Raw genomic sequence first — 56,221 nt, forward strand, 5'->3', positions numbered from 1 at the left:
CGTACTGGGACGGGGCCTCACACCGGGTAGTCCGCGCTGGACGGGCTCACGCCGGGCAGCCCGTACTGGGACGGGGCCTCACACCGGGTAGTCCGCGCTGGACGGGCTCACGCCGGGCAGCCCGTACTGGGACGGGGCCTCACACCGGGTAGTCCGCGCTGGGCGGGCTCACGCCGGGCAGCCCGTACTGGGGCGGGGCCTCACACCGGGTAGTCCGCGCTGGGCGGGCTGAGGCCGAGCGGCTGACGCTTGGGGACTCGCGAGGGCGGGGCGATGCGGGCCAGCGGTCGGGTGAGCCGTCGGTCGTTGGGCGTCCGTCGGTGATCTCCGGGCGTGGTGCGGCCAGGTTTCGGGGCTGGGCGTGGTCGGCCGATCGGGCGTCCACCGCCGAGCCCTGGGTGTGCCGTGGCTGGGTCGGGGCTGGGTCGGGGTCAGGCGTGGTCGACCAGTGGTGGGTTCGCGTCGTCCTTCGCGGTCGGGCAGGTGGGGCGGTGGCGGAGTTCGTAGATCGACACGGCCAAGGCGGCTGTGATCGACAGGACGGCCAGGCCCAGGGTCAGGGAGACGGCCAGTCGGTACTCGTGGTTCGAGGAGGCGAGGATGGCGTAGTAGGCGCCGGACAGGCCCGCGGTGCCCACAGCCGCGCCGATGCGCTGGCCCGTTTGCAGGGCGCCGCCCGCCGCGCCGGCCATCGTGACCTCGACGTGGCGCAGGGTGAGCGTGGTGTTCGGCGAGATCACCCACCCGCCGCCGACGCCCGCGACCAGCAGGGCCGGTGCGATCACCCAGCCCGCCAGGCCGGGTGGGGCGTGGCGCAGCAGGAACGCGGTCACGGTCAGGCCCGTCACGACCATGGCCAGGCCGGTGACGGTGAGGCGGCGGCCCCAGGTTTCGACCAGGCGGCCGCCGACCACGGCCGACACCGCCGAGCCGACCGCGAACGGGGTCACGGCCAGGCCCGATTGGAGCGGGGTGTAGCCGAGGCCGGACTGGAAGTAGAGGGCGAACACCAGCCAGATGCCGCTGAAGCCGATGAAGTAGACCGTGCCCAGCACCACGCCCGAGCCGTAGCCCGGTGTGCCGGTGAACAACCCGATGTCCAGCAACGGGCTCCGGCCCCGGCGAGCTACCCGGCGTTCCCACCGCACGAACACCGCCAGCAGCGCCGCGCCGATCGGGAACAGCCACCACAGGCTCGCCAGGCCACCCGCCTCGGCCAGCACCAGCGGCAGCATCAGGGCCAGCACGCCGGCACCCAGCAGCGCCGCGCCGACCAGGTCCAGGTGCCCGCGCGGGCCACCCCGGCCCCGGGGCAGCAGGCGGGCCGCCAGCACCAGCGCGGCCACCCCGATGGGCACGTTGACGTAGAAGATCCACCGCCAGCCGTCGTCCTCGCCCGCCAGCGCCAGGATGACGCCGCCCACCACCGGGCCGACGGCCGTCGACAGGCCGACCGTGGCGCCGAAGAACCCGAACGCCCGGCCGCGTTCGGCGCCCCGGAACAGCTGCTGGATCAACGCCGAGTTCTGCGGCGCGAGGGCACCCGCGGCCATGCCCTGCGCAAGTCGGGCGGCGACCAGCACCCCCGTCGTGGGCGCGAGCCCGGCCAACGCGCTGAACAGCACGAACGCACCCAGCGCGGCCAGGAACATGGTGCGGCGGCCGATCGCGTCACCCAGCCGGCCGGCGGGCACGAGCGTGAGCCCGAACGCCAGCGCGTACCCCGACACCACCCACTGGACGCCGGCGGCCGTGGTGCCGAGGCCGTGCTGGATGGACGGCAGCGCCACCGACACGATGCTCACGTCGAGCAACGACATGAACCCGGCCACCAACGTGACGGTGAACGCCTTCCACCGTCGTGGATCCGGTTCGTAGCGCTGCGTCATGCAGCCTGTCTACCGGTTCCCGGGGCACGCGGCACGTCAGGCGCGGGCCGGCGCTGTCGGTGGGACGGCATAGCATCTCCGGGCGGTCGGGTGGCCCGACCGGGGGCGGAGGACGCGGGTGGGGTTCGGGGCTGACGACCGACCGGCGGTGGACACGTCCGTCGCCGGGGTGGTCGAGGCTCGGTGGGGTGTCCGGCCGGAGCCCGCCATCGCCCGGTACGCCGAGCCCGGCTGGCAGCTGTCGCCGCTGCCGCTCGACCGGCGGTGCCCGGTGTGCGCGGGCGAGTTGCACGGGTTGTACCGGGCGCACCCCGATCGCGGTCGGCACCAGTTGCAGGCGGCGGTCGCGTGCCCGGCGTGCCCGGCCTCGTTCACGCTGCGGGAGCTGAAGCTCGCGCAGAAGGCCGTGCTCGGCGACCTGAAGCCGGAGGCGGTGTCCCGGCGGTTGGCCGAGGACGCCCAGCTCGCGGCCCTGGCCGTGGAGGCCGAGCCGGTGCCGCGGCACGTTCCCGAGCCCGCGCCGCCGCGCCGTGAGGCCGAACCCGACGCCGCGCCGCCCCAGCCCGAGCCCGAGCCGCCCAGGCCCGCGCGGCGGATGTCCACGGTGGCGATGGCGGCCCGGATCAGGTCGGTGCTGGCCGGGTCCGAGGAGGCGCCCACGAGCCGGAACGCGGTGCCGGCGCTGCCTCCGGGCGTGACCGCGCCGACCGTGCCCGTGTGGTGGGTCAAGACCACCGACCCCGGCCTGGAGGTGCCCGCGCTGCCACCCGGCACCGACGCACGGGTCGTGCTGCCCGCCGGTCCCGAGTTCGCCGGGCTGCGCGCCACCCTCACCGACCGGGGGATCCCGTTTCGCCCGATCAGGCACTGGCTGGAGCAGGAGTCGGTGCGCGACGGCACCGCGACCGCGTGGCTGTCCGAGGTCGGCGGCGTCACGCCGGACCGCTGCGAACCCGTCCCGGGCGACCCGGCGCGGCTGGCGTTCGAGGTGCTGTGGGACCTCCACGAACCCGCGCCCGACGCGCCCGACCCGGTGCCCGCGGACCACGTGGTGCCCGCCGAGTGGGCCGACTACCTGCCGTTCCCGGTGCTCAACCCGGCGCAGGCGCAGGCCGCGCCGCACCTGGTCGACGGCGACGCGCACGTGTTGATCACCGCGCCGACCGGTGCGGGCAAAACCGCGATGGGCATGCTGGCGGCGCTCAAGGCGATCCTGGAGGAGGGCCGCAAGGCCGCCTGGCTGGTGCCGCAGCGCTCGCTCACCGACGAACTCGACCGCGAGCTGGAAACGTGGCGCGCCCAGGGTCTCAAGGTCGAACGGCTCTCCGGCGAGTACGCGGTGGACGTGGAGGCGGTCAAGGCCGCGGACCTGTGGGTGGCGACCACGGAGAAGTTCGAGGCGATCTGCCGGCAGAGCTCGCTCCAGGCCGCGCTCGGCGAGGTCGGCTGCCTGGTGATCGACGAGATCCACCTGCTCGGCACACCCGGTCGGGGCGCGCTGCTCGAGGCGCTGCTGGCCAGGGTCCGCGGCGCGGACTCGCCGGTGCGCATCGTCGGCCTGTCCGCGACCGTGTCCAACGCCGCCGAGGTCGCCGAGTGGTTGGAGGCCGACCTGGTCGCGACCACCTGGCGACCGTCGCGGGTGACCTGGCAGCTGCCGACCATCCCGGCGAACTCGCACGGCGGCGCGAGCAACCGGCTGCGCGAGCAGGCCGTGGTGGACCTGACCGCCCGGCACACCGCCGAGGGCGGCAGCGTGCTGGTGTTCTGCGGGTCCAAGCGGAACGTGCGGTCGACCGCGTTGGCGATCGCCGCCGAACGGGGCGCGCCGCAGGTGAACCCGGACGACGTGGACGCGGTGGCGACGGCGTGCGCGGCGGTCGGGGTTCGGCTGCACTACGCGGACTTCGAGCACAAGCACGCGGCCGAGCGCGCGTTCCGGTCGCGGGAGGCGGACGTGCTGGTGGCCACGTCCACGGTCGCGGCCGGGGTGAACCTGCCCGCGCGGGCGGTGATCGTGCGGGACACGGCGATCGGCGGCGAGCCGATGGACACCTCGACGGTGCTCCAGATGTTCGGCCGGGCGGGTCGGGTCGGCGCGGGCGAGACCGAGGGCTGGTCGTACCTGGTCGTGGACGAGACGCAGCGCGCGGCGTGGCAGACCAGGCTGGTGGCCGGGTACTCGGTGTACTCCCGGATCCGCGAGTCGCTGCCCGACCACGTGCTGGCGGAGGTGTTGCAAGGCCGGATCGGCACGGTGGACGACGCGCGGGCGTGGTGGGTCGAAACCCTGGCCCACGCGCAGGGCGACGACGACGCGGAGCCGGTGCGCGAGGCGGTGCGGTTCCTGCTGGACGAGGGTCACCTGGTCGAGACGGCGCGGGGTGTGGCCATCACCGACCTCGGCCGGCTCACCGCCCGGATGATGGTGTCCACCCACACCGGTCACCGACTGCGCCGCACGTTGGCGCTGCTGCCCGTGCCGACGGACGCGGAGTCCGCCGAGGACGCGCTGTGCCTGGTGCTGTCGGTGGCGGTCCGCGACCTGGCCGCCCTGCCGGTGCCGGAACCGGTGCGCCCGGCCGTGGCGACGGTGATCAAGGCGGGCGGGCGGACGTCCCGCATCACCCGCACGACGTCGGTGAAGGGCCTGGGCTCCCAGACCAGCACCGCGCCCGGCGACCTGGCGTGGGCGGCGCTGCTGCTGGCCGCGCGCTCGCCGCACCTGTTCGAGGGTCGACGGCGGGTCGCGGGCGGCATCCCGATGACCACCCTGCACCCGGTGTACGACCAGGCGCCACGCTTCCTGTCGTGGTTGGCGGCGCAGGGCGTGCTGGGGACGGTGCACCCGTGGATCGCGATCGTGGCGGCGGACCTGGACCACCGGGTCCGCTGGCGCGCCCTGGCACCCCGTCGCGGCGCGGGCCGCCTGCTGTGGATGTGCGAACAACTGGCCGGCCGGCCGAACCTGAAAACCCTGGTGCCCACCCTGTGGCACTCCGCGACCTCGCGCGGCGTCCGCGCACCGGACTGGCCCGCGGGCCGCTCGCCGGCCGGCTCCACCCTGGACCACGCGGCCTACGTGGCCCTGCTCAGGGAACGCACGACGGGCGCGACCCTGACCGCCGGCGCGACCGAGGCGACCGTCGTGGGCGGCCCGCCCCTGACCGCGATCTCGTGGCGGGGCAAGGACTACACCGCGCCGACCGCCACCGCGACCGTGCCCTACCCCGAGGGCGCGGACCCGGACACGGGCCTCGCCGCGTTCACCCGCCGAGGCGACTACCGGGCCACCGGCTGGCTGACGACCTACACCGCGCTCACCGAACCGGAATCCCCGGAACCGCCTCTGCCGCCCCCGCGCCGCGGTCTGGGCCGGTAGCGGACCCGGCACGACGCGATCAGGCGAAGTCGTCGGCGTGGTCCCGGGCCCACTCGGCGAACGTGCGCGTCGGTTCCGCGGTGGCCTGCCGGGCGGTCGACGGCGCGGGCGCGGTCGGTGGGTCGGCGGACATCGGTGCCCCGTCGTAGGTGTGGAACCCGAAGAGGAACTCGGCGCCGGCCGCCGCCCAACCGCCCTGTGCGCGGTAGTGGGCCAGGGCCTCGTCGGCGGTGACCTGGTTCAGCGTGATGTCGTGACCGATCGCGTCGGCGATGGCGCGCACCTGCTCGCGGTGGCTGATCCGGTGCGGTCCCACGAGGGTGTAGGCGACGCCGTGGTGGCCGTCCTCCAGCAGCGCGGTGGCGGCGAGGTCGGCGATGTCGGCCTCGTGCACCGGGAAGCCGGACTGGTCCGGGTACGGGTCGAGGACGACGCGGCGCGCGCGGATCGACGGTCCCCACAGGTGCAGGGCGTTCAGCGCGAACTCGCCGGGACGCACGTGCGTCCACTCCAGCCCGGACTCCTCGACGGCCCGTTCCACGGGGAGGTGGAAGGTCGTGTCGTGCCCGCTGGTGACGGCGCCGGAGGACAGCACCACGACCCGGCGGACCCCGGCGGTCGCAGCTGAGGCGACGACCTCGCGCGCGGTCCGGGCGACGGGGAACAGGTAGAGCCGCTCGGCGTTCTCCAGCGCCGCCGCCACGCTCGCCGGTTCCGCCAGGTCGGCCCGCACCACCTCCACCCCAGCGGGAAGCCGCGCGACGTCCGGATCCCTGGTCACCGCCCGGACCCGTTCGCCGGCTTCGACCAGCCGTTCGACCACGAGCCTGCCGACGTGCCCGGTCGCACCGGTCACCACGGTCGTCACGATTGCGGGTCCTCTCCTCGACGTCCGGTGCTCCTGAACCTAGTGCCCACCGCGTCGGGCACAGGACGGTGAACGGCGACCGCACCGGGGGACCGCCGAGCCGACCGGGAAAATGGCGCGGGTGGACCTCATCGAACTCGTGCTGGGCGACATCACCGAGCAGGCCGTCGACGTGATCGTGAACGCCGCGAACTCCTCCCTGCTCGGTGGTGGGGGTGTCGACGGCGCCATCCACCGCAAGGGCGGGTCGGACATCCTCGACGCGTGCCGGAAGTTGCGCGCGGGGCACTACGGCGGTGGGCTCGCAACCGGGCACGCCGTGGCCACCACCGCCGGACGACTGGCCGCCCGCTGGGTCGTGCACACCGTCGGCCCCGTCTGGTCGCCGCTCGAGGACCGCTCACACCTCCTCGCCGACTGCTACCGCAACTCGATGCGCGCCGCCGCCGACCTCGGGGCACGCAGCATCGCCTTTCCCGCGATCTCCACCGGCGTCTACCGCTGGCCCGTCGAGTCCGCCGCGCGGATCGCGTTGACCACCGTCGCGGACACCGCGAAGGAGACGCCGGGAATCACGTCGGTGCGCCTGGTGCTGTTCGACCGGCGAACCTACGACGTGTTCGACACGATCACCCGATAGAGCGGGAACGAATACTTCGCCGACCCGAATGGCGGCTGTTTTTCGGCACGTCGGAACAACAAGAATACCTGTCGTCGGCACGTGAGCACGGAGGTGTCACCGGCGGCCGACCCGGCCGAACCCGAATCGGAACGGTGAACAACGCGAGCGCGCGATCATTTTCGATCGCCGCGCACAATATCGCCACCTCGTATTCGATCCTCGTTTCCGAGGAACACACCGGCAGAATCCGCCGGTGTTCGGGCCGCCGATTCCACATCGCACAACCCGGAAAAGAGGTCCACCATGCCCGTCACCGGATCCGGATCCCGCTGGAAACGGTTGTCGCCCCTGGCGTTCGTCGTCTCGCTGGTGGCGATGGTCGTGCTCGGCACACAGCACGCGCAGGCCGCGTTCCCCGGCCCGAACGGCAGGATCTACCTGCGGGTCTCCGGCGAGGTGTACTCGGTCAACCCCGACGGCACCAACCCGACCCAGCTCACCGGCACCGGCGGCACCGCCTCCGAACCCCGGGTCGACGGCAGCGGCACCAAGGTCGCGTTCCTGGGCACCCAGTCGGGCACCCGGCAGGTCTACACCATGAACCCCGACGGGTCGAACATCACCCAGATCACCACCGGTGCCGCCGCGTTCGCCAACTCGCTGGCCTGGTCACCGGCCGGCAACCGGCTCGTCTACGTCGCCGGCGGCACCATCACCACGATCAACCCCGACGGCACCAACCCGGTCGGGCTCGGCGTGTCCGGCACCAACGTCTCCTGGTCGCCCGACGGCACCAAAATCGCCTACATCGGGACCGGGAACGTCCACACCGTCAACACCGACGGCACCGGCGACACCACCCTCACCGCGGTCAACGCCACCCAGAACACCGGCGAACCGGACTGGTCCCCCGACGGCACCAAGATCGCCTTCTCCCTGTCCCGGATCGGCTTCCCCTCGCAGATCTACACCGTCGACGCCGACGGGACGAACCTGACCAACCTGTCCAACAACTCCGAGAACGAGTTCTCCCCGGTCTGGGCACCCGACGGCACCAAGATCATCGCCTTCCGGCAGAGCTACGGCCTGCTGTCGATGAACCCCGACGGCACCGGCAAAACCATCATCTACAACAACACCGGCGCGATCCCCACCGACTGGGCCGTCAGCACCACCCCGCCCGGCGCCGACCTGTCCGTCGCGGTCACCGACTCCGCCGACCCCGTCGCGCTGGGCGGCGACCCGTACACCTACACCGTCACCACCACCAACGCCGGACCGCTCGGCGCGACCGGTGCCACGGTGACCACCACGTTGACCGGTCCCGTGACGATCAACTCCGCCACCACCTCCCAGGGCTCCTGCACCACCAGCGCCCTGACCGTGACCTGCGGCCTCGGCGCGATCGCCGCCTCGGGCCAGGCGACCGTGACCATCACCGCCACACCCTCGGCCACCGGCACGGTCACCGCGACCTCGACCGCCGCGGCCACCGAGAACGATCCCAACGCCGGCAACAACACCGCCGCGCAGTCCACCACCGTCACCAACGCCCTCGGCTGCACGATCGTGGGCACCCCGGGCAACGACACCCTGACCGGGACGAACGCCGGCGACGTCATCTGCGGCCTGGGCGGCAACGACACCATCGACGGCGGCAACGGCAACGACGTCATCTACGCCGGCGACGGCGACGACGTCGTGGTCGGCGGCAACGGCAACGACACCATCCACGCGGGCGCGGGCAACGACTCCAGCTTCGGCGAATGCCTCCTCGACGCCCTCCTGCACCTGTTCGACAACGGCACCGACACGATCTACGGCGGCCCGGGCAACGACACCCTCGACGGCCAGAACGGCAACGACACCCTCGTCGACCACGACGGCACCGACGTCATGAGCGGCGGCCTGGGCAACGACACCATCGACGTGAAGGACAACACCGGCGGCGACACCGCGAACGGCGGCCTCGGCTCCGACACCTGCACCACCGACTCGAACGACACCCGGTTCGGCTGCTGAGCCCCTGTCCTCGCAGACGCGCGGGAGCGGGCGCCGCGGCCCTCCCGCGCGTCGGAGGAATTCCACTGTGGACAGTCAGATCAGCCCGCGTTGGCGTGCCACTACGACAGCCTCGCGCCGTTGGCTCACGCCAAGTTTGCGATAGATGCCGCGCAGGTGGGTTTTGACCGTGTTGACCGAGACGAACATCGACACGGCGATCTCCTCGGCCGTGCGCATGGACGGCAGTTCGACCAGCAGGGCGCGTTCCCGCGTCGTCAACCCCTCCGGTTGCGCGGCGGTGGTGGTCGGCACGGTGGTCATCACGGTGGTGGCGAAGCGGTCCAGGCGGCCGAAGCGGCCGGCGCCCCGGGCCAGCAGGTCGCGGACGGGCTTGCCCGCGTTGTAGAACGGCCTTAAGGCGTACAGGGGTTCGGCCGCCGCCAGCGCGGTGCGCAGCGCGTCGTGGGCCTGCTGGTCGTTGCCTTCGCGGAGCAGGAGCGTCACCTCGAGCACCCACGCGTCGACCAGCGTGCCCGGCACGACGGCGGCCGACTCGCCGCGCAGCACGGGTTCCACCAGCTTGCGCGCCTGACCCGCCCGGCCGCGGTGCGCCAGCAGCACGGCCTGGACCAGGGCGTGCTCCGCGGACGGACCGAGCAGCGACTCGACGTAGTCGGTCAGCTCGGCCGCCCAGTGCTGCTCGCCCACCCGCAGCGCCAGGCGCTGGGCCGAGGGCACGACCTCGGCGGCCAGGTGCGGCGCGACGTGCGGGTCGGCGAACCCGCGCCACTGCTTCCACAGCGTCGACACCAGGGCGTGCGGGTCGTCCGCGCCGTCGAACGCGGTGATCGCGTGCGCCGCCGACACGGCGAGTTCCACCACCCGGTCCGCCGCGTCGGGCAGCACGGCGACGGCCTTGGTCGCCCTCGCCCGGGCCGCGACGTCGTCCAGCCTGCGGTGCGCGTCGGCCGCCAGCACGGCGTGCACCACCGCGCACGAGGCGTCGTCCTCCCAACCCCGGGCGGCGGCCACGTCCAGCGCGAGGCCGGCCTGGTGCGCCACCGCGGTCGAGTCGCCCCGGGCCGCCGCGACCGCCGCCAGGTGGGCGAGGCAGTCCAGTTCGGCGCGGTGGAAGTCGGCGCGCACCGCCTCGTCCAACGCGTGCCGCAGGTCGTCCTCGGCCTCGTCGAGCCGGCCGGACCACAGTTCCGCGATACCGCGCTCCCGCCGGGCGAGCACGTCGACGGCGGCGTCACCGGTGCGGCCGGCCCGGGTCGCGGACAGCGCCCGCAACGGCTTCGCCAGGTCGCCGTGGAACCGCGCGCGGTGCAGGCGCGCGGTGGCGTGCAGCGCCCGGGTCCGGTCCGACGTCGCGGCGCCCTCGCCGACGTGCCCGAGCAGCCAGTCCGCGGCGGCCACGTCGCCCGCGTCGAGCGCGGCCACCGCGCCGACGAGCGCGGCGAGCGGTCGTTCGGACAGCGGGCGGGCCACCGCGGTCACCAGCTCGTGCAGCCGGGAGCCGTTGCCGCACAGCACTTCCACGACGCCGTGGTGACCGACGAGGTCCGCGGTCAGGTCGGGTCGCTTGCCGTGCACGGCGTGTTCGATCGCGACCAGCGGACGGCCGTGGTCGCGGTGCCAGGTCGCGGCCACGTGGTGCAGGCGGTGGCGGTCGCGGGGTCGGACCCGGTCGAGTTCGGCCGACAGGTGGTCGCGCAGCAGGGGGTGGCAGCGGAACCAGCCGTCGGTTTCGTCCACAGTGGACACCAGCGCGTGGGTGCGGTGCAGTTCCCGGAGCAACCGGCCCGCCTCGGGTTCCTCGGCCACGGCGGCGGCGAGGTCGGCCGACACCTGCTCGCACACGCTGATCGCCGCCAGCATCCGGCGCGCCCGCTCGCCGTGCGGCGCCAGCACCTCCTCGGCGAGGTAGTCGGCGACGGCGGGCAGCGCGCCGGTGAACGCGGCCGGTCGCACCGGCGCGGACGCGGAACCGGCCAGGGCCAGCGCGGCCAGCCGCAGTCCCGCCGTCCAGCCGCCCGTGCGGCGCAGCACGAGGTCGACCTCCGCCGGGTCGAGCCCCACCCGGTGGTGGGCGAACAACTCCTCGGCCTCCTCGCGGGTGAACGCGAAGTCCCGTTCGCCCACCACCCGCAGCCTGCCCTCCAGCCGCAACCGGGACAGCCGCAGCGACGGCACGTGCCGGCCGACCAGCACCAGGCGCAGCGGTCCCGGCGTGTGCCGCACGAGCAACTCCAAGTCCCGCAACGCGTTCCGGTCGTGCAGCAGGTGCACGTCGTCCACCACCAGGTGCACCGGGGAGGCGAGGTGGTCGAGCGCGGCGATCAGCAGCGCGGGGAAGTCCGGCTCGGCGGTCGCGTCCGGCAGCGGCGGCTCCGACCCGTCGCCGCCGGACCCGATGGCCTCCACCAGCGCCTCCCGCACCGCCGCGCGCAGGTAGGCCGCGGTGTTGTCGTCGGCGTCGAGCGTCACCCACGCGACCCGCGTGCTCTCCGGCCGGCGCGCCCACATCGCGAGCGCCGTCGTCTTGCCCGCGCCCGCGGGACCGGTGACCACGGTGACCGGCGGCGCGGCGGTGGCCGACGTGGTGTGCGCGTCGAGGAGCGCGGCGAGCCGGTGCCGCGGCACCATGGGCGCCTCGATCAGCGGCACGCGCAGCTTCGCCGGCGCGACCGGGTGACCCGGATCCCGTTCGTGGCCCGTGGCTTCTGGATCGTGCCGATCCGACATGTGCTCCTCGCCCTTCTGTCCTGCCGGTGGCCCGGCTAGCCCGATCACCGGACCCGCCCGGTGGGGCGGGGTCGGGCGGCGACGGTGGAACGATCATGGGCCTTGCGATCACGAGCCCTCCTCACCCTCAGCGGGTGACGGACGCCTTTCGGACACGGACGGTCGCGGTGCGGGGACGAACGGACCACGGCGGCCCGCGCGATCGCGGGCACGGTGGAGCCCGAACGGGTTCCCGCGCCGCGCGGATCCGCCGACCGGGTGCACGGCCTCTCACGACGTGACCACCACCCGGCCGGGCGTGCCGCGGGCGGTCAGGGAGGTGGCCGCGAGCCGCACCACCGCCGCCGCTCCCCCGGTCCGACCCACCAGCACGTCGAGGTCCTCCGGCACCGGCGTCACGCCGTGCGCCCGCAGCAGGTCCTCGACCTCGCCCGCGGTGAACGCCAGGTCGTCCGCGCCGATCTCGTGCAGTCTGCCGCGCGCCCGCAGCCACGGCCGCAGCGGTGAGGGCGTGCGCCCGACGAGGACCAGGCGCACCGGCGGGTGCCTGGCCAACGTCGCCAGCAGCCGGGCCGCGGGCCTGCCGGCGAGCGCGTCCGCGTTGTCCAGCACGAGGCACAACGGCGACAGCTCGGGCGATCGCCTCGGTCTGGGCAGCAGTCGCGCGAGCGGCGCGCCGTCGGCGGACAGCACGGCGTCGTGCACCGCCGCGCTCAGCACCGCCGGCTCGCCGTGCCGCTCGCGCAACGGGATGACGACCACCAGGGGCGCCGCGCGGTCACCGGCGGCGGCCCGGTCGGCGCACCGCGCCGCCCAGCCCACCACCAGCGTGGTCTTGCCCGCCCCCGTCGGCGCGTGCACGAGGGTGACCGGCGGCGTCCGGGAACGGTTGTCCGCCACCCGGTCCAGGACGGCGAACAACCGTTCCCGCGCGAGCACCCCGGTCACCGGCACTCCCCCGTCGAGTCCGTCGATTCCGCCGAGCCCGCCGCGACCGGTTCCGCCAACGCGGCCGCGAGCCGGGTCACCGCCCGCGGCACGGTGGCGAGCAGCGCCGCCGCCACCACGACCACACCTCCCACACCGCACGGGAACCGGCCCGCGCGTCGTTCGGCGACCAGCGGCGCCAGGGTGATCAGGACGCAGAGCAGGACGAGCCGGCGACGACCGGCGTGCCGACGTTCCATTCGAACCTCCGTGGGAGCGCGCGATCGGTGGCGTCAGTCGTCCGCGAAGACCTCGCGCAGGAGCTGGTCCTGCGCGGGCGAGAGGTTGGTGAACAGCAGCTCGGGGTGGTCCGGCCCGGCGAACGCGTCCCGCACCTTGTCCAGCACCGCGCCGGAGGTCAGCACGAACAGCGCCGAGGTGCCGGGCGTGACGCGCTCGCGGAGGTCCCGGACGAGGTCGTCGTCGATGCCGACGTCCGCGAGGCTCCCGCCCGCCGCGCCCGCGGCCGCGCCCACCGCCGCGCCGAGCAGCGGCGCGAGGAACAGCAGTCCCACCAACATCCCCCAGAACGCGCCGGTCAGCGCGCCCTGCCCGACCAGGTTGCGCAGCTGCCGCACCTTCGGCTTGCGCCGGTCCTCCGGCCAGGAGACGACGGCCGCGTCGTGCACGGTGATCAACTGGCTCTTGGCCAGGGCCTCCAGCGTCCGGGCGGCGCCGTCGGCTCCGTCGGCGGTGTGGAACTTCCAGATGGTGAGGGTCGCCATGTCGCCTTCCGATCTCTCGTGGTCGTGGACGGGTTCCAGTGGGCCCGCGGCGACCGGTGCCGCGCCTCACCCGACGCGGGCGGTCGGGCGGGCGGCGGGCTCCGGGTCGGGTGAGGTCGGGTCGGCGAGCAGCGCCGCGTCGACCCGGGTGAGCAGCTCGACGGCCGCGCGCAACCGGGCGGCGATCCGATCGCGCCGCTCGGCCAGGTCCCGCTCCTCCTCCCGCGCCCGCGCGACGATCCGCTCGGCGTGCGACCGGGCGGCGGCCTCCTGCTCCGCCACCGCGCGCAGCGCCTCGGACCGGCGCGCCGACATGGCCAACTCGAAGTCCTCCCGCACCCGGTCGCGGATCGCCGCGGCGCGGTCGTCCAGCTCGCCGCGCCGCCGTTCGGCCTCGCGGGTCAGGGCGGCGACCTCGACGCGGGCCCGGCCGAGCAGCGCGCGGTGCTCGGTCTCGGCGTGCCGGCGGTGCGCCTCCAGCTGCGCGAGCAGCGCCTCGTGCCGCCGGCGGCGGGACGCCTCGGCGCGGCGTTCGACGGCGAACGCCCGCTCGGCGACGGCACGGGCGCGGGCGGTGATCTCCGCCGCCTCCTCGTGCGCGAGCCGCACCACGTGCCACGCCCGTTCCTCCGCGCCGTCGAGGTCGAGCGGTGTGCGGCACACCCGGTCGAGCCGCGTCCGCAGCCAGCGGTTCTCCCGGCGCAGCGCCTCCACCCGGTCCGCGAGCGCTTGCGCGCGATCCACCGCAGCGTCCCGGTCGACGGCCAGCGTCCGGACGTCCTCCTCGGCCTCCTCCACGTACCGGCGCACCTGGTCGCGGCGGTAACCACGCCAGCACGCGTCGAAGGCGGTGTGCAGCGGCACCACTTCCGCCGTCACGACCGCACCACCGCGAGCGGGAACCGGCACAGCGCGCCGATCCCGCCGGCCGGCGCGCCCGGCACACCGGGCCGCAGCACGCGCACCGGCACGTCGCCCAGCAGCGCGGCGCGCACGGCCACGTCGACCGCCGGCCCGGACCGGCGCGCCCAGGACGCGGACCGGCGCCCGTCGAGCACCTGCCGCGCCGACGCGCCGAACCAGGCGATCGCCGGATCCGCCGCGCCGGACCGCACCAGCAGTTCCCGCACCCGGCCCCGGGCCAGGGCGTCCAGCGTTCCCGGCACGCCGTGGGCGGTGTGACCGGGTGTCCGCGAGCGCTCGTCGAAGTCGGCGAGGCTGTGCGCCGACCACAACCTGGCGGTCGACCGCGCCACCTCGGCCAGCCGGTCGCTCCCGGACTCCCGGACCCGGCGCACCGTCACGACCGGTCCGAACGCCGCGCGCAACGACTCGGCGACCGCGTCCTCACCGTGCACCACCACCAGCCGGGACCGGAAGCGGGCGAGGGCGACCCGGCACGCCTCGACCGCGGCGCGGGGTCGGCACCGGACCGAGTCCGGCCCGCCCACCTCGAGCCCGCCCGGCACGGCGGTCACCTCGACGCCGGCACGACGGGCGTCGACCACGACGCAGGACGGCCGCTCCTGCGCCCACGCCAGCAGCGGCAGCACGTGGGCGGGCGCGCCGTAGGTCGCGACGTCCGGACCGCGCCGTCCCGGCGTCGCGTACCGGCCGGGCACGTGCCCGCCGTCGGCGAACACCGCGACCGGGGTGTCCGGCTCGTCGGTGGTCGCCACCAGGAAGTCCAGGACGGTCGCCTCGTCCGCGCCGTCCGCGAGCAGCGCGTCCGCGAGCCGGGAAACCCGGTCCTCCCAGAGCACTCCGTTCGGCGGTCCTATGTAGACGGACGCGACGGGGTGCAGCGGGCGGACCACGTCGACCACGCGGTGCGGGCCGAGCAGGACGGGTGTGCGCACAGCGGTGACTCCTCACGTCGGAAGGGGCGGACCCGGTGGCGCCGGCCCGTCGCGCGCGGCGCCGGGCACGCGCCCCGACCGCTCGTCCGGCACCGAGGGGTGCGCGGCGACCGGGCCTGCGCCACCGGGGCGGAGGAGGACCGGGGCAGCGATCTCATCGAGGTCCTCACCCCGCGCCACCAAGCCCACCGCTCGCGGCGCGGCGCGGCGACACCCGTCGCGGGTGAACGCCCGCGATCGGCCACCCGCGCCGGGTGAGCCGGTGGTGACCGCCGCGGTGCGACCGTCGCCGGTACCGGGCGCGACCGCGTCCGACGACCGGAGCACGGGTGGACGGCCGGGCCGTGCCGCATCACCCGGAAAGGGTGAACATGCGATCGAAACGGGGAATGGTGGCGCCGTTGGCGCTCGCGCAGGGTGTCGCGAGCTTCGCGGCGACCACGATGGCGGTGTCCATCACCGCGATCGCCGAGGATCTTCACACTTCTGCGGCCGACGTCCAGGCGATGATCACGCTGTTCACGCTCACGATGGCGGCTTTGATGATCCCCGGCAGCGCGCTGACCGACGTGTGGGGTCGCAAGAGGTGCTTCGTGCTCGGGCTGATCACCTACGGCACGGGCGCGCTGCTCGCCGCGCTCGCGCCCGGACCGGGTCTGCTGCTGGTCGGCTACTCGGTGCTGGAGGGCGTCGGCTCGGCGCTGATGATCCCGCCGATCTACATCCTGGTGACGGTGGCGTTCGCCGACGTCGCCGACCGGGCCCGGTCCTTCGCCGCGGTCAGCGCGGCGGGCGGCGTGGGCGCGGCGGCCGGTCCGCTGCTGGGCGGGTTGCTCACCACCGTGTTCGGGTGGCGGTCGGCGTTCGTGGTGCAGGTCGTCGTCGTGCTGGTGCTGCTGGTGGCCGCACGCCGGCTGCCCGACCCGGCGCCGACCGCGCGGCCGACCCGGTTCGACGTGCCGGGAGCCCTCCTGTCCGCCGCGGGCATGGTCCTGGTGGTCGCGGGGGTGCTGGGCTCGGTGTGGGCGTTGGTGGGCCTGGGCGTCGTGGTGCTGGGCTGGTTCGACCGGCACCTGCGGACCCGCCGCGACCCGCTGTGCCCGCCCGCGCTGTTCCGCGACCGGCGCACGGTCCTGGGTCTGGCCACCCAGCTGGTGCAGTGGCTGGTGTTGCAGGGCGCGTTCCTCGTGCTGTCCGTCCACGCGCAGCAGGTGCGCGGCCTGGACGCGGTCCGCAGCGGCCTGGTGCTCGCGCCCGCCACCGCCGGGATGCTGCTCGCCGCGGCGGTGGCGGAACGGCTGGCGCGGCGGCACACCCAGCGCCGGATCGTCCGGGCCGGGTTCACCACGACCGTCGTGGGCCTGGGGCTGCTGGTGTGGCCGGTGGGTCACGACTCCGCGTTCGCCGCGTTCCTGCCCGGACTCCTGCTGCTCGGCGCCGGCGTCGGCACGATGCTCACCGCGTCGGTGACCCTGGTGCAGTCGGCCCGGCCCGCGGCCGAGCAGGGCGCGGTGTCCGGCGTGTCCCGCGCCGTGTCGAACCTCGGCTCCTCGCTGGGCGCCGCCCTGGCCGGTTCGGCGGTCGCGTCGACGGCGCCCGGCGGCGGCCCGTACGCCGCGGTCCTGCTGGTGCTCGGCGGGTTCGCGGTGGTCGGGCTCGGGCTCGCCGTACTGCTGCCCCGTCAACCGTCGTGACGGCCGACCTCGCGGCGCCGGACGCGCACCGCCTCCACCACGAGCCGGGCCACGCCGCCGACCAGCAGCACGTCGCCGCACATCTGCGCGGTCACCGCGAGGCGCGCGACACCGGTCAGCGGCACGACGTCGCCGAAACCCACCGTGGCGAACACCGTGACGGCGAAGTACGCGGCGGACAGCCGGTCCAGCCGCTCGGAGAACGCCCCGCCGTCCACAGTGGACAGCAGGACGTAGGTGTCCGCGCACACCAGCACGAACACCGAGGCCACCAGCACCAGCGCCGTCACGCCCCGCCGCACCGGGTGGCGGGACCGGGAGACCGCCCGCACCTGCCACCCGACCACCAGCACGACCAGGGCGACACCCGCCGCCCACCGGGTCGCCGGCCGCCCGGCCTCCGGCAGGACCGCGTACCCGGCGACGAGGACCGCGACGGCCGCGGCACACCGCGCCACCGCGGCGATCACGGTCGCACCGCGCCGGGTTCCGGCACCTCCTCGGCGGACAGCAGCACCAGCGCCGACGAACCCGGCCGCACCCGGCCGCGACAGGCGAGCAGCACGTCTGCGGGCAACGCCGGCCTGGTCAGCACAGCCGCGAGCAGCCCGACGAAGGCACCCACCAGCACGCCCACCAGGGGTGCCAGGAGAGGCAGACCCACCAGCACGCCGACGAGCGCACCGGCGAGCGCCGCGTCACCGACGACCCGACCCGGCCTGCTCACCTCCGGCAGCGCGCGGTCCACCGGCCACGACACCACGGCGCCGTCCCACAGCGCCGTGTCACCGCCGTGCAACCGCTCCAGCGCGTCCTGCGCGCCGCACGAGGACCCGAACCACCACACCGTCACCACGGCCACGTCGGACATGCCACGACGGTGACCGCGCGCGGTCGTCCGCGACACCGCCCGACGCGGGTGAAGAAACACCGCCGCCGCGCCGGCACGGTCCCCAACGGGGAAAGGAGGTTCGACGATGGCGGACGAACGGATGCCGCGGGGACTGGTGGTGCTGCTCGGGTGCGCCTCGGCGGTGGTCGTGGTGACCGGGCTGCGGATCGCCGCGTGGCTCGTCACCCCGGTGCTGCTCGCGCTGGTGGTGGTGATCGCGGTGCACCCGGTGCGCACGGCATTGCGCCGACGGGGCGTGCCGGCGTGGTTGGGCACGGTCGCCACCGTGGCGGCGGTGTACGGCGTGATCGTCCTCTTCGGACTCGTCGTGGTCGTCTCCGGCGCGCGGCTCGGCGAGCTCCTGCCCGACTACGTCGAGCGGGGCCGGGAACTGCTGGCGCACGGCGCGGACGTGCTGGACCGGGTGACCGGTGAGCCGGGCAGCCTGCGCGCGCTGGTCGAGTCGGTGGACACCGCCCGGGTGCTGTCGTCGGTGGGCGCGCTGCTCGGCGGGTTGACCGGCGTGACGACGAACCTGGTGTTCCTGTTGGCGCTGCTGCTGTTCCTGAGCGTGGACGACATGGGCGCGCGGCTGGCCGAGCTGTCCGCCGACCGGCCGGGCGTGGCCGAGGCGTTGCGCGGGTTCGCCGTCCGCACCCGGCGCTACCTCGTCGTCACGACGGTGTTCGGCCTGGCGATCGCGGTCGCGGACACCGCGGCGCTGTGGGCGATGGGCGTTCCGCTCGCGGTGCTGTGGGGACTGCTGTCGTTCGTCACCAACTACGTCCCCAACATCGGGTTCCTGCTCGGCCTCGCGCCACCGGCGGTGCTCGCGCTGCTGGAGCACGGCGGGCGGCGGGCGTTGCTGGTGTGCGCCGTCTACGTGGTCGTGAACTTCGTCGGCCAGTCGCTGGTGCAGCCGCGCTTCGCCGGTGGGGCGGTGGGGTTGTCGACCACGGCGGCGTTCGTCGCGCTGGTGTTCTGGGGTTGGGTGCTCGGCCCGCTCGGGATGCTGCTGGCCGTGCCGGCGACGCTGCTCGTCGGCGCGGTGCTGGTGGACGTGGACCCGCGCGCGTCCTGGGTGGCCGCGCTGGTTCGCGCGCCCACCCGCCGCGGGTGAGGAAACGGCGCGCCGGAAGCACCACCGTGGTCGGCACGGGAACGAAACAGGGAGGACGGACATGACGCAGCAGACACCCCGGACCACCGAGATCTGGGTGGACGACCGGCGCCGGCCCAGCGCCTGGACCGGCTGGATCGGGTTCGCGGGCATCATGATGATGATCATCGGTTCGTTCAACGTGATCGAAGGCGTGGTCGCGCTGGTGGACGACGAGTTCTACGTCGTCGGGCCGGACAACATCCTGCTGTTCGACCTCACCGGCTGGGGGTGGGCGCACCTGGTGATCGGCGTGCTGGTCGCGCTGGCCGGCGGCGGGCTGTTCACCGGCGCCGCGTGGGCCCGGGTCGTCGCGGTGGTGTTCGCCGCGGTGAACGCCGTGGCACAGCTGGCTTTCGTGTCCGTGCAGCCGATCTGGTCCACGGTCGTGATCGCGCTGTGCGTGGTCGTGGTGTGGGCCGTCGTGGTGCACGGCGACGAGGCGGGTGCCCGGTGATCGGGGCCGAGCGGCGCCGGCTGACCGACGCCGACGCGGGCGTGCCGTGGCGGCGCTGGGGTCCCTACCTGTCCGACCGGCAGTGGGGCACGGTGCGCGAGGAGCGCTTCGGCGCCGACCCGTGGCACTCGTTCACCCACGACCAGGCCCGCTACCGCGCGTACCGCTGGGGTGAGGACGGCCTCGCGGGCGTGAGCGACGACCGGCAGCGGCTGTGCCTCGCGCTCGCGCTGTGGAACGGCGCGGACCCGATCCTCAAGGAGAGGTTGTTCGGGCTCACCAACGCCGAGGGCAACCACGGCGAGGACGTGAAGGAGTGCTACTTCCACCTGGACGCGACGCCCACGTCGTCCTACCTCAGGATGCTCTACAAGTACCCGCAACGGGAGTTCCCCTACGCGGACCTGGTGGCGGTCAACGGAGCGCGCGGTCGCGACGAACCGGAGTACGAGCTGGCCGACACCGGCGTGTTCGACGACGACCGGTACTTCGACGTCGTCGTGGAGTACGCCAAGGCGGGTACCGAGGACGTGCTGATGCGGGTCACCGCGCACAACCGGGGCCCGGACGCCGCGCGGCTGCACGTGCTGCCGACGCTGTGGTACCGGCACACCTGGTCGTGGGCGGGCGACGAGGAGAAGCCGGCGCTGGTCGGCGCCGACGGGGCGGTGCGCGCGGAGGGCGCGGGACTCGGCACGCGGTGGCTGTCGGTGGACCCGCCCGCCGAGTTCCTGTTCACCGGCAACGAAACCGACGACGAGAAGACGTTCGGCTCGCCCAACGCGACGCCCTTCGTCAAGGACGGCATCCACCGCGCCGTCGTGCACGGGGACCGGTCGGCGGTGACGCCGGACGGCGGCACGAAGGCGGCGGCGGTGTGCGTGCTCGACGTGCCGGCGGGCGGCAGCGCGACCGTGCGCGTCCGGCTGTCCGACCACCCGGCGCCCGAGCCGTTCGCCGACTTCGACGCCGTGCTGCGGGCCCGCCGCGCCGAGGCCGACGAGTTCTACGCGGAGGTCCTGGCGGGCGACCTCACCGGCGGGGAGCGGGCCGTGGCGCGGCAGGCGCTGGCGGGGATGCTGTGGTCCCGGCAGTACTACGCCTTCGACGTCGAGCGGTGGCTGACCGAGCGCGGCGCCGACCCGCTGGGCGCGCCGTCGTCACCGCACCACGTGTGGCGGCACCTGGCGGCCGAGGACGTGATCTCCATGCCGGACAAGTGGGAGTACCCGTGGTTCGCGGCGTGGGACCTGGCGTTCCACGCGGTCGCGCTGGCCGTGGTGGACCCCGCGGTGGCCAAGCGGCAGCTCGACCTGTTGCTGGAGCGGCGTTACCAGCACCCCACGGGGCAGGTTCCGGCCTACGAGTGGAACTTCGGCGACGTGAACCCGCCGTTGCACGCCTGGGCCGTGCTGTTCGTGTACGAGTACGAGAAGTCGGTGCGCGGCGAGGGCGATCGCGAGTTCCTGGTGCGGGCGTTCCCCCGGCTGATGCGCGACTTCGGCTGGTGGCTCAACCGCAAGGACCGCGAGGGCCGCAACCTGTTCCAGGGCGGCTTCCTGGGGTTGGACAACATCGGCGTGTTCGACCGCAACGCGGAGCTGCCCACCGGCGGCCGGCTCGACCAGGCCGACGGCACCGCGTGGATGGCCCTGTGCTGCCAGAGCCTCATCCTGATCGCGCTCGAGCTCGCCGCCGAGGACCCCGCGTACCTGGAGCAGGCCCAGGCGTTGCTGGAGAACTTCGCGTGGATCGCGGCGGCGACCCGGCACGTGGGCGCGGACGGGATCGGCCTGTGGGACGAGGAGGACGGGTTCTTCTTCGACGTGCTGCGCACACCCGACGGCGCCGCCACCCCGCTGCGGGTGCGGTCCGCGGTGGGTCTCGTGCCGCTGGCCGCGGCGACCGTCGTGGACGGCGCGGTGCGCGAGCGGTTCCCCGGCCTGGTGCGGGGCGCGGTCGACTTCCTCGACCGCCACCCCGCCGTCACCGGCGCGCTGTGGCGGCACGGCGACCAGGCGCACGGCACCGGCCCGGTCCTGTTCGCGCTGTTCGACGAGGAGCGGCTGCGCCGCGTCCTCTCCCGCCTGCTGGACGAGGAGGAGTTCCTGAGCCCGCACGGCGTCCGGTCGCTGTCGAAGTGGCACCGCGACCATCCCTACGTGTTCACCGTGGACGGTCGGGAGCACCGCGTGGACTACCGGCCCGCCGAGTCGGACAGCGGCATGTTCGGCGGCAACTCCAACTGGCGCGGACCGGTGTGGTTCCCGGTCAACGTGATGCTGGTGCGCGGTCTGCTCAACCTGCACCGGCACTTCGGCGACGCGTTCCGGGTGGAGTGCCCCACCGGGTCCGGCACGTGGTCGACCCTGCGCGAGGTGGCCGAGGAGATCTCCGACCGGCTCGTCGGCCTGTTCCTGCCCGGCGCCGACGGCCGGCCCGCGCACGGCGGCGACCGCCGGTTCCGGGACGACCCGCACTGGCGGGACCTGGTGCTGTTCCACGAGTACTTCGACGGCGACACCGGCGCGGGTCTGGGCGCGAGCCACCAGACCGGGTGGACCGGCACGGTCGCGTTGCTGCCGCTGCTGTTCCGCGGGGCGGTGCGGCGATGAGCGCGCCGGCCCAACCCGTCGTGCACGAGGTGAACACGGCGGTGTGGTTGCGCGGGTTGAGCACCGACCTCGGCCGGCCGGTGACGCTGGCCGACGTGCCGGGCGAGGTGTGGGACGCGATCGCGCGGCCGGGTGTCGACGCGGTGTGGCTGATGGGCGTGTGGGAGCGCAGCACGGCCGGGCTCGCGCTGGTGGACCCCGACACCCGGCGGTCGTTCCGCGCGGCGCTGCCCGACCTGCGCGCCGAGGACGTGATCGGGTCGCCGTACTGCGTGCGGCGCTACGAGGTCGACGCGCGGTTCGGCGGCCGGGCCGCGTTGGCGCAGGCCCGGGCGGCACTGGCCCGGCGCGGCGTGCTGCTGGTGCTCGACCACGTGCCGAACCACGTCGCGCCGGACCACCCGTGGACGGGCGAGGACCCGGACCTGTTCGTGCGCGGCGACCACCACGACCTCGCCGAGGACCCGGCCGCGTGGCTGGCCGTGTCGGACGTCGTCGTCGCCCGCGGCCGCGACCCGTACTTCCCGCCGTGGCCGGACGTGGTGCAGCTCAACGCCTTCGCGACCGCCGCGCGCCGGGCGACCGCGCGGACGCTGTCCGACATCGCCGCCCAGTGCGACGCGATCCGGTGCGACATGGCGATGCTGCCGCGCAACGACGTGTTCGCGCGCACCTGGGGCACCCGCACCGGACCGACGCCGGACACCGACTTCTGGCCGGACGTGCTGACCGAGGTGCGCGCCCGGCACCCGGACACCCTGATGATCGCCGAGGCGTACTGGGACCTGGAGTCCGCACTGCACGGCCAGGGTTTCGACCTCTGCTACGACAAGCGCCTCTACGACCGCGTCACCGGGCTGGACCCCGGCGGCGTCCGCGACCACCTGCGCGCCGACCTGGCCTTCCAGTCGCGCCTGCTGCGGTTCCTGGAGAACCACGACGAACCGCGCGCCGCGTCCCGGCTACCGCGCGAGGCGATACCGGCGGCGGCGGTGACCCTGGCGACGCTGCCCGGCGGAACGCTGTGGCACGAGGGCCAGTTCGAGGGCAGGCGCGTGCGCACACCGGTGTTCCTCGACCGCGCGCCCGACGAACCCGCCGACACCGACCTGGCCGCGTGGCACCACCACCTCCTGTCCACCGCCCCGGGCGTGCGCACCGGCACGTGGCAACTGCTGGACGTGGACGGCTGGCCGGACAACCGCACGGCCGACAACCTGCTGTCCTGGTCGTGGACCGCGCCGGGTGCCCGTCACCTGGTGGTCGTCAACCTCTCCGCCGCGGCCTCACAGGGGCGCGTGCCGCTGCCGTGGCCCGACCTGCGCGGGAGATCCGTCCGCTTCCGGGACCTGCTGGACCACCGGGCGTTCGACCGCGAGGGCGACGAGCTGTCGTCCGACGGGTTGTTCGTCGCCCTGCCGCCGTGGGGCCACCACGTCCTCAGCGTCGACTGACCTGTTCTCGGCGGCGGACTTGAGGTCCCGCAGCCAGGTGTCGAGGCCCATGTCCGAGGTGGGATCGGCCTGGGGCCCGCTGTGGGTCTCCTCGGTGCGGACCAGCACACCGGCGCGGGTCGGGGTGAAGGTCCAGACGTGGGTGCCGTCGACGTGGTAGCCGGGTCCGTCGGCGGGGCCGGTCCAGCGCACGCACCGGTACGGGTTCACCTGGCGGACCTCGGAGGTGATGACCACGGTGGCGGGCGGCACCTGGACGGTCGCCCGGAACCGGGAGCCGGCGCGCAACGGGCCCGGGTCGAGTCGTTCGACGGTCATGGGCGCGGCGGGTTCCTGCCAGGTGGGCCAGGACTCCACGTCGGTGTGCAGGTCCCAGACGGTGCGCAGCGGTGCCTTGACGAGGATCTCGGCGCGGTGCCGGGCCGGGGCGGTCCGATCGACGCCCCGGCCCCGGCACGTCACCGACCCCGGGCCCTGGTCGGCCTGTGCCGGCGCGGCGCCGAGGACGGCGACGCCGAGGACGACGGCGAGCACCGGTGGGACGAGCGGGCGGCGCGGGACGGTCGGGCGTCCGGGCATGGTCGGTTCTCCCCCGTTCACCGGCCGACCCGCTGGTCGGGTCGGCCGTGTTCGGTTCGAGCCTCCCGTGCCGCGGCGGACGATCGCGTCGGCGGGAATCACCTAGGCCTTCGGCGCTACGGCTTGTCCGCGACCTTGATCGTGCCGTCGACGATCTGCGCCTTGAACCCCTCGAGGACGCCCTGCAACTTCGCGTCGACCCGACCACCCGACGTGGCGTAGCCGACGCCGTCCGCCTTGAGGTCGAACACCTTCGGCAACGAGCCGAGGTCGTGCTTGGCCGCGGCCCGGAAGAAGTCGTACACCGCCACGTCCACCCGCTTGAGGCTGGACGCGACGATCACGTCCCGGCTCTCCGCGAGCGCCGGCTGGTTGTACTGGTCGGCGTCGCAGCCGACCGCCAGCACACCGGCCTGCTTCACCGCCGAGAACACCCCGATCCCGGACGCGCCGGCCGCCGGGTAGAGCACGTCCGCGCCCTTCTCGATGAGCCCCTTGGCCGTCTCCGACCCCTTGGCCGGGTCCTGGAACCCGGTGAAGTCGGTCGCCGGCGTGATGTACTTCGCCTCCACCGAGACCTTCGGCGCGGCCGCCGCGGCACCCTGCCGGAACCCGGCCTCGAACTTGCGGATCAGCGGGATGTCGACACCGCCGACGAAACCCACGTGGCAGTTCCGGCTGTGGTACGCCGCCACCACACCGGCCAGGAACGCGCCCTCCTGCTCGGCGAACACGAGCGGGGTGACGTTGGCCGCACCCTCCACCGCCGAGTCCACCAACCCGAACGCGACCTGCGGGAACTCCGGCGCGACGACCCGCAGCGACTCGGTGTAGGCGAACCCGACACCGACGATCGGGTTGAACCCGTCCCGCGCGAGCTGCCGCAACCGGGTCTGCTTCGCGGCCTCGTCCTCGTTGGGAGCGGCCGAGAGCTCGCGGGTGTTGCCCGCCTTGACCCCCAGCTCCTCGACCGCCCGGTCGAACCCGGCCGCCGCGAGGTCGTTGAACGACGCGTCGCCCCGACCACCGAGGTCGTAGGCCAGCCCGATCTTCAGCCCGCTCCCGTCGACCTTCTCCCCGCCGTCCCGTTCCGCGGCGCTGGAACCGGTCGTGGCGGGCGCACCGGGCGGCGTCGCGAACTCGCACCCGGCGCCGGCGGTGCCCGTCACCCCACCGGTGCCGGAGTCCTTGGCGCAACCACCGGCGACGAACACCGCCAGAACGACCGACACCACCGCGGCCCCGAACCCAGGACGCCTCACAGCCCGTACCCCCGCTCACCCGGCAGACAGCCCTCCCCGAGGGCATTCCCGGGGCAGGCGCGACGGACGGTACCTCCTCGCCGCCGCCACCCGGACGAGCGCTCATCCACTGGGAAGCCCCCTCGGCGCTCTCGGCGCCGCGGCGGTGTCGGGTGGCGCCCTACTCGGAACCGGGCTGCTCGACGTCGATCGTCCAGCCACCCGCCAACGCCACCAGGACGCCGGCGACGGTGGCCACCGGCGCGATCGCGCCGACCACGACGCCGGCCGTCACCGGCACCTCGACCACCTTGTCGCCCTGGCCGTTCTTGACCACCACCCGGTTGGCGTTGCCCAGGCGCACCACTTCCCGGACACCGTCCACAATGGAATCGATCACGGATTTCCCGCCGTCCGCGCCCATGTTCCCCCCACTCAGCGTGCCGACCGATGACCTCTTACGTTACCGGCGCCGGAGTGGTGAACCCGGGCTTTCCGGCAACGGGACGCCCGGTGAACACCCCGCCGTCGACCACGATCGGGGTCGCCAAGCCCGAGGTGCGCGGGAAACCCGCCCGGAATTGTCGGTGGTCGCCGGTAACGTGCGGATCGCTCAGGGACACCGCTCCCGCACCGACCACCATCCTGGGGCCATCGTGACTACCGTCGGGGCGTCGCACGACGCCACCGCACCACCCGCGCTCGACCGCGGCGACCGCGCCGTGATCGCGGTGCTGCTCGTGGCGACGTTCGTCGTCATCCTCAACGAGACCATCATGGGCGTGGCACTGCCCGTGCTGCTGTCCGAGCTGAACGTGACCGCGCCCGTCGGCCAGTGGCTCACGGCCGGTTTCCTGCTGACCATGGCCGTCGTGATCCCGGTCACCGGCTACCTCATCCAGCAGGTGCCGACCCGGGTGCTCTACGGCGTCGCGATGAGCCTGTTCAGCGCCGGCACGCTCGTCGCCGCCCTCGCGCCCGGGTTCCCGGTGCTGCTCGCGGGCCGGGTCGTGCAGGCGTGCGGCACCGCGATCATGCTGCCGCTGCTGATGACCTCGGTGATGACGCTCGTGCCGCCCGCCCGGCGTGGCGCGATCATGGGCAACATCTCGATCGTGATCTCGGTGGCGCCGGCCATCGGTCCGACGGTGTCGGGCGTCGTGCTCGACCTGTTCGGCTGGCGCGCGATGTTCTGGGTGGTGCTGCCGATCTCGCTGGCCGTGCTGGTGCTGGGCGTGCGCCGGGTGACGCGGGTCGGGGAGGCCGTCAGCGCGCCGATCGACGTGCTGTCGGTGGTGCTCGCGGCCGTCGGTTTCGGCGCGCTGGTGTACGGCCTGTCCGGGTTCGGGCAGGGCGGTTCGGGCGTGACGCCGTGGGTGTCGCTCGTGGTCGGGTTGGTGGGCGTGACGGTGTTCGTGCTGCGGCAGCTGGGCCTCCAGCGCGCGGACCGGGCGCTGCTGGACCTGCGAGCGTTCACCTCGCGGACGTTCACCCTGGCCAGCGCGTTGATGATGCTGATGATGGGCCTGCTGCTGGGCGTGTCCACGATCCTGCCCATCTACCTGCAAACGGTGCTGCGCCTGGAACCCCTGTCCACCGGCCTGCTGCTGCTCCCGGGCGGCCTGCTGATGGGCCTGCTGGCCCCGCTGGTCGGCCGCCTGTACGACAGGCTGGGTCCGCGGGTGCTGCTGGTCGTCGGCACGACGGCGACTTCGGCGTCGCTGTGGTTCGCCACGACGTTCGACGCGGAAACCCCGACCACGTTCGTGCTGATCTTCCACCTGCTGCTGAGCCTGGGCTTGGCCTTCGCCTTCACCCCCCTGTTCACCGCGGGCCTGGGCTCGCTACCGGCCCGCCTGTACTCCCACGGCAGCGCCATCTTCAGCACCACCCAACAACTGGCGGCCGCGGCCGGCGTAGCCCTGCTGGTGAGCGTCATGAGCGCCACCGCGGGCACCACGAACCCGGAGGACGTGGCGGCCCAGATGACAGGCATGCACGCCTCCTTCCTCCTGGCCGCCGTCCTCTCCCTGGCCGCGGTGGCGTGCGCCTTCACGGTAAGGGGAGAAACCCCACCCACCTCCTGACCACCCACGACCTCGCCACCCGGCGAGGTGCCGGGTGGGCGGCCTCGCCACCCACTCCGCGCCTCGCCGGCGGGCCGACCACGCCGGCGCCGCCCTCGAAAACCCGCGCGGCCAGTTTGGGGAACAGCGCGAACGGCATGGTGAACAGCGCCACGCACACGTCGATCAGCAGCAACCCGGCGACGACCCCGGTTGCGCGCCACGAACCTCACACCCTCCACAATGGACTGAGCGGGGTTCTCGTCCACCTCGCCGGTCGGCGGCACGCTCCTGCGCGGACGTGTCCCCGCACGCACGCACGCCCCACGTGGGCTGGCGAGGACACACCAACGGAATCCGGCAACGGCCGCACGTCGGCACGCCCTGGCTCGACCTCCCCGGTCGATGATTCCCCGGCAGGAGGTGGCCTTCTCGGCGGCACCGACACCACGCTGAACACCGTGACCAACTGCGCCAAGCCCAGCGCCCGTCTCCTCCGACAGGCGCCCACGGCGGAAAAGCAGGCCGTTCGGCTCCCTCCTGCCGGGACCGCCGGACCAGGCGGGCCGAGGTCAGCAGTCCTGGCCTGGGGCTTCCAGTGCCCCGGACAGGGGTAGTCCCGACTCCAGGCGGGTGCCGGTGCGGGGTACTGGGCGGAGGCTGATCAGGCTGCCTAGGAAGAGGTCCAGGTGGGCGGCCTCCGGGCGGAGCAGTGCGGTCGGGGCGCATCCGACCAGCAGGCGGAAGTCGCGGTTGAGGTGGGACTGGTCGGCGTAGCCGCACAGGTGCGCGACGGCCGGCAGGGGCGGCGGGGCGCGGCCGGTGATGAGCCGGATCGCGCGGTGGCAGCGGGCGATCCTCCCGACCGTCTTCGGCGGCAGGCCGATCTCGCGGTGGAAGCGGGTGCTCAGGTGTTGTCGGCTCAGGCCCGTGTGGCGGGTCAGGTCGTGGACCGTGAGGTTCGCGGTCGTCGTGGTCAGGCTGCGCCAGCTGGCGTCGAACGGCCTGGCGAGTCCCGGGCCGTCCGTGATCCACTCCGCCAACCGGTGGTCCAGGATGCGGAACCGGAGGTCCCAGTCGCGGGCTTCCGACAGCTCCTCCGCGAGACGGCGCGCGCGGTGGCCGAAGAGGTCGAAGAACCCCGCGCTGGTGTTCGAGAGTTCCCGCAGCGGCATGCGGAACAGGGCGCGCGCGCCCAGTGGGGTCAGCTCGACGACGACCCCCTGTTCGCGGCCCTCGACCTCGTAGACCATCGGCCGGTTCGACAAACCCGCGACCGGCGAGACCAGGGCGAGCGGCGATCCCTCCACCGGACGCCGAATCGGGGTGTCCAGGTCGATGACCAGCACCACCGAGTTCAGCGCCGCCAGGCTGCGCCGCTGCGGCACACCGCTCGTCCGGCGGTAGGCGAGGTAGAAGCTGACCCAGCGCGCCAGTCGGCGGTCGGGTACCCGCGTCCGCCAGAAATCCCCGTCGCCATCGGACCCCGTGCGCTCCCCCATCACGATCCCCCGTTCCGACGATCCCCCGATCGTCGTGCTTCCCACCGGCGTCATGCGCCGTCCAGGATGACGGCCGGGTCCGGGCAGGGCACGCCGAACCGGACGACCTGACATTTTTCCAATCCAGGAACAGACCCCGTCACTACCGTGCAAGTCGTAGCGGGCGACCGGTTCCAGGGCTCCACCGGTCACCGCGGCTGCCTCGAAGGTTCGCCCGCCGGCAGGTCTGCGGGCCACGCGGGTGTCACGCGATCCCAGCCGAACGCGGGAGGTCGATTCGGCATCGGCCCCCGTCCGATCAACGGAGTTCCCCGTGCCCCACCGCCTGTCCACCGCCGTCGCCGGTGCCGCCGCGCTGACGGTCCTGCTCACCGTCTCGACCGCCCTCCCGGCGTCCGCGAGACCGACCCCGGCCGACCTGTCGCCCGACTCCGTCAACCTCTACTACAACCGCCTGCCGTGCGACCCGGCCGACCCCATCCCGGCGGACGCGCAACTCGCCGCCCAGCTCAACCCCCGGTTGAACGGCACGCTGCGGGGACACCTGGACGCCTACCGGATCTCGTGCGCCCGCGTGGTCGTGCAGACGGTGGCGGGCCGCGGCCTCAACGAACGCGCCGCCGCGATCGCGGTCGTCACGACGATCGTGGAAAGCACGATCGAGAACCTCGACAGCGGCGACCGGGACAGCGTCGGCCTGTTCCAGCAGCGCGCCAACTGGGGCACCTTCGACCAGCGCACCAACCCGGTCCACGCGACCACCAGCTTCGTGAACCGCATGATCGCCCTGTACCCGGACGGGTCGTGGAACGACCGACCGATCGGCGAGGTCTGCCAACGCGTCCAGGCGTCGGCCTTCCCCGACCGGTACGGCGTGCAGGCGTCCGACGGAATCACCATCGCACGGGCATTGCCGACCGTGATCGCCCCTTCCGGCTCGTCGTTGTCGGGTGACGGTCGAGCGGAGATCGTCAACGTCGAGGCCGACGGCACCGTCCGCGCGTGGCGCAACGTGCTCGGTTTCGAAACAACCCCGTGGGGCGGCGACTCGAAGATCGTCGGCACCGGATTCACCGACCCCGCACGACTCCACTTCGCCTGACACCCACCGACTGACGGGAATCCGGAGTGAACACCACATCGAAACGCCGCCCGAGAGCGGTCGTGACCCTCATCGCCGCCGTGGCGACGCTGTTCGGGTCGGCTTCACCGGCGATGGCCGCGCCACCGACCCCGGTCTTCGGCCCGCAGATCGAGGGGTACGCCCCCTACCAGGGACAGACGACCTGCGACCCGACGCCGAAGCCGGGCGTCGTCGACTTCCGCGATCTCCTGAAGGCGACGTACGGACGCAACGACCTGGGCATCTCCCGGGCCTGCTCGACCGGGGGGACGAGCGAGCACAAGGAAGGACGGGCGCTGGACTACCCGTTCGACGCCACCGACGCGGGGCAGGCCGCGCAGGCGACCGACGTGCTGAACTGGCTGCTGGCCACCGACCAGTACGGCAACACCCACGCGCTCGTCCGGCGCCTCGGCATCATGTACGTCATCTGGAACCGCCGGATCTGGCAGGCGGATCGCGCCGCCTCCGGGTGGCAGCCCTACACCGGCGCCGACCCGCACACCAACCACATTCACTTCAGCTTCGGCTGGGCCGGCGCCCGGAAGGAGACCACGTGGTGGACCGGCGCCCGGGCACCCGGCTCGTCGTTGTCCGGTGACAGCCGGGCGGAGATCGTCAACGTCGAGGCCGACGGCACGGTTCGCGCGTGGCGCAACGTCCTCGGTTTCGACACGCTGCCCTGGGGCGGCGACTCGAAAATCATCGCCACCGGATTTGACCCCACACGCCTCCACTTCCCCGACCTCGACGGAGACGGCAAATCCGACATCGCCACCGTGGAAGGCGACGGCACCGTCCGCGCGTGGCACAACGTCCTCGGCTTCGAAACAACCCCGTGGGGCGGCGACTCGAAGGTGATCGGCACGGGCTTCGACCCGGCACGGCTCCGCTTCGCCGACCTCGACGGGGACCGCAAGTCGGACATCGTCGCGGTGGAAGGCGACGGCACGGTTCGCGCGTGGCGCAACGTCCTGGGCTTCGAAACGATGCCCTGGGGCGGCGACTCGAAAATCATCGCCACCGGATTCGACCCGACACGCCTCCGCTTCGCCGACCTCGACGGCGACCGCAAGGCCGACATCACCGCCGTCGAGGCCGACGGCACCATTCGCGCCTGGCGCAACGTCCTCGGTTTCGACACCCTGCCCTGGGGCGGCGACTCGAAAATCATCGCCACCGGATTCGACCCGACACGCCTCCGCTTCGCCGACTTCGACGGCGACGGCAAATCCGACATCGTCGCGGTAGAGCCCGACGGCACCGTCCGCGCGTGGCACAACGTCCTCGGCTTCGAAACAACCCCGTGGGGCGGCGACTCGAAGATCGTCGGCACCGGGTTCACCGACCCCGCACGACTCCACTTCGCCTGACCCGGGGGAGGTCGCGACCGGCCGCGGTGGAGCGGGGGCCGTGCTTCGAGCGGCTGGACACCGGCGACGGCCGGCGGCTCCACATCGGCCGGCTCGGCCTGGTCCCGGACGACGGCGTGCTCACACCACGGTCACCACGCCCTCCGCCGAGACCACCAGCCCGCCCCGGCGCCGGCCGCGCAGCCACGACACGGCGTCGCCGCCCAGCGCGTAGCCGGCGGTGGCGTCGATGTCGGCCCAGGTCAACGAATCCGCGACGACGGTCACCGAGGCGAGCCCGACGGGCGGGCGGCCGGTGCGGGCGTCCACCAGGTGCGCGCCCCGGTGCGCGGTGCCCGACGTGGCGACCGCGCCGGTGAACAACGGCACCACGGCGACGATCCGCGACGGGTCACGCGGGTCCTCCACCCCGACCCGCCACGGTGGGGCGTCGGGGTGGAGGGTCCGGCACGTGACGTCACCGCCGGCGGACAGGCAGAAGTCGGTGGCGGGCAACGCGCGCAGGTGCCGCGCGGCCCGTTCCACCGCCCAGCCCTTCACCACCCCGCTCGGGTCGAGCCCCGGCCGGCGGATCGAGAAGGCGCCGCCGGACTCGCGCTCGGCCCGCGCGCCGAGTTCCAGCACCTCGGCCACCTCGGGCGGGCAGTCGACGTCCTCGCCGCGGCCGAGCCTGGACACCGCGGAGTCCGGGCGGTAGGTGCTGAACACCCGGTCCACCTCGTGGAGTTCGGTCATGACGCGCCGCCACGCGGTGCGCCCCTCGCCGTCCGCGGCGTGCCGACCGCGCAGCACCAGGCTGACCGGGAACCCCATGACGTGCTCGACGTACCTCACAGCCCCGCCTGGTCGAGCGCGCTCTGCAACGACCGCGTGTACCCGTCACTGGTGACGGTGGCGCCGCTGACCACGTCGATGTCGGCGTTCTGCGCGGCCAGCGCCTCCCGCACCAGGATCGGCAGCGCGCGGGCGTTGATGTCGCGGTCCTTGGGGTTCTCGTCCGGGTACACGACCACCTGCACGTCGGTGACCTTGCCGCCGTCCACGGTGATCCGCACCTGGACCGGTCCCCACCGGGTGTCCGCCGAGGCACCGGTGAAGACCTGGCCGGCGCCGGCCGCGGCGGGACCCTGCACGACCACGCCGGACGTGGACAGCGCGCCGGAGGTGGACGTGTGGTAGCCGAACAGCAGCACGAGGGCGGTGATCGTGCCCAGCACGAACATCACGATGCGCGTCATCCCGTCACCACCGGAAGTTCTCGAGGTGGACGCGCGAAGCGGGCACACCGGCCGCCTCCGCGCTGCGGCGCACCGACGCGGCCCAGTCCTGCGGGCCGCACACGTACACGTCGTGCTCGGCGATGTCCGGCACCAACGCCCGCAACGCCGTCACGTCGTCCCACGGCGGCCCACCCTCGCCCAACCACGAGTCCGGCCCGCGCCGACGCCCGCCCAGCGGCACGACCCGCAGCCCGCGCTCGCGCGCCAGCACGTCGAACTCCGCGGCGAACAGCGGCCGGTCGGTGAACCGGTGCAGCACCACCGCCTCCCCCGGCGCGTACGCCAAACCCTCCGCCAGCGCGCGCAGCGGCGTGATCCCCACCCCGGCGCCCACCAGGGCGACCTTCCGCCGCGACCGCGCCCGCCCGGTCAACCGCCCGAACGGCCCTTCGAACAGCACCCGCGTGCCGGGGACGAGCGACGCCGTGCGCCCGCTGTTGTCGCCGAGTTCCTTGACCGTGATGCGCAGTCCGCGACCGGTGGGCGCGGCGGACAGCGAGTAGGGGTTGCCCCGGGTCCACCCCGGCCGACCCAGGAACCGCCAGCCGAGGAACTGGCCGGCCTGCACGGGCAGCCGGTCCAACGCCCGCCCGCCGAGGTGCACCGAGTACACCCGGTCCCCTTCCGGCACCACGGCCACCACCCGCAACCGGTGCCGCAGGTTCCGCCACACGGGCACACCGACGCGCCACCAGAGGACCACGGCCGCGACCAGTCCCCACACGACCCACCACACCGCGGTGATCACCGGCGAGGCCAGGAACTCCTGCCCGGTCCACAGCTGGTGCGGCAACGCCAACCCCACCCCCAGGTAGGCGTAGAGGTGCAGCAGGTGCCACGACTCGTACCTGATCTTCCGGCGCGCGGCCTTCACGCTGGTCACCGCCGACAACACCAGGCACACCGTCCCGGCCACCGCGAGCAGCACGCCGGGGTAGTCCGTCGTCAGCGACCAGAAGGCGGCGGGCACACCGACCACCGACCCCGCCGCGTACCCCCACGTGATCAGCACCAGGTGGGCGATCACCAGGTTGAACGAGGTGAACCCCGTCAACCGGTGCAACCGCGCCAACTCGTCCTGCCCGAACGCCCGTTCCAGCACCGGCACCCGCGCCATGCCCACCACCTGCGCCAGCAGCAGCACGGAACCGAGCAGCCCGGTCAACCGGCCGACGGACCGCAACCCGGACTCCCACCCGCCGAGGTCCGCGACCCCACCGCCGGCGGCCCACCGGAAAGCCACCAGCGCCAAACCGGCACCCAGGACGGCAGCCGCCGCGACCCTCGTACCGGCGTCGAACCTCGTTCTGTCGGATGTCACTCCGCCACTGTCAGGTGCCGTGCTGAGCGCACGTTCGGAGGAACCTGTGAGCCGGCTGTGCGCTCACGGTGGTGCCGATTGCCCCGAGAGAGTGGTGTTCGGTCCCGGCCTGGACAGAACGGCTGTCCGTGACGGCGTGGAGGGTGAACGGTGACGACGGCGCGTGGGATGTGATGGGTGATGGTGGAGCGAGGTGGTCGTGACCAGCACGAGGACGTGTCCGCGCGCGAGTTGTGCGTGCCCGCGCGATGTCCGGGACTGCCGGGTCCCGGAGTTGTCGGACACGTGGTTCGCGGAGTTCCACCGGGCGCACCGGGTGAGCTTCCTGAAGTACCTGGCGCTGCGCGGGTTGGCCCGTCATGACGCCGAGGACGTCGTGAGCGAGGCGTTCGTGGTCCTGTACCGGGCCCGGGAGGCGGTGCGGGGCGCGCGGTCGCCGGAGGCGTTCGCGTTCAAGGTCCTGCGCGACTCGCTCGTGGACTTCCGGCGCAAGCGGGCGCGGCTGCCCGTGCCGATGGCGGAGGAGGTCGAGGGGTGGACCGCGCCCGACGACGTCGCCGGTCTCGTGGCGCGGCTGGACTTCCAGCGGATGCTCGGGAGGTTGACCCCTCGGCAGGCCGAGTGCCTGGAACTGTCCGTGCTGCTGGAGTACGACGTCGGGAAGATCGGCCGGTACCTGGGGATCAGCCCGTCCGCCGTCCACTCGCACCTGTCCGACGCGCGACGACGACTCGAGGAACTCGGCGAGCACGGGGAGGAGGAGCGGTGAACCTGGACGAGACGATGCGCCGCGTCGCGGCGGACCTGAACGCGCAATACGCCGACTACGACCTGGCCGCCGCGCAGGAGGACCTGGAGAACCGCCTCCGCGCCGCCGAGCCGGCCGCCGAACGCCCGCACCGCGCGCACACCGCCGTGCCACCGAGGGCCGAGCCCGCCGAGGTGGTGGCGCACGCGGAGGCGAGGGACCTCCTGGTGGCCGTGGCGGTCGACCTGACCGAGGACCCGTTGGCACAGGCACGGGGTTGGGGCCCGCTCCTGCCCACCACGGCCGCCGACCCGCCGCCGACCCAGGACTGGTGGGTACTCGCGTCCTGCCGCGACGAGGACGAGGAGCGGCTGTTCGTCCGCGGCGCGGAGCAGCGCAGGGCGAAGCTCGTCTGCCTCGGCTGCCCGGTGCGCACCGAGTGCCTGGCCGAGGCACTGGACAACCGGATCGAGTACGGCGTGTGGGGCGGCATGACCGAGCGGGAGCGACGCGCACTGCGCCGCCGCAGGCCGGACGTCCGGTCCTGGCGGGAACTCCTCGAACGCGCCCGACGCGAACACGGCACCGACGACGCGGCGGCGGGGTGAGCACGATGCCCACCACACCCGCCCGCCGCCCGGAACCACCGGGCCTGCTCGGCTACGTCCTGTCCGACGACCGCCGCACCCGCAACGCGCTGCTGCTCCTGCGCTGGACCCTCGCCGGTGCCGTGTCGGCACTGGCCGTCCTCGCCGCCGCGGTCGTGCTCCTCGCCACCCACACCCCGGACGGGGCGTGGCTGTACGGCGGGATGTCCGGCCTGACCGCGGGCGGCACAGCCTGGTACACCCACCGCCGGCGCACCCGACGTCCTCGCCGGGACTCCCCGCCCCAGCGGAGCTCGACCCGGTGACACGGTCGTTCTCCGCGGCGGACAGCGGCCGTGTCCGGTGCTTCGAGGAGGCGGGCGGGGTACGGGACGCCGGGCCGCCTCAACCACGACCGCTCCGATCACCAGTCGGTTCTCCCGGTATGACGAACGTGGCGACAAGTCGTGCGCCGCGGTGGGCGGGGTGCCGGGTGGCGTGGAGGGTTCCGCCGTGGGAGAGGGCGATGCGGCGGGCGATGGGCAGGCCGAGACCGGTGCCGCCGGTGTCACGGGTTCGGGAGTGGTCGAGCCGGGTGAAGCGGTCGAAGACGCGGTCGCGGTCATCCGGTGGGATGCCGGGGCCGTCGTCGAGGACTTCCAGGACCGCCTGGTCCTCGGTGGTGGTCAGCCGGACCTCGACGGTGGTGGTGGCGTGGCGGTCGGCGTTGTCCAGCAGGTTGGCCAGGAGGCGTTCGAGCAGGACGTGACTTCCGGGTACCGGTACGGCGTGGTCGGGCAACGCGGTGGTCAGGAGGTGCCCGCCGCGGCGGCGGGCCACGTGCTCGGCCACCAGCGCGGTCAGGTCGACGGTGTCGGTGTGGCCCGCAGGGGCCGTGGCGTGGTCGAGGCGGGCGAGCAGCAGCAGGTCGGTGGCCAGGTGTTGCAGGCGTTCGGTGTCCGCGAGCGCGGCGTCGACCACGACGGGCCAGTCGGTGAGGCCCGGGTGGGCGGTGGCGATCTCCAGTTCGGCGCGCAGCGCGGTGATCGGGCTGCGCAGTTCGTGGGAGGCGTCGGCGACGAAGCGGCGGTTGTCCTCGACCGCGGTCTCCAGTCGGTCCAGGGTGCTGTTCACCGTGGTGACCAGCGCGGCGATCTCGTTGCGCGCGCGAGGCACTGGGACTCGGCGGGCGAGGTCGTGGGCGGTGATGTCGGCCATCTCGCGTCGAATCGACTCCACGGGCCGCAGCACCCGTCCCACCGCGACCCACACCACGACGCCGATCAGGAGCAGCAGACCCGTGGCACCGCCGGCCAGCAGCAACACCTGGTGGTTCAGCGTGCGCTGCACCTGCATGAGCCGATCGCGGCGCATCGCCGCGTCCGCCGCCACCTCGGCCTCCGTGGGGACGACGTACGGGGCGACCGGAGGATTGCCTTGCAGGCTCGACAGGGGAAACAGGTGGGATGGAGACCCGGTGTCGGGGACCATTCGGAACTCGATGTCCTCGGATCTGGTGAAGGGCCACGGCGACAGTTCCGGGACGAAGGCGAGCGAGAGGTACGAGGCGCGCACCTCGGTCAACCTGTCCGCCGGCGTCACCCGCCCACCGCTCGTTTCCTCGATCCCGGCCTGATCCAGGCGCACTTCGCTGCCTTGGGGACTGCACTCGTCCACCCGGATCTTCTCCGGGCTTTCCTCGGTGGCCCAAGCCGGCACGAAGTACTCCTCCACGCACACGCCGGTGTCGACCAACGGTGCCTTGTCGAACCGCATCGCCTGGTTCCTGAGGAACTCCACCGCCAGCGCCGCCCCGGCCACGACCGGCACGGCGACCAGCAGGACGGCGATCACGGTCACGCGACCTCGAAGCCCGCGTGACCGACGTGTCCGCGTCATCCTCGGCCCCGGTTCCTCGTGTCGACCCGGTACCCGTGGCCGCGCACGGTGGTGATGGTGCTTCGCCGGAACGGGAGGTCGACCTTGCGGCGCAACGCGCTGATGTAGACCTCGACCAGGTTCGCGTCGAGCTCACGGGCCTCGTCCCAGACACCGGCGATGATCTCCGCCTTGGTCACCACCCGGTCGCCGTGGCGAAGGAGGAATTGCAGCACGGCGAACTCCTTGGTGGTCAACGTGATCGGCACGTCGCCGCGCCGGCAGGTCCGCTCGGCCGGGTCCAACTCCAGGTCGTCGACGCGCAGCACCACCGGCCGAGGGGACCAGCCCCGGCGCGCCAGCGCCCGCAACCTCGCCACCAGCACCAGGTAGGAGAACGGTTTGGTCAGGTAGTCGTCCGCACCCGTGTCCAACCCCTCCGCCTCGTCGTGTTCGCCGTCCTTGGCCGTGAGCATCAGGATCGGCGTCCACACCTCGGCGGCGCGCAACTCCGCGCACACCCGATAACCGTTCAATCCCGGCAACATCACGTCCAACACGATCACGTCATAAGAGTGCCCACTCGCCCGCCACAGGCCGTCCCGGCCGTTGTATTCCACCTCGACCACAAAATTCTCCGCGACGAGTCCACGGGTGAGCAGTCCGGCCAGCCGACGATCGTCCTCCACCACCAGAACGCGCATGGGCCCACTATGCACGGTTCCGGCAGGTGCCCTGAAGACCCCTTCAGGCTGACTCAGGCGGACTTCAGGATTGGCGCGGTGAAATAGCTCCGGCGATTTCGCACAGAGTCATCCGGGGCGGCGCCGAGGATCGCGTACCCGATCGCATCGGACCTCACCGGGCTCGGGGCGGACGAGGTCGGACGATCCGACTCGGAGTCCTCGACGGCACGCTCCCGCGGAGTCACGAGCACAGGGGGGAAGCTCTGTTGCACGCCTTGTTGCGCCATGAGGTCGCACCCGCCCGGGAGCGGTTCGACCACTGGCGGGAACCGACCGCCGGGACGTTCACCCGGATCGACGAAACCGACGCCGAGCACTTCGAGATCGCGGTGCGGACGTGGGAACTCGGCGCCCTCTCGCTGTCCTCCATGACCTTCAGACCACGCCGGGTCCTGGCGCGTCCGGTACCGCTCCGCCTGTGCCAGGGGGAATTGCCCCCGATGGGCGGACGGCAGCCGACGCGCACCGGGCGGACCACCGAACTCCCGGCGGGAGGCCTCGTCCTCTCCGACGGCGCCCGGCCTCTGCACGCGGTCGTCACCTCGGTCCACCGCGCGGTGGACCTCGTCCGGTTGCAGTTCCCGGAAGGGCTGCTACCCCTGGCCGCGGACAGCGCGCACCGACTCGCCGGCAGGACGTTGTCCTGTCGCACGGGGATCGGCACGCACCTGGCGGACTTCCTCGTGCACCTCGCGGACGGCACCGGCCGACCCTGTCCCGCCGACGCCGTGCGCCTGGGGAAGGTCGTCCTGGAACTGCTGGCCGGCGTGGTGGACCACGCACTGCGCGAGGGAGGACCACCGTCGACCCGGTCACCTCGGCACGCGCTGATGGTGCGCGTCCAGGACTTCATCGAGCGACACCTGGGCGACGCCGGCCTGTCACCCGGAACCGTCGCGGCGGCCCACCACATCTCCGTGAGCCACCTCTACCGACTTTTCCGGGACCAGGACCTGACGGTGGCCGAGTGGATCAGGAAGCGCCGGTTGGAGAACTGCCGCCGTGAACTGGCGGATCGGGGATCGGGCGGGCACCCGATCCACGTGATCGCGGCCCGCTGGGGTTTCGCGGACAACGCTCATTTCAGCCGCACATTTCGCGCCGCGTACGGCCTGCCGCCCAGTGACTATCGGAGGCTCGTCACGAGTATTCCACCGGGCCGGCAAACAACGGCTGACAAGGACCGACAACAGGCTGACAAGAACGGTCAACGACTTCCCACGATCCGACTGCCAAGCTGAAACAGGAAGACAGCCCAACAGAACGGAGTAGATGATGCGAGTCGACCGTGTGGTCAAAAGCGCGCTGGCGGCCGGGGCACTAGTCCTCGGCATCGCAACCCCGGCACTGGCGACGGTCGTCAACGTCGGTGGCGGCACCTGGGACTACGGCGTGGACTCCGCCCGCGTGTGGTCGAACTACTACCACGGCAGCAAGTGCCACGGTTCCTCCGTGGTCGGGGCGTACTACGACTCGAGCGGCGACACCCGGGCCGGCATCACCGCCCGCGCGAGCGCGCCCGCGAAGGGGTCCGGCAACAAGTCCTACTACCGGGCGAGCTGCTGAGCGGACACCGACTCCCAACGCCCGGATGATCACGGCAGCCGGGGAAGCAGCTGTGCCGCGACCCCGGCTGCCCGTCGTGGATCCACCATCACATTCCGGTACATCTCCCCGATCGATCGGTGATCACATGCCGTACCGAGGTGCCAGGTTCGCCCACGTCGTCGTCCTCGTCTTCTCGGCGGTGCTGGCTTTCGCACTCGTGCGCGGACTGGACGAAGACGTGGTGCTCGGCCACTCCGCCCTTGTCCGGATATCGGATTCCGACCGCTCGGCGAGCGGTGCCCAGGTCGCGCGCGCGATCGAGTCGTTCGCCGCCGAGCAGCACATCGCGGTGGCTCGCGAACTGCCCGATCTGAACGATCCGTACCACCGCAGACACCTCTACCTCGCCGTCGGCGATCCGGCTTCGGTCGCCGCGTCGTGGCTGACGGAGGGCTATCCGTCGTTCGACCGGAGCCGCCACACGGAAGTCCACCCGATCGCCGAGGTCGGCCAACGCGACCCTCGCGGTTACTACTACGTGTTCGGTCCCGGTCAAGCCGGTGGCGCACTGCTTTCCAGGTTCGCCGAGCTCGGCCTGACCGGGGAGGTCAGCCGCCCTCTCTCCGTCGCCGGAGTGATCGGGTCCCACCAGGGTGGTGCGCTGTGGTGGTCTCTCGTGCTGATCGCCGTCGCCCTGATCGCCTCGACGGGCGCCGGGGTGCTCCTGAACACCAAGGCCCACGGAGTAGCGCGCCTTCACGGCAGGTCGTCCACCTGGATGCCGACGCGCGAACTCCGCCGGCTCGCACCGTTCCGGGTGATCGCGGTGGTCACGGTGGCCGCGACCGCCGGAACACTCCTCTACGCGCTCAACGGCCTGGCCTGGTGGGGTCTCTACGCCGCGGCGGCCGGGATGATCTCCGGCGCGCTGACCTTGGTGGTGGTGACGACCCACGCGGTCTCGACCGCGGTGACCTCGATCCGCGGTCTGCTGCCCGCACTCGCGGGCGAGCTGCCGATCCGACCGGCGATCACGGGCGCCTACCTGGTGCGCGGCCCCGCGCTGGTGCTCGCCCTCGGCATCGCCACGAACGTCGCGTCGACGGGCCAGGACGTGTCGAGCCGCCGGGAAAGCCTCGCCGCCTACGCCGCGGTCGGCGACAGCACCGCCATCCTGCTCAACGGCAGCCTGGGTCGCGATCCGGTGGACATGGAGGCGCGGGTCGGGCAATGGCTGCGCAGAGCCGACGCCGACGGGAGGGTCATCGTCGCCGGCCGCCGTGAACTCCAGTGGCTCACGGCCGGCTCGGACCTCCCCCGAGGTGCCGTGCTCGTCGTCAACGACGCCTTTCTCGCCGCACAACCGGTCGTGGACCCCACCGGCCACCGCCACAACCCCGTGTCGAGGCAAGGCGAGTTGCGGGTCATCGTCCCCGAGGGGTTGAGCCGCCACGCGTCGACCATCGCCGCCGCGGTGCCCGCGTTGCTGAGCCCGCGCGACCCGGGGCGAATCCGGCCCGAGGAGGTGACGACGCTCGGGTCCCGGAGCGGGCAGACCGTGTTCAGCTACAACCCGGGTAGTCAAACCCCCGGCGCCGGTGCCCGTCCGGGCCAGGACCGATCGTCGGTGCGCGATCCGGTGTTGGTCGTCGTGCCGAGCGGGTCGACCTATCTGACCGACAACGCCTACACCGCGTTCGCCACCTCGGGAGGGATCGTCTTCCCGGACCCCGACGACGTGCGGGAAGGCATCAGGACGAACGGGTTGCAGGACTACGTGGCCGCGCTGCGACCGGTGGGGCAGAACGCGGCTGTGGAGTTGCGCGACGCGGTCGCCGGCTTCCGAAACCAGGTGGTCAACCTCGCGATGGCCCTGGCGGTGCTGCTGATGACCGGTGTCGGCGTGTGCGTCGTCCACACCCGCACGAACGCCCAGGCGATCTTCGTCAAGCATCTCGCCGGGTGGAGGTTCCTCGCCGTGCACCGGTCGTTGGTCGCCGTCGAGGCACTGTTCGTCGGCACGCTCGCGGTGGTCGGCCTATCGGGCACGGACGAAGGAACCCGAGGCAGCGCGCTGGAACTCGGTCCCGCGGTGGCCCTTGTGGCAGCCGAGGTGGGCACGGTGCTCGTGGCGCTCGCGATCCTCCACCGCCGCGTCGTCGCGACTCGGGCAGCCGCCGGGTGAGTGGCACGACCGCTTCCTCCCACAGACAGGAGAATTGTCGTGATCGTCGTCGACGGGTTGTCGAAGTCGTTCGACACCCGAACCCTGTGGTCTGCTCTCTCCTTCTCCGTCCGGGGCGGCGAGATGCTCGCCCTGGTCGGCCCCAGCGGATCAGGGAAGTCCACCCTGCTGCACTGCCTCGGCCTCCTCGACAAGCCCGACTCCGGGAGCATCCGCCACCTGGGCGCGGACATCACCCGGTTCGGCCGGCGCCGAGCCCGACTGTTCCGTCGTGATGTCCTCGGGTACCTGTTCCAGAACTACGCGCTCATCGACAACGCCACGGTCGCGGCCAACCTGGAGATCGTCGTCGGACCTCGGCGCACGTCCGGCGGTGTCAAGGGCACCGCTGTCACCGAAGCCCTCGACCGCGTGGGTCTGACCGGGCGGGAGAAGGAAGTGGTGCACCGGCTCAGCGGCGGTGAGCAACAGCGCGTCGCACTCGCCCGACTTCTGGTCAAGCAGCCCGCGGTGGTGCTGGCCGACGAGCCGACCGGCGCGTTGGACCTCGCCAACACCACGCTGGTGCTCGACGTCCTGCGCGGGATGAGCGACTCGGGCAGCGCGGTGGTCGTCGCGACGCACGACGACCACGTCCGCGACCGCTGTGACTCCGTGCTCGTGCTGGGCGGATCCGCCGACCGGGGCCACCCGATCGCGGTGCAGGCTCACAGGTGAGCGTCCGCGCCGTCCTCCCGACCGGAATCGACCGGGGTGAGCAGGACGATCGGGATCTCGCGGTCGGTTTTCTGCGCGAATTCGGCGTACAGCGGGAAGATTCCCACCATCAGGGGCCAGAGGGCGTCGCGTTCGGTCGGGGACGCGGTGCGGGCGTGGGCGGTGAAGCGGTGGGGGCCTGCCTGTACTCCCGCGGTCGGGGTCGACTCGAGGTTCTTGAACCACGCCGGGTTCTCGTCGGCGCCGCCGTTCGAGGCGGCGACGACGAAGTCGTCCCCCGACGTGGCGTAGATCAGGCAGGTGCGGCGGGGGTCGCCGGTCCTGCGGCCGGTCGTGGCGAGCACGAGGGTGTGCACGCCGTCCGACTCGTGTCCCTCGAGGCCGCCCGAGGCCAGGTAGGTCCGGGTCTGCTCGGCGACCCAGTCCCACTTCGAGTCGGTGGCGCGGTCGAGGTCTTCTGCGGTCGCCATGACGGCGGTCCTTTCCGGTGCGGGTGGTCGGTGCGCGGGGCGTCGGTCAGCGGAGTTCCTCGACCAGGCCGACGATGACGCCGGCGGGGCCGCGGACGTAGCAGTACCGGCAGTAGTCCTCGTACTGCGCCAGTTCGCCCACCAGCTCGGCGCCGTGCCCGCGCAACCGGTCGAGGACGTCCTCGACCGCGTCGACCACGAACGTGAGCCGGGGGATGCCCGGCGTGTTCACCGGCTCCCACGGCGCGCGGCCGGTCGCCGCCGGCCGGTGGAACGTCGACAGCTCGACCCGGCTCCGCCCGTCCGGCGTCCGCACGAACGCGATGTCCGACCGCACACCCTCGAGCCCCACGAGCTGGTCCACCCACGCGCCCTCGACCGTGGCCTCACCCTCGACCTCCAGGCCGAGTTCCACGAAGAACGCGACCGCCGCCGCGAGGTCCTCCACCACGAAACCGACGTGGTCCATCCGGCGCACCGCCATGACTGCCTCCTGTGTCGCACGGCCTCTCGTGGCCGTTCCTACCCGGGGACGGAGCCGGCGGCACGTTCTCGACATCCGCGGCACCCGCGAATCCACCGAATCGGCCACGGCGACCGGGTGGCGCTCAGTCCAGGCAGAACTCGTTGCCCTCGACGTCCCGCATCGCGAGGCACGACTCGTTGTAGCCGTCGGCGCGCAGCAGTTCCACCCGCGACGCGCCGAGGGCGATCAGGCGGGCGCACTCGGCCTCCAGGGCGGCCACGCGTTCGTCGGCCACCAGGCCCGTGCCGACTCGGACGTCGAGGTGTACGCGGTTCTTGACGACCTTGCCCTCCGGGACGCGCTGGAAGAACAACCGCGGCCCCACGCCCGTGGGGTCCGCGCAGGCGAACGCGGCGCCCTGGCGCTCGGGGGGCAGCGAGCGGTCGAACTCGCTCCACGAGTCGAAGCCCTTCGGTGCCGGCGGCACGACGTACCCGAGCACCGCGCACCAGAAACGGGCGACGCGCTCGGGTTCCGCGCAGTCGAACGTGACCTGGACCTGCCTGACCGACGCCATGGGCCCACCGTAGGGCACCCGCCGACGGCCACGACACCGGAATACCCGGCGGGCACCGTGCCGCGTGGACGGTTCACGCCGCGGGTGGCGTGGTGGTCAGGGGGTGCACGCGGGCGAGGAGTTCGGCGAGGAACGGGTCAGGTCGGGTGAGGAGTGACAGGTGGCCCACGTCGGGCAGGCGCACGAATTCCTTCGTGGGCGCGTCGACGGCGGCGAGGTACTCCTCGGCGAGCGACGGCGGGGTGTACAGGTCCGTGTCGCCGTGCAGGAGGAAGACGGGCACCTCGAAGCGGGTGCCGAGGGTTTCCGGGGTGCAGGACATCGTCCCGGCGAACAGGAGTGGCGGGAGGAAGAGGGCGCCCAGGGCGCTGCGGCGGACGTCGGCGAGGGTGTACGCGGGCCAGGACAGGACGGCGGCGAAGGCCTCGCGCCGCCAGGACCGGTGTTCCGGATCGGTCGCCATGCTCCACCGGATCTTGGTGATCCAGGTTCGGGCGTCGGGGTACGGCGGCACGAGCTTTTCCAGTGCCCTCAACGCTTTCCGGTTCCCCGCCGCGCGCGCCCGGTCGACGGCCATCCGGTGCGTGAGGGGTTCGTTGCGGGCCATGTCGGTGATCTGCCCGGTGCCGACGTAGGCGTGCAGCAGGTCGGGGCGGCGGCGGGCCATGGTGACGCCGACGATGCTGCCCTGGGAGTGGCCGACGAGGACGACCTTGTCCTGGCCCAGGTGCCGGCAGGCGAACTCGGCGACCTCGACGCCGTCGTCGGCGAGCCGGTCGAACGTCCACGTCCCGTACCCCGCCTTGCCGTTGCGGCCGCGGGTTCGGCCGACGTCGCGGCGGTCCCACAGGACGACGGTGAAGTGCTGTTCCCAGGCTCGCAGGGACGGGGTGAACGGCTCCGTCGTCAGGCCCGAGCCGGCGAGGACCAGCAGGATCGGGTTGGTCCGGTCCACGCCGCGGATCTGGATCCACTGGTCGACGCCGCCGATCCGGACGTAGCGGGACTCGGCGATGCCGGTGGACGTGTCGAGGGTCAGGGTGCGGGCGACGCGGTGTTGGCGTAATCGGCGGTAGGCCAGGGCGGCGAGCGCGACGAGCACGGCCGCGCCTCCGAGGACGACTGCGATCATGATCTTCTCCTCTGCGGGATCGACCACTCGGTATCGACAGGTAGAAAGTGACATGTCGAGATCTACCTGTCAACATCGACCTGTAGGCTGACGGGGACCGCAACCGGGAAGGCTGCCGATGTCGTTGCGCCACGCGCTGCTGGGACTGCTCGCGGAGGAGCCGGCCAGCGGCTACGACCTGACCGGGAAGTTCGCGCGCGCGTTGCAGCGCTACGCGTGGCACGCCAAGCACAACCAGATCTACCCGGAGCTCACCCGGCTCGCCGGCGAAGGACTGGTCGCGGTGGTCGCCGAGGGCGCGCGGGGCAGACGCACCTACGCGATCACCGACACCGGCCGCGCCGAGCTGCGGAACTGGATGCTCCACCCGCCGGACGTGTTCGTCGTGCGCAACGAGTTCGTGCTGCGGATGTTCCTGCTGTCCACATTGGACCCCGACGAGGCGCGGGCCCTGCTGCGCCCGGTCGCCGAGGAGAGCGCGCGGGAACTGGCGACCCTGCGCGAGTCGATCGACCGGGCCGACGCCACCGCCCCGCCCACCGCAGCGCCCGAGCTGAGCCGGCTGGTCGCCGAGTACGGTCTGCGCTCCTTCCAGACCATGCACGACTGGGCGCTGTGGGCGTTGGACCGCATCGACCAGGCCGACGGCCGCCGGGAGCCCTGAGCCTCAGTCGACCCGGTGGGCGGCGGCGCCGTTGTGCAGGTAGCGGGCGCGGCCGCGGGGGTCGGAGCCGACCAGGGACAGGACCTGGTGACCGTCGGACTTCCGCGGTTCGGTGGTGATGATCGAGTTCTCGCCGAGGCGCACGACCTCGACCCGGTCCTCCGTGCCGCCGAGGAAGGACTCGGCGAGGGCGTTGCGGGCGCGGCGGACGAGGAAGGCCCGACCGCCCTCGGTGCCGAGAGTGGTGTCGTACAAGGTGGAGCGGTAGGTGCCGCACACGCGGTCGGCGTCGATCGCGGTCGGGTTCGGCGGTGGCACGGGCAGCGGGGCCGTGTCCACGCCGGCCAGGTCGGCCAGGGCGGCGCTGAAGATCTCGTGGGCCAGCGGCTCGCCGCCCGCGCTGTTGGTCAGCACGGTCACCGCCACGCCCGCCGCCGGCGCCACGCGCAGGAAGGCCTTCTGCCCCTTGGAAACGCCGGTGTGGCCGACGACGCCGTCCTGGTGCAGCATCCACCCCAGTCCCCACCCCGTGACGCCGCCGCCGAAGTCCGGGACGTGGTCGACCTGGGGTTCGCGCAGCGCGGCCAGGGTGTGGTCGGTGAGGTGCAGGCGGACGAACTCCAGCAGCTCGCGGGCGCTGATCGACAGGTGCGAGCCGGTGGGCGCGGCGTAGTACGACACCGCCCACTCCCCCACCGGCACGACCTCCGCGCCGCCGCGGACGTGGCCGACCGCGGCGCGGTGCAGGATCGCCTCGTTGGCGTCGGTGGCGACGGTGCGCAGGCCGAGGGGTGCCGCCAGGCGTTCGCGCAGCACGTCGTGGAACGGCTTGGCGCGCAACACCTCCACCAGCCTGCCCAGCACCACGTACCCGCTGTTGGAGTAGGAGAGGACGGCGCCGGGTGGGAAGGGGTGGTGCGCGTCGGCGAGGGTGGCGACGAACTTCGCGATCGCGTCGGCGTTGCGGCCGGTGTCGGTGAAGTGGTTGCCGTCGATCCCGCCGGTGTGGGTGAGCAGGTGCCGGGTGGTCAGGGACTCGGTGGCGGCCGGGTCGCCGAGTCGGAAACCGGGCAGGTGGTCGCGCACCGGGCGGTCGAGGTCGAGCAGTCCGTCCTCGACCAGTTGCGCGATCAGGGTGGCCGTCCAGATCTTGGTGATCGAACCGATCCTGAACACCGAATCGGTCGTCGCCTCGACCCGGGTGTGCAGGCTCAGCACACCCGCGGCCTCGTCCCGGATCTCCCCGTCGGCCAGCACCGCGACCTGCGCCCCCGGCACCTCGTACTTCGCGAGCAGCTCGCCCAGATCCCACCCCATGCCGCCAGGCTAGCGGCGGGCGCGGATCGGCCTACCCTGGCGGGGGTGATCGACATCGGTTCACGGGCGCGCGGACTGCCGGCGCCTCCGCACGTCGTCTGGCGGTCGCTCGTGGAGCCGCGTCGACCGGGAACCCGACCGTGGCTGACCCTGCTGCCCGACGAGGTCGACCCCGCGGTCGTGGCGGCGGAGGAGCACCACCACGTGGTGTGGTCGTCGTTGTGGCCGAACCGGCCCGACGTCCGGGTGCACTTCGCGCTGACGGCCACCGAGGACGGCGGGACCTCGTTGAGGTTCACCCTGCTGTCACCGGTCGAGCCGGACGCGAGCGCGACCGGACACCTCCGGCGGCGGCTCAACCGGCTGCTGTTCGCCGACCTCCGCTTCTCCTACGGCCAGTGAACGCCTCGCGCTCGAGGTCCGGGCGCGAGGCGTCGGTTCAGCGGGTGGCGGCGGTCACGGCGGTGCGGATCAGGTCGGCGACGGCCTCCGGCCGGGAGAGCGCGATCGAGTGCGAGGCGTCGACCTCGATGGTCTCGGCGCCCGCTCGTCGCGCCATGTGGCGTTCCGCGTCCGGCGGGATGGCCTTGTCCGCCGTCGCCACGACCGCCCACGAGGGCAGCGTCTTCCAGGCCGCGGCCTCGGCCCGGTGGTCGAAGATCGCGGCGAAGGGGCGTTGGCTCAGCGCGGCCACGTCGGTGATCTCCACCGGGACGTCGGCGGCGAACACCTCCCGGTAGCGCTCGGGCGCGATGGTCAACTCGACGCCCGGCTCACCGCCCGCGACCGGGTAGCGGCTCGGGCGCACCGCGCCGACCAGCGGCGTCTCCCCGAAACGGGCGAAGACGTCGCCGAAGGACTCGCCCACGTCCAGCGCGAACGCCGCCACGTAGACCAGGCCGACCGCGTTGGGCGTCGCGGCGCCCGCCACCGAGATCACGGCGCCGCCGTAGGAGTGGCCGACCAGCAGCACCGGGCCGTCGACCTGGTTGACGAAGGAGGCCAGGTACTCCGCGTCGTGCGCCAAGCCCCGCAACGGGTTCGGCGGCGCGAGCACCGGCAGGTCGTGCGCCCGCAGGTGGGTGATCACCGGACCCCAGAACGACGCGTCGGCGAACCCGCCGTGGACCAGGACGACCGTCGGGATGGCAACGGACTCGCTCACAGGCGCTCCTCGTGGTGTGTGGACGTGTCGACGCTAGACACGGCCCTCGTCGCCTACATCCGGCAACCGGCCGAACACCCCACGACGCGCGCGGTGCGGCCCGGGGGTGAAGTCCGACCGCCGCTGGTCGTTGTGGCTGAAGTTCTGGATGACGTGCGCGACCTGGCCCGGTGCGAGGCGGTCGTCACGCACGGCGAGTGCGGCCGGCAGGCCCGCCGCGGCTCCGGCGCAGGCGCCCAGCAGCAGGGTCACGGCGGCTCGCGTGGTGAGCGGGGTGTCGGGGGTGCGGGAGGCCACGGTCGCTCCATCGGTCGGCGGGAGGTCGTCAACGGCGTGCTCCTATGTCCGCCGGGCCGGGAGGGCGCACGGATCCGGGGCCGGCTCGTGAGGTTCGCGGATTCGTCGGCGGGGGCGCGTGCCGATCGGCGTTCCGGCGACATAGGAGGGGCGTCCAGCCCTTCGGGCACCGCGGTACCGACGAGGTGGAGAGCGAGCCGATGGATCACCGGGAGGAGCGTGTCGACGGCGGGCAGCCCGCCGCCGGGTCCACGCACCGCGGTGAGGCCGACCCGGCTCGTACAACCGACGACGTTATTCGCCGGGTGGAGGCCGAGCCGGAATTCCGCGACCGGAGGGCGAAGTGGGCGGCGGAGGCGTTGCAGCGCCGGGAGGGTGACGTGGCGTTGCGGGACGAGTTGGCGGCGCAGGGGTTCGAGGGGACGCTGTGGTGGCTGTTCACCCACGAGTTGGCGCGGTACGGCTACGCGGTGGTGGTGGCGTGGTTGAGGACCGACGAGATGTTCGCCCAGTGCAAGAAGCGGGGCTGCTACCCGGGTCCGCCGCCGCTGGACTGGGAGTGGGACGACGTGCACAGCCTGGCGAACGACACGGTCGGCCAGGCGATCCTGGACTTCCGCGAGCGGGCGCTGATCGGGGGCGGGTGGCGGTCCGACGGCGGCGCCAGCCTCAAGACCTACTTCGTCGGCCGCTGCGTGTTCGCCTTCCCCAACTTCTACCGCAAGTGGCGCACCGAGCAGTGGCACCGACGTCGGCTCGGGTCGGCCGCGGCGGGTGTCGAGGACATCGCCGGGTTGTCGTCCTCCGAGCAGGACCCGGCCGATCTGGCGGTCGCGCGATTACACCTGTGGCGCAGCTTCGCGGACATCCCCGACGAGCGGACCAAGCGGGCCCTGCTGCTCCAGGAATCGGGTTACCGCGTCGAGGAGATCGCCGAACTGCTCGGCGAGGCGAGCAAGGACGTCGTCCGGGGGCTCCTCCAGCGGCAGCGCAAGCGGGGACGGGACGCGAGAGGAGCGGCGGATGCGTGACCACGGCGGGCTTCCGGACGACGTCGCCGAAAGCCTCATCGACAACTCCTCGTTCGGCACGAGCGGTGCGCGCAGCCTGGGCGCGCGGACTCCCGTCGAGGTCGCCAGTGGGATCGTGAGCAACGTCCGGGAGCACCAGCGGGAACCGGTCGGCGCCCGACGCGCGGACGGCGGTTCCCAGCCGGTGGCGGTCGCGGACGGGGACGATCCCGCGGCGGTCGGGGCCTCCTGGTCCCACCTGGCGCGGGAGGAGCTCTCGCGCGGGCTGCGGCGGTTGCGGACCGAGGCGCGGATGACCGGCACGGCGGCGGCGCGGGCGACCGGGATGAGCCAGTCGAAGCTGTCGAAGATCGAGAACGGCCTGCTCCTGCCGTCGGTGCGCGACGTGGAGAAACTGCTCGCCGAGTTGTCCGCGGCGCGCGGGACCCGGGTGGAGCTGCTGGAGTTGGCCCGTCGGCTGCACGACGAGGCGGAGGAGCGGCGCGTGGTGCTGCACCGCGGGGCGCACCGCCACGAGCAGACCGTGGCCCGGATCGAGGCCCTTGCCACCACCGGTCGGTTCTTCCGGAACGCAGGCGTGCCCGCGTTGGCCCACAGCGAGGGCTACCTGCGCGCGGTGCTGGGCGCCGCCTCGTCGGCCGAGCAGGTCGCCGCGTCGCGCTCCCGCCGGGCGCAGCTGGACGACCTGGGCAAGCGGTTCGTGTTCCTCCTGACGGAGGGCGCCCTGCGGTGGCGGGTGGGTGGGGCGGAGGTCATGTGCGAGCAGCTGGCCCACCTGCGGGACGTGGCCCGGAGGCCGAACGTGGAACTCGGCGTCATCCCGTGGGCCGCGGACGCGCGGTTCCCCGCGCCGCACGGTTTCCAGGTCTACGACGAGCGCGTGGTGGTGCTGAGCGTGCTGACCGGGAGCGCCACGATCACCGATCCTCGGGACGTGCGCGAGTACCTGGGGTTGTTCGCCCGGTTGGAGCGGCTCGCGGTTCGGGGGGAGGCGGCGGAGGACCTGCTGGAGGCCATCTCCGACGATCACCGCGAACTCGGCTGAGCTACACCGGTTCCGGAAGCCCGTCAGTCCACTGTGGACTCCGGGAACCGGTCCCTCGTGGCGTCCCGGGAGCGGCGGACCAGGTCGCGCCGGCGGCGGGCGAGCGGGAGGACGACGAACAGCAGCACCAACCCGAGCACCAGCAGGGGCCCGCCGCCCAGCAGGCCGGCCACGCCCCTGTCGAGGAACACCGGCACGCCGACCAGCAGACCGAGCAACGCCGTCGACCCGAACACCACGCGGAGCGCCGTCACCGGGAACGGCAGGCTCAGCACCGCGTCCGCCTGGTCCACCAGCGGTCCGGCGAGCCGCGGGTCCTCGACCGGCACACCCCTCCGCAAGGCACGCACGACGTCCCGCCGCCGACCCGAGTCCAACCCGCGCAACGCCGTGCGCCCCCACGACCGCCGCATCACCACGGCCATCACCAGCCCGAACGCCACCCCCGACGCCAGCCCGACCCATACGCTTCCGCGCAGCACACCCTGACTGCCGCCGACCAGCACCCCGGAGAGCACCCCGCCCAGCACCACCCTCGCGCGCGACACCCGCCGCCCCACCGAAGCCCTCCCCCGAGTCGCCTCCCACCCACCTACCCCGTCGGCGGTCCGGCGAATCGCCGGCGATCTTCGTTTCCCGGTCGGGTTTCCGGGCGGCGGCTCGCGGCGCGGCGCATACTTCGGCGACGGATCGGGTTCGGACGTGAGGAGCAGCGGATGGTGATCGTGGCGGGGTACCTCGTCGTGGACGCCCGGGAGCGGTCGTCCTACCTCGCGGGGTGCGCGGCGGTGGTGGAGGAGGCTCGGCGCACGCCGGGGTGCCTCGACTTCTCCCTCAGCGCGGACCTGGTGGAGCCCGGCCGGATCGTGGTCTTCGAGCGCTGGGAGTCGCGGGCGGCGGTCGAGGCGTTCCGGGGCGGTGGTCCGAGCGACGACCAGGCCGCGGCCATCCTCGACGCCTCGGTCGCCGAGTACGACGTGGCGGACGTGCGCTCGTTGACGTGACCGGCGCACGAGGTGGCAGGGTGGACGGCGTGACCTCCGCTCCGGAGCAGTTCGTGACCGTCGTCCGCGACCGCGTCGTGCGCGCGGTCGGCCTGCGCCGCGACGGCGTGATCGCCTACGACTGGGGCTTCGACCGGCACGGCGTCCACCACGTGCAGCGCAGCTTCGTCCTGCTGGACGACGGGGTGCAGATCGACCAGCCCGTCGCGTTCCCGCCGCAGCAGCGGGGCTGGTGGTACTGCGACCTGGTCACCGTCACCGACGACGGACACGTGGTCCACGTCCAGGACATGTGGATCGACGTCGTCGTCGGCCCGCCCGACCACCCCTACCGCCTCCTCGACCTGGACGACTACGCCGACGCCCTCGCCGACGGCCGGCTGACCCCGCTCGCCGCCGCCGACGGACTCCGCCGAGCCCAGCGCTTCCTCGACCGGCGACTGAACCGCCGTCACGACCCCACCCGCGCCTGGCCCGACTTCCCACCCGCCGAGGTGACGGCCCTGCTCACCGCGGACCTGCCCCAGGACTGGGAATCGTCGACCGGCTGAGAACGGCCCACCGCGGACCGGATGTGGCCGCGTGCCGTCGAACGGACCACCCGGCCGAATGCCCCCGGGTGACCGCCGGTACGCCGTTCGACTGACGGAAGGTGTTGCGGGGTAACGGAAGACGACCGCGGTGCGACCGACCAGGTGAGCCGGTTCCGGCCTGGCGTCGTGGAGGTAGGCACGAGGTGATGGAACTGCTCGCGTGGTTGCGGTCGTCCGTGCGGCGGACCGGGAGCAGGCTGGTCGTCTGCGCCGTGGCGTCGGTCGGGCTCGCGGTCGTGGTGGGGGTGCTCGGGTGGGCGGCGGCCGACCACCGGCAGGACCGGTTGGACGACGCGCTCGACCGGCAGGGGCAGTTGACCACCGCCGCGCTGGCCGTGTACCAGGCGATGGCCGACGCCGACACCAGTTCGCTCAACGCCGTCATCGTGGATCCCCAGCGCGCGGTGGAGTTGCGGCAGCGGTTCCGGGCGGACGTGTTCGCCGCGGCGGAGGCGTTGCGGGTCGCGGCGACGCGGAGTCAGGACCCGGATTCCCTTCCCACGAAGCAGATCCGGGAGTTGACCGGGATGCTGCCCGAGTACTCCCGGTTGGCCGAGGCCGGGTGGACCAACAGCGATGTCCGCAACCCGGTCGGCACCTCCTACCTCTCCGCGGCCTCCTCGTTCGTGCGGATCAGGATCCTGCCGCTGGCGGGCGACCTGCACGCCAGGCAGACCGAGGCGCTGATCCAGGCGCAGCGGGACGCGGGCAGTCCGCCCTGGGCCACGTTCGTCGTGGGCGCCGTGCTGGTCGTGGTCCTGGTGCTGGTGCAGCGATTCCTCACCAGGCGCACCCGGCGCCGGGTCAACTTCGGGCTCGCCGCGGCCACCGCGTTGACGCTGGTCGCCGTGGTCAGCCTCGGCGTGGTGGTGCAGGTCGTGCACGGTCTGTGCGCCACCGGGGAACGCGAGTGGGACGACCTGGTCGCGCCGCTGGTCAAGGCGCGCAACCTCGCGCGGGAGGCGGACGCCGCGGAGGCCCGGATCCTGATCTTCCCCAAGGTCGGCGACATCGGCGCGCTCGGGCACACGCTCGACGAGATCGAGCACGAGATCGACGCGGCGGGCGCCGACCCCACCGCGACGCGCCGGGCGTTGGACGCCGTGCGGTCGTGGCGCGAGCAGGACCGGCGACTGCTCGCCCAGGCCGACCCGGCCACCCAGGGCGCGCCACCGGTGTTCACCGAGGTGGCCGGGATGATCGCCCAGGTGCCCCAGGGGCAACCGAGCACCTACCCCCAGCAGCTCGACGCGGTGCTCAACGACCTGATCGAGGCGCACTCCGCCGCCGCGGGCACCGCCGTGCGCGACGCGAGGGCGACCCTGGCGCACTGGGACGGCGCCGTCCTGCTGCTGATGGTCGCCGCCGCGGCCGCCGCGATGCTGGGCATGCGCCCGCGGATGAGGGAGTACCGCCAGTGACGAAACTGCTCGCCCTCGTCGCCGTGCTCGTCTGCCTGGTCGGGTGCTCCGGCGGAGCACCGGAGGGGTCCGACCCGCCGGACAGCCCCATTGCCCTGCCCGAGGGCTACACGGACAAGCCCGAGCACTCCGCCCGCACCGAGTGCCGGGACAAGTCCACCGCCAGCGTCGACCCGGCGCTGGGCGAGCAGTCCGACGGGCGTCCCGACGGTCCCACGATCGCCCGGATCCGGAAGGAGGGCCTGGTGATCGGCGTGAGCCAAACCGCGTCCCTCTTCAGCAAGCGGGACCTGGTCACCGGCGAGCTGGCGGGTTTCGAGATCGACCTCGCCGACCGGATCGCGGCGGCCCTGTTCCCCCACCCCGAACCCGGGAAGCCGGGCCTGCGGCTGCTCGGCCTGCCCACCGGCGGGCGCCTCGGTTCGCTGGACACCGAGCAGAACGCGGCGGAGAAGGCCCGGAACACCAGCCTGAAGGAGGTGCCGCGGACGGACCTGGTGATCGCCGACGTCAGCGTCACCTGCGGCCGGGTCGAGACCTACGGGCTGCGCTACTCCACGCCCTACCTGACGACGAACAGCGGTTTGCTGGTGCGCAAGGGCATGGGCACCGTGAGCGGCCCGGACGACCTCGGCGGGCGCAAGGTGTGCTCGGCGACCAGGACGACCAACAGCGACGAGATGATCGACGCGCGGGACCGGCAGCGGCAGTCCGGGCTGCGCGAGCTCGTCCCGGTCGCGGTGGCCGACAACAGCGACTGCCTGATGCTGCTCCAGCGCGGCCTGGTCGACGCCATCTACACCGATGTGCTGATCCTCCAAGGGTTCCACGACCAGGACCCGGGCACCGTGCTGCTGGACTACCACAACGCGGCCCCGGGCGAGGTGGCCATCGCGATGAGCGGGAAGCAGGACGACCTCGTCCGGTTCGTCAACAGCGTGCTGCGCGACATGCGCCGCGACGGCTCGCTCCAGCGGTCCTACGACACGTGGTTCCGGGGTGTGCCGCAGAACCACCGCGCCCCGCTGCCCGCCGAACCCTTCCCGGGCTAGGACTCCTCGACCGTCTCCTCCTCCACCGGCACGTCCTCGCGCCGCCACTTGAGCTTGACCTCGAACTGGCCCTGCACGCCCGTGCGGGCGACCACGGCGCCCGCCTCGACGTCCAGCTTCAGCCCGAACTTCAGCTCCACCTCGTCGGGCGCGCGGGTCATCGAGGTGAACTGCGCCAGGGCGGCCGAGGCCGCGTCGCGGACCTGGCCGACGGCGTCCTCGAACGCCGTGCGGGCCTCGGCGAGCACCCGGCCCGGCCGGCCCGCCCGCGCCACACCCGGCGGCTCGTCCACCTCGACGAGCACCGAACCCCCGTCCGCCAGTGGAAACCGGGCGATTTCGACGGCCATGACTCCCTCTTCTCCTCTCAGCGCGCGGTCGCGCACGGCAGGTCGAGCCCGGTCCCGGTGACGCCGGCGGCGATCCGGTCCAGCCGGTCGAGCACGTCCGGCAGCCGGGACGGATCGGCCAGCACGGCCAGCACCGCCTGCTCGAACGCGGTCCGCCGGGTCACCGGCATCAGGTCGGACGCGTCGAAGCACAGCGCGTCGGACCGGGCCAGGGTCGACTCGATCAACGCCGCCGCGCCCGTGCCGCCGTCGCGACGCACCGCCGGGTCGACCGGGAAACCCGAGCCGGAGGTCAGCCAGCGCAGCTGGGTGTCCCGACTCGCGAGCTTGGTCAGCACCGAGGTGGCCGCGGCGCCCTCAGTCACCAGCGCGGCGAAGTCGGCGGACACCACCACGCCGCCGCCCCGGTCGAAGCGCCGCGCGGTGAACGCGCCGTAGTCGCCCAGCACGTAGGAGGAGCGCCGGTCCTGCCGGCACGTCCCGCGCGGGTCGAGCAGCGGCGGTCCGGTGGCCGGATCGGCGAACCTGTTCAGCAGCACCGCTTCCGCCCCGCCGCGGACCTTCGCCACGTAGTCGCCCAACCACGTCGACCAGGCCGCGCGGACCCGGTCGTCGGTCCACGCCACCTTGCCCGACGCCCAGTCGCGGTAGGTCTCGGGGCCCGCGTCCCGCAGCAGCACGTCCTCGACCCAGTCGGTGCCGGGCCAGCCGGGCGCGGACGCGTCGCCGACGCCCATGCACCACTCGTCGCCCGGGCCCTTGGCCCACGTGATGCTCTTCAGCTGGGCCTTCACCGCGACACCGTACTGCTTGCCGTCGGCGACACCCAGCCGCTCCCAGGTGCGCCACGGGTACGGGTGGTCGGTGGCGGTGATCGGCTGCACGAGCCCCTGCCGGACGTACTCGGCCAGCTCGCCGAGGCTCGGCATGACCACGATGTCGACCGGTTCTCCTTGCGCACGGCCGAGTTCGAGCACCTGGCGGTAGGAGGACGTGCCCACGGCCCGGATCCGGTAGGGCGCGTCGTCGTCCAGCGCGTCGAGGATCTTCTCGAACGCCTCGGCCTCGGCGCCGCTCCACGGGTGCAGGATCGTCACGACGGGCAGCGCGCCGAGGCTCGTGCACGCGGGCAGCCCCGCGACCAGCACGAGGGCGGCGAGCAGGGCTCCGAGGCGCCTCATCGGCCCTCGTAGCGGTACTCGGCCAGGCGCGGCTGGAAACCCAGCAGCACCAACGCGAACACGCCGGCCGCCGCGAGGGGCAGCACCGGTTCCCAGCCGCCGACCCCCGCGTTCGCGATGGCCGCCGTCGCGGTCGCGGACGACCTGGCCGCACCGGGGCCGTCCGGCTCCGGCCCGGCGTCCGGTGTGGTCGCGCGGAAGCGGTCG

Annotated in this window: 55 protein-coding genes and 1 pseudogene (1 of these 56 cut by a window edge); 26 read left to right on the forward strand and 30 right to left on the reverse strand. The window is 73.1% G+C overall.

Annotated elements, in window-relative coordinates:
* Positions 1-431 precede the first annotated feature (431 nt).
* A complete protein-coding gene (locus AB0G50_RS11380) occupies positions 432-1,889 on the reverse strand; it encodes an MFS transporter (RefSeq protein ID WP_360105460.1) in 1,458 nt (485 codons plus the stop codon).
* A gap of 118 nt (positions 1,890-2,007) precedes the next feature.
* Here AB0G50_RS11380 and AB0G50_RS11385 point away from each other — a divergent pair, with 118 nt between their 5' ends.
* On the forward strand, positions 2,008-5,271 hold the full coding sequence (locus tag AB0G50_RS11385; RefSeq protein WP_360105463.1) for a DEAD/DEAH box helicase: 3,264 nt from the start codon (positions 2,008-2,010) through the stop codon (positions 5,269-5,271).
* A 19-nt stretch (positions 5,272-5,290) separates the two neighbouring features.
* On the opposite strand, the gene AB0G50_RS11390 is transcribed toward AB0G50_RS11385, so the two are convergent.
* The gene (locus tag AB0G50_RS11390) at positions 5,291-6,139 is read right to left on the reverse strand and encodes an NAD(P)H-binding protein (RefSeq protein ID WP_360105466.1); all 849 of its coding nucleotides are present in this window, start codon (positions 6,137-6,139) and stop codon (positions 5,291-5,293) included.
* A 112-nt stretch (positions 6,140-6,251) separates the two neighbouring features.
* Between AB0G50_RS11390 and AB0G50_RS11395 the strand changes: the two genes are divergently transcribed.
* Both AB0G50_RS11395 and AB0G50_RS11400 read left to right on the forward strand, forming a co-directional pair.
* Positions 6,252-6,779: an O-acetyl-ADP-ribose deacetylase gene (locus AB0G50_RS11395; RefSeq protein WP_360105469.1), complete on the forward strand. Its 528-nt coding sequence runs from the start codon at positions 6,252-6,254 to the stop codon at positions 6,777-6,779.
* A 285-nt stretch (positions 6,780-7,064) separates the two neighbouring features.
* Complete coding sequence (locus AB0G50_RS11400) at positions 7,065-8,783, forward strand: hypothetical protein (protein ID WP_360105472.1); 1,719 nt, start codon at positions 7,065-7,067, stop codon at positions 8,781-8,783.
* Positions 8,784-8,858: 75 nt separating this feature from the next.
* Here the strand turns inward: AB0G50_RS11400 and AB0G50_RS11405 are convergent, their stop codons facing one another.
* The 6 genes from AB0G50_RS11405 to AB0G50_RS11430 form a co-directional block, all read right to left on the reverse strand.
* On the reverse strand, positions 8,859-11,513 hold the full coding sequence (locus AB0G50_RS11405; RefSeq protein ID WP_360105475.1) for an AAA family ATPase: 2,655 nt from the start codon (positions 11,511-11,513) through the stop codon (positions 8,859-8,861).
* A gap of 270 nt (positions 11,514-11,783) precedes the next feature.
* Entirely contained in the window at positions 11,784-12,461 is a 678-nt protein-coding gene (locus tag AB0G50_RS11410) for a hypothetical protein (protein WP_360105478.1), read from the reverse strand.
* Positions 12,458-12,700, reverse strand: a complete 243-nt coding sequence (locus tag AB0G50_RS11415) for a hypothetical protein (protein ID WP_360105481.1) — start codon at positions 12,698-12,700, stop codon at positions 12,458-12,460. The genes AB0G50_RS11410 and AB0G50_RS11415 overlap by 4 nt, the downstream gene beginning before the upstream one ends.
* 33 nt (positions 12,701-12,733) lie before the next feature.
* Positions 12,734-13,225: a DUF1269 domain-containing protein gene (locus AB0G50_RS11420; protein WP_360105484.1), complete on the reverse strand. Its 492-nt coding sequence runs from the start codon at positions 13,223-13,225 to the stop codon at positions 12,734-12,736.
* A gap of 66 nt (positions 13,226-13,291) precedes the next feature.
* Positions 13,292-14,104 carry a metallopeptidase gene (locus tag AB0G50_RS11425; protein WP_360105487.1) on the reverse strand — a complete coding sequence of 271 codons (813 nt, stop codon included), beginning with the start codon at positions 14,102-14,104 and terminating at the stop codon, positions 13,292-13,294.
* Positions 14,101-15,084 carry a hypothetical protein gene (locus AB0G50_RS11430; protein ID WP_360105490.1) on the reverse strand — a complete coding sequence of 328 codons (984 nt, stop codon included), beginning with the start codon at positions 15,082-15,084 and terminating at the stop codon, positions 14,101-14,103. Before AB0G50_RS11430 ends, AB0G50_RS11425 begins: the two co-directional genes overlap by 4 nt.
* Positions 15,085-15,455: 371 nt before the next feature.
* On the opposite strand from AB0G50_RS11430, the gene AB0G50_RS11435 reads away from it, so the two are divergent.
* Positions 15,456-16,778 carry an MFS transporter gene (locus AB0G50_RS11435; RefSeq protein ID WP_360105493.1) on the forward strand — a complete coding sequence of 441 codons (1,323 nt, stop codon included), beginning with the start codon at positions 15,456-15,458 and terminating at the stop codon, positions 16,776-16,778.
* Here the strand turns inward: AB0G50_RS11435 and AB0G50_RS11440 are convergent.
* The gene (locus AB0G50_RS11440; protein WP_360105496.1) at positions 16,766-17,248 is read right to left on the reverse strand and encodes a potassium channel family protein; all 483 of its coding nucleotides are present in this window, start codon (positions 17,246-17,248) and stop codon (positions 16,766-16,768) included. The genes AB0G50_RS11435 and AB0G50_RS11440 overlap by 13 nt on opposite strands.
* A complete protein-coding gene (locus AB0G50_RS11445) occupies positions 17,245-17,649 on the reverse strand; it encodes a DUF1269 domain-containing protein (protein WP_360105499.1) in 405 nt (134 codons plus the stop codon). Before AB0G50_RS11445 ends, AB0G50_RS11440 begins: the two co-directional genes overlap by 4 nt.
* Positions 17,650-17,755: 106 nt before the next feature.
* Between AB0G50_RS11445 and AB0G50_RS11450 the strand changes: the two genes are divergently transcribed.
* From AB0G50_RS11450 to AB0G50_RS11465, 4 genes are all read left to right on the forward strand, one after another.
* Positions 17,756-18,790, forward strand: coding sequence for an AI-2E family transporter (locus AB0G50_RS11450; protein WP_360105502.1), 1,035 nt, complete (start codon positions 17,756-17,758; stop codon positions 18,788-18,790).
* A 61-nt stretch (positions 18,791-18,851) separates the two neighbouring features.
* Positions 18,852-19,286, forward strand: a complete 435-nt coding sequence (locus tag AB0G50_RS11455) for a hypothetical protein (RefSeq protein ID WP_360105505.1) — start codon at positions 18,852-18,854, stop codon at positions 19,284-19,286.
* On the forward strand, positions 19,283-21,901 hold the full coding sequence (locus AB0G50_RS11460) for a glucosidase (protein ID WP_360105508.1): 2,619 nt from the start codon (positions 19,283-19,285) through the stop codon (positions 21,899-21,901). The genes AB0G50_RS11455 and AB0G50_RS11460 overlap by 4 nt, the downstream gene beginning before the upstream one ends.
* Positions 21,898-23,355 (forward strand): alpha-amylase, encoded by a 1,458-nt coding sequence (locus AB0G50_RS11465; RefSeq protein WP_360105511.1) that lies wholly within the window; start codon positions 21,898-21,900, stop codon positions 23,353-23,355. The genes AB0G50_RS11460 and AB0G50_RS11465 overlap by 4 nt, the downstream gene beginning before the upstream one ends.
* Before the next feature lie 24 nt (positions 23,356-23,379).
* On the opposite strand, the pseudogene AB0G50_RS11470 reads toward AB0G50_RS11465, so the two are convergent.
* The 3 genes and pseudogenes from AB0G50_RS11470 to AB0G50_RS11480 form a co-directional block, all read right to left on the reverse strand.
* Positions 23,380-23,934: pseudogene (locus AB0G50_RS11470) on the reverse strand (SRPBCC family protein); the annotation flags it as partial.
* A gap of 116 nt (positions 23,935-24,050) precedes the next feature.
* Complete coding sequence (locus AB0G50_RS11475) at positions 24,051-25,166, reverse strand: BMP family ABC transporter substrate-binding protein (RefSeq protein ID WP_360105513.1); 1,116 nt, start codon at positions 25,164-25,166, stop codon at positions 24,051-24,053.
* Between the two features lie 190 nt (positions 25,167-25,356).
* Positions 25,357-25,575, reverse strand: a complete 219-nt coding sequence (locus AB0G50_RS11480; protein ID WP_360105516.1) for a DUF4342 domain-containing protein — start codon at positions 25,573-25,575, stop codon at positions 25,357-25,359.
* A gap of 256 nt (positions 25,576-25,831) precedes the next feature.
* Here AB0G50_RS11480 and AB0G50_RS11485 point away from each other — a divergent pair, with 256 nt between their 5' ends.
* Positions 25,832-27,262 carry a DHA2 family efflux MFS transporter permease subunit gene (locus tag AB0G50_RS11485; protein WP_360105519.1) on the forward strand — a complete coding sequence of 477 codons (1,431 nt, stop codon included), beginning with the start codon at positions 25,832-25,834 and terminating at the stop codon, positions 27,260-27,262.
* A 551-nt stretch (positions 27,263-27,813) separates the two neighbouring features.
* Here AB0G50_RS11485 and AB0G50_RS11490 read toward each other — a convergent pair.
* Positions 27,814-28,743, reverse strand: a complete 930-nt coding sequence (locus tag AB0G50_RS11490) for a helix-turn-helix domain-containing protein (protein WP_360105522.1) — start codon at positions 28,741-28,743, stop codon at positions 27,814-27,816.
* Between the two features lie 313 nt (positions 28,744-29,056).
* Between AB0G50_RS11490 and AB0G50_RS11495 the strand changes: the two genes are divergently transcribed.
* Both AB0G50_RS11495 and AB0G50_RS11500 read left to right on the forward strand, forming a co-directional pair.
* Entirely contained in the window at positions 29,057-29,845 is a 789-nt protein-coding gene (locus tag AB0G50_RS11495) for a hypothetical protein (RefSeq protein WP_360105525.1), read from the forward strand.
* 62 nt (positions 29,846-29,907) lie between these two features.
* Complete coding sequence (locus AB0G50_RS11500; RefSeq protein WP_360105528.1) at positions 29,908-31,239, forward strand: WD40 repeat domain-containing protein; 1,332 nt, start codon at positions 29,908-29,910, stop codon at positions 31,237-31,239.
* Positions 31,240-31,359: 120 nt separating this feature from the next.
* Here the strand turns inward: AB0G50_RS11500 and AB0G50_RS11505 are convergent, their stop codons facing one another.
* From AB0G50_RS11505 to AB0G50_RS11515, 3 genes are read right to left on the reverse strand one after another with little or no spacing between them, the layout of a single operon-like run.
* Entirely contained in the window at positions 31,360-32,073 is a 714-nt protein-coding gene (locus tag AB0G50_RS11505) for an FAD:protein FMN transferase (protein WP_360105531.1), read from the reverse strand.
* Positions 32,070-32,477 carry an FMN-binding protein gene (locus AB0G50_RS11510; protein ID WP_360105534.1) on the reverse strand — a complete coding sequence of 136 codons (408 nt, stop codon included), beginning with the start codon at positions 32,475-32,477 and terminating at the stop codon, positions 32,070-32,072. The genes AB0G50_RS11505 and AB0G50_RS11510 overlap by 4 nt, the downstream gene beginning before the upstream one ends.
* A gap of 4 nt (positions 32,478-32,481) precedes the next feature.
* Positions 32,482-33,840, reverse strand: coding sequence for a ferredoxin reductase family protein (locus tag AB0G50_RS11515; RefSeq protein WP_360105537.1), 1,359 nt, complete (start codon positions 33,838-33,840; stop codon positions 32,482-32,484).
* A 274-nt stretch (positions 33,841-34,114) separates the two neighbouring features.
* Between AB0G50_RS11515 and AB0G50_RS11520 the strand changes: the two genes are divergently transcribed.
* From AB0G50_RS11520 to AB0G50_RS11530, 3 genes are all read left to right on the forward strand, one after another.
* Complete coding sequence (locus AB0G50_RS11520; RefSeq protein WP_360105540.1) at positions 34,115-34,609, forward strand: sigma-70 family RNA polymerase sigma factor; 495 nt, start codon at positions 34,115-34,117, stop codon at positions 34,607-34,609.
* A gap of 269 nt (positions 34,610-34,878) precedes the next feature.
* Complete coding sequence (locus AB0G50_RS11525; RefSeq protein ID WP_360105733.1) at positions 34,879-35,196, forward strand: WhiB family transcriptional regulator; 318 nt, start codon at positions 34,879-34,881, stop codon at positions 35,194-35,196.
* A gap of 5 nt (positions 35,197-35,201) precedes the next feature.
* A complete protein-coding gene (locus tag AB0G50_RS11530; RefSeq protein WP_360105543.1) occupies positions 35,202-35,501 on the forward strand; it encodes a hypothetical protein in 300 nt (99 codons plus the stop codon).
* Between the two features lie 79 nt (positions 35,502-35,580).
* Here the strand turns inward: AB0G50_RS11530 and AB0G50_RS11535 are convergent, their stop codons facing one another.
* Positions 35,581-37,035: a HAMP domain-containing sensor histidine kinase gene (locus AB0G50_RS11535; RefSeq protein ID WP_360105546.1), complete on the reverse strand. Its 1,455-nt coding sequence runs from the start codon at positions 37,033-37,035 to the stop codon at positions 35,581-35,583.
* 35 nt (positions 37,036-37,070) lie between these two features.
* The gene (locus tag AB0G50_RS11540; RefSeq protein WP_360105549.1) at positions 37,071-37,757 is read right to left on the reverse strand and encodes a response regulator transcription factor; all 687 of its coding nucleotides are present in this window, start codon (positions 37,755-37,757) and stop codon (positions 37,071-37,073) included.
* 248 nt (positions 37,758-38,005) lie between these two features.
* Here AB0G50_RS11540 and AB0G50_RS11545 point away from each other — a divergent pair, with 248 nt between their 5' ends.
* From AB0G50_RS11545 to AB0G50_RS11560, 4 genes are read left to right on the forward strand one after another with little or no spacing between them, the layout of a single operon-like run.
* On the forward strand, positions 38,006-39,040 hold the full coding sequence (locus AB0G50_RS11545; RefSeq protein ID WP_360105552.1) for a helix-turn-helix domain-containing protein: 1,035 nt from the start codon (positions 38,006-38,008) through the stop codon (positions 39,038-39,040).
* 34 nt (positions 39,041-39,074) lie between these two features.
* Positions 39,075-39,365, forward strand: coding sequence for a lactococcin 972 family bacteriocin (locus AB0G50_RS11550; protein ID WP_360105554.1), 291 nt, complete (start codon positions 39,075-39,077; stop codon positions 39,363-39,365).
* 25 nt (positions 39,366-39,390) lie between these two features.
* Positions 39,391-41,532 (forward strand): hypothetical protein, encoded by a 2,142-nt coding sequence (locus tag AB0G50_RS11555; RefSeq protein WP_360105557.1) that lies wholly within the window; start codon positions 39,391-39,393, stop codon positions 41,530-41,532.
* 39 nt (positions 41,533-41,571) lie between these two features.
* Positions 41,572-42,249, forward strand: coding sequence for an ATP-binding cassette domain-containing protein (locus AB0G50_RS11560; RefSeq protein WP_360105560.1), 678 nt, complete (start codon positions 41,572-41,574; stop codon positions 42,247-42,249).
* On the opposite strand, the gene AB0G50_RS11565 is transcribed toward AB0G50_RS11560, so the two are convergent.
* The 4 genes from AB0G50_RS11565 to AB0G50_RS11580 all read right to left on the reverse strand — a co-directional run bounded on the left by AB0G50_RS11565 (position 42,240) and on the right by AB0G50_RS11580 (position 44,894).
* Entirely contained in the window at positions 42,240-42,719 is a 480-nt protein-coding gene (locus AB0G50_RS11565; protein ID WP_360105563.1) for a nitroreductase family deazaflavin-dependent oxidoreductase, read from the reverse strand. The two genes, AB0G50_RS11560 and AB0G50_RS11565, sit on opposite strands and share 10 nt — an antisense overlap.
* A 46-nt stretch (positions 42,720-42,765) precedes the next feature.
* Positions 42,766-43,203 (reverse strand): VOC family protein, encoded by a 438-nt coding sequence (locus AB0G50_RS11570; RefSeq protein WP_360105567.1) that lies wholly within the window; start codon positions 43,201-43,203, stop codon positions 42,766-42,768.
* A gap of 124 nt (positions 43,204-43,327) precedes the next feature.
* Positions 43,328-43,762: a VOC family protein gene (locus AB0G50_RS11575; protein ID WP_360105570.1), complete on the reverse strand. Its 435-nt coding sequence runs from the start codon at positions 43,760-43,762 to the stop codon at positions 43,328-43,330.
* Positions 43,763-43,835: 73 nt separating this feature from the next.
* A complete protein-coding gene (locus tag AB0G50_RS11580; RefSeq protein ID WP_360105571.1) occupies positions 43,836-44,894 on the reverse strand; it encodes an alpha/beta hydrolase in 1,059 nt (352 codons plus the stop codon).
* A 118-nt stretch (positions 44,895-45,012) separates the two neighbouring features.
* On the opposite strand from AB0G50_RS11580, the gene AB0G50_RS11585 reads away from it, so the two are divergent.
* Positions 45,013-45,558: a PadR family transcriptional regulator gene (locus AB0G50_RS11585; RefSeq protein WP_360105574.1), complete on the forward strand. Its 546-nt coding sequence runs from the start codon at positions 45,013-45,015 to the stop codon at positions 45,556-45,558.
* 3 nt (positions 45,559-45,561) lie between these two features.
* On the opposite strand, the gene AB0G50_RS11590 is transcribed toward AB0G50_RS11585, so the two are convergent.
* Entirely contained in the window at positions 45,562-46,875 is a 1,314-nt protein-coding gene (locus AB0G50_RS11590) for a serine hydrolase domain-containing protein (RefSeq protein WP_360105576.1), read from the reverse strand.
* 45 nt (positions 46,876-46,920) lie between these two features.
* On the opposite strand from AB0G50_RS11590, the gene AB0G50_RS11595 reads away from it, so the two are divergent.
* Positions 46,921-47,277 carry a hypothetical protein gene (locus AB0G50_RS11595; protein ID WP_360105579.1) on the forward strand — a complete coding sequence of 119 codons (357 nt, stop codon included), beginning with the start codon at positions 46,921-46,923 and terminating at the stop codon, positions 47,275-47,277.
* Positions 47,278-47,314: 37 nt separating this feature from the next.
* On the opposite strand, the gene AB0G50_RS11600 is transcribed toward AB0G50_RS11595, so the two are convergent.
* Entirely contained in the window at positions 47,315-48,040 is a 726-nt protein-coding gene (locus AB0G50_RS11600) for an alpha/beta hydrolase (RefSeq protein WP_360105582.1), read from the reverse strand.
* A 33-nt stretch (positions 48,041-48,073) separates the two neighbouring features.
* Entirely contained in the window at positions 48,074-48,337 is a 264-nt protein-coding gene (locus AB0G50_RS11605) for a hypothetical protein (RefSeq protein ID WP_360105585.1), read from the reverse strand.
* Positions 48,338-48,537: 200 nt separating this feature from the next.
* Here AB0G50_RS11605 and AB0G50_RS11610 point away from each other — a divergent pair, with 200 nt between their 5' ends.
* Both AB0G50_RS11610 and AB0G50_RS11615 read left to right on the forward strand, forming a co-directional pair.
* Positions 48,538-49,368 carry a hypothetical protein gene (locus AB0G50_RS11610; protein ID WP_360105588.1) on the forward strand — a complete coding sequence of 277 codons (831 nt, stop codon included), beginning with the start codon at positions 48,538-48,540 and terminating at the stop codon, positions 49,366-49,368.
* Positions 49,361-50,413: a helix-turn-helix transcriptional regulator gene (locus AB0G50_RS11615; protein WP_360105591.1), complete on the forward strand. Its 1,053-nt coding sequence runs from the start codon at positions 49,361-49,363 to the stop codon at positions 50,411-50,413. The genes AB0G50_RS11610 and AB0G50_RS11615 overlap by 8 nt, the downstream gene beginning before the upstream one ends.
* Positions 50,414-50,436: 23 nt before the next feature.
* Here AB0G50_RS11615 and AB0G50_RS11620 read toward each other — a convergent pair whose 3' ends face one another.
* Positions 50,437-50,961, reverse strand: a complete 525-nt coding sequence (locus AB0G50_RS11620) for a hypothetical protein (protein WP_360105594.1) — start codon at positions 50,959-50,961, stop codon at positions 50,437-50,439.
* Positions 50,962-51,129: 168 nt separating this feature from the next.
* On the opposite strand from AB0G50_RS11620, the gene AB0G50_RS11625 reads away from it, so the two are divergent.
* The 4 genes from AB0G50_RS11625 (at position 51,130) to AB0G50_RS11640 (ending at position 54,483) form a co-directional block, all read left to right on the forward strand.
* Positions 51,130-51,417: an antibiotic biosynthesis monooxygenase gene (locus AB0G50_RS11625; protein WP_360105597.1), complete on the forward strand. Its 288-nt coding sequence runs from the start codon at positions 51,130-51,132 to the stop codon at positions 51,415-51,417.
* A 29-nt stretch (positions 51,418-51,446) separates the two neighbouring features.
* Positions 51,447-51,968, forward strand: a complete 522-nt coding sequence (locus AB0G50_RS11630; RefSeq protein WP_360105599.1) for a DUF402 domain-containing protein — start codon at positions 51,447-51,449, stop codon at positions 51,966-51,968.
* A gap of 188 nt (positions 51,969-52,156) precedes the next feature.
* Positions 52,157-53,431, forward strand: coding sequence for a hypothetical protein (locus tag AB0G50_RS11635; protein WP_360105602.1), 1,275 nt, complete (start codon positions 52,157-52,159; stop codon positions 53,429-53,431).
* The gene (locus tag AB0G50_RS11640; RefSeq protein ID WP_360105605.1) at positions 53,428-54,483 is read left to right on the forward strand and encodes a transporter substrate-binding domain-containing protein; all 1,056 of its coding nucleotides are present in this window, start codon (positions 53,428-53,430) and stop codon (positions 54,481-54,483) included. The genes AB0G50_RS11635 and AB0G50_RS11640 overlap by 4 nt, the downstream gene beginning before the upstream one ends.
* Here AB0G50_RS11640 and AB0G50_RS11645 read toward each other — a convergent pair.
* The 3 genes in view from AB0G50_RS11645 to AB0G50_RS11655 are tightly spaced (at most 17 nt apart) and all read right to left on the reverse strand, a layout consistent with a single transcriptional unit that may run on beyond the window.
* A complete protein-coding gene (locus AB0G50_RS11645) occupies positions 54,480-54,833 on the reverse strand; it encodes a CU044_2847 family protein (protein WP_360105608.1) in 354 nt (117 codons plus the stop codon). The two genes, AB0G50_RS11640 and AB0G50_RS11645, sit on opposite strands and share 4 nt — an antisense overlap.
* A 17-nt stretch (positions 54,834-54,850) precedes the next feature.
* Positions 54,851-56,014 carry a hypothetical protein gene (locus AB0G50_RS11650; protein ID WP_360105611.1) on the reverse strand — a complete coding sequence of 388 codons (1,164 nt, stop codon included), beginning with the start codon at positions 56,012-56,014 and terminating at the stop codon, positions 54,851-54,853.
* On the reverse strand, positions 56,011-56,221 hold the 3' end of the coding sequence (locus tag AB0G50_RS11655; protein WP_360105614.1) for a hypothetical protein. Its footprint extends 872 nt past the window's final position; only the last 211 of its 1,083 coding nucleotides appear in the window; its start codon lies off the right edge, out of view — the gene reads right to left on this strand; it ends in the stop codon at positions 56,011-56,013. The genes AB0G50_RS11650 and AB0G50_RS11655 overlap by 4 nt, the downstream gene beginning before the upstream one ends.

The sequence above is a fragment of the Actinosynnema sp. NPDC020468 genome, from assembly GCF_040642015.1.
Taxonomy (GTDB): domain Bacteria; phylum Actinomycetota; class Actinomycetes; order Mycobacteriales; family Pseudonocardiaceae; genus Actinosynnema.

Bases quoted from the DNA above. Each gene is read 5' to 3' on its own strand.
- AB0G50_RS11380 (WP_360105460.1), bottom strand. From the start codon at position 1,889: ATGACGCAGCGCTACGAACCGGATCCACGACGGTGGAAGGCGTTCACC.
- AB0G50_RS11395 (WP_360105469.1), top strand. From the start codon at position 6,252: ATGGCGCGGGTGGACCTCATCGAACTCGTGCTGGGCGACATCACCGAG.
- AB0G50_RS11400 (WP_360105472.1), top strand. From the start codon at position 7,065: ATGCCCGTCACCGGATCCGGATCCCGCTGGAAACGGTTGTCGCCCCTG.
- AB0G50_RS11405 (WP_360105475.1), bottom strand. From the start codon at position 11,513: ATGTCGGATCGGCACGATCCAGAAGCCACGGGCCACGAACGGGATCCG.
- AB0G50_RS11415 (WP_360105481.1), bottom strand. From the start codon at position 12,700: ATGGAACGTCGGCACGCCGGTCGTCGCCGGCTCGTCCTGCTCTGCGTC.
- AB0G50_RS11420 (WP_360105484.1), bottom strand. From the start codon at position 13,225: ATGGCGACCCTCACCATCTGGAAGTTCCACACCGCCGACGGAGCCGAC.
- AB0G50_RS11435 (WP_360105493.1), top strand. From the start codon at position 15,456: ATGCGATCGAAACGGGGAATGGTGGCGCCGTTGGCGCTCGCGCAGGGT.
- AB0G50_RS11445 (WP_360105499.1), bottom strand. From the start codon at position 17,649: ATGTCCGACGTGGCCGTGGTGACGGTGTGGTGGTTCGGGTCCTCGTGC.
- AB0G50_RS11450 (WP_360105502.1), top strand. From the start codon at position 17,756: ATGGCGGACGAACGGATGCCGCGGGGACTGGTGGTGCTGCTCGGGTGC.
- AB0G50_RS11455 (WP_360105505.1), top strand. From the start codon at position 18,852: ATGACGCAGCAGACACCCCGGACCACCGAGATCTGGGTGGACGACCGG.
- AB0G50_RS11465 (WP_360105511.1), top strand. From the start codon at position 21,898: ATGAGCGCGCCGGCCCAACCCGTCGTGCACGAGGTGAACACGGCGGTG.
- AB0G50_RS11490 (WP_360105522.1), bottom strand. From the start codon at position 28,743: ATGGGGGAGCGCACGGGGTCCGATGGCGACGGGGATTTCTGGCGGACG.
- AB0G50_RS11510 (WP_360105534.1), bottom strand. From the start codon at position 32,477: ATGACGCGCATCGTGATGTTCGTGCTGGGCACGATCACCGCCCTCGTG.
- AB0G50_RS11530 (WP_360105543.1), top strand. From the start codon at position 35,202: ATGCCCACCACACCCGCCCGCCGCCCGGAACCACCGGGCCTGCTCGGC.
- AB0G50_RS11540 (WP_360105549.1), bottom strand. From the start codon at position 37,757: ATGCGCGTTCTGGTGGTGGAGGACGATCGTCGGCTGGCCGGACTGCTC.
- AB0G50_RS11550 (WP_360105554.1), top strand. From the start codon at position 39,075: ATGCGAGTCGACCGTGTGGTCAAAAGCGCGCTGGCGGCCGGGGCACTA.
- AB0G50_RS11555 (WP_360105557.1), top strand. From the start codon at position 39,391: ATGATCACGGCAGCCGGGGAAGCAGCTGTGCCGCGACCCCGGCTGCCC.
- AB0G50_RS11565 (WP_360105563.1), bottom strand. From the start codon at position 42,719: ATGGCGACCGCAGAAGACCTCGACCGCGCCACCGACTCGAAGTGGGAC.
- AB0G50_RS11570 (WP_360105567.1), bottom strand. From the start codon at position 43,203: ATGGCGGTGCGCCGGATGGACCACGTCGGTTTCGTGGTGGAGGACCTC.
- AB0G50_RS11575 (WP_360105570.1), bottom strand. From the start codon at position 43,762: ATGGCGTCGGTCAGGCAGGTCCAGGTCACGTTCGACTGCGCGGAACCC.
- AB0G50_RS11580 (WP_360105571.1), bottom strand. From the start codon at position 44,894: ATGATCGCAGTCGTCCTCGGAGGCGCGGCCGTGCTCGTCGCGCTCGCC.
- AB0G50_RS11585 (WP_360105574.1), top strand. From the start codon at position 45,013: ATGTCGTTGCGCCACGCGCTGCTGGGACTGCTCGCGGAGGAGCCGGCC.
- AB0G50_RS11590 (WP_360105576.1), bottom strand. From the start codon at position 46,875: ATGGGGTGGGATCTGGGCGAGCTGCTCGCGAAGTACGAGGTGCCGGGG.
- AB0G50_RS11610 (WP_360105588.1), top strand. From the start codon at position 48,538: ATGGATCACCGGGAGGAGCGTGTCGACGGCGGGCAGCCCGCCGCCGGG.
- AB0G50_RS11615 (WP_360105591.1), top strand. From the start codon at position 49,361: ATGCGTGACCACGGCGGGCTTCCGGACGACGTCGCCGAAAGCCTCATC.
- AB0G50_RS11625 (WP_360105597.1), top strand. From the start codon at position 51,130: ATGGTGATCGTGGCGGGGTACCTCGTCGTGGACGCCCGGGAGCGGTCG.
- AB0G50_RS11635 (WP_360105602.1), top strand. From the start codon at position 52,157: ATGGAACTGCTCGCGTGGTTGCGGTCGTCCGTGCGGCGGACCGGGAGC.
- AB0G50_RS11645 (WP_360105608.1), bottom strand. From the start codon at position 54,833: ATGGCCGTCGAAATCGCCCGGTTTCCACTGGCGGACGGGGGTTCGGTG.
- AB0G50_RS11650 (WP_360105611.1), bottom strand. From the start codon at position 56,014: ATGAGGCGCCTCGGAGCCCTGCTCGCCGCCCTCGTGCTGGTCGCGGGG.